This window comes from Bradyrhizobium sp. WSM1253, from assembly GCF_000244935.1.
In the GTDB taxonomy this organism is placed as follows: Bacteria; Pseudomonadota; Alphaproteobacteria; order Rhizobiales; family Xanthobacteraceae; genus Bradyrhizobium; species Bradyrhizobium canariense.
Genome location: NZ_JH600073.1, coordinates 328,703 through 375,267, shown reverse-complemented (window position 1 = coordinate 375,267; position 46,565 = coordinate 328,703). Strand labels below are relative to the sequence as shown.

The 46,565-nt window shown below is 62.5% G+C and carries 41 protein-coding genes and 2 tRNA genes; 34 read left to right on the top strand and 9 right to left on the bottom strand.

Annotation, left to right across the window (positions count from 1 at the left end; translation table 11 throughout):
- Positions 1 to 209: 209 nt before the first annotated feature.
- From BRA1253DRAFT_RS03650 to BRA1253DRAFT_RS03640, 3 genes are all read left to right on the top strand, one after another.
- Entirely contained in the window at positions 210 to 2,453 is a 2,244-nt protein-coding gene (locus tag BRA1253DRAFT_RS03650) for a tetratricopeptide repeat protein (RefSeq protein WP_007591204.1), read from the top strand.
- Positions 2,454 to 2,565: 112 nt separating this feature from the next.
- The gene (locus tag BRA1253DRAFT_RS03645; protein WP_007591202.1) at positions 2,566 to 4,806 is read left to right on the top strand and encodes a tetratricopeptide repeat protein; all 2,241 of its coding nucleotides are present in this window, start codon (positions 2,566 to 2,568) and stop codon (positions 4,804 to 4,806) included.
- A 135-nt stretch (positions 4,807 to 4,941) separates the two neighbouring features.
- Complete coding sequence (locus BRA1253DRAFT_RS03640) at positions 4,942 to 5,475, top strand: DUF805 domain-containing protein (RefSeq protein ID WP_007591200.1); 534 nt, start codon at positions 4,942 to 4,944, stop codon at positions 5,473 to 5,475.
- Between the two features lie 21 nt (positions 5,476 to 5,496).
- Here BRA1253DRAFT_RS03640 and BRA1253DRAFT_RS03635 read toward each other — a convergent pair whose 3' ends face one another.
- Positions 5,497 to 6,531, bottom strand: coding sequence for a cysteine synthase A (locus BRA1253DRAFT_RS03635; protein ID WP_007591198.1), 1,035 nt, complete (start codon positions 6,529 to 6,531; stop codon positions 5,497 to 5,499).
- A 761-nt stretch (positions 6,532 to 7,292) separates the two neighbouring features.
- Between BRA1253DRAFT_RS03635 and BRA1253DRAFT_RS03630 the strand changes: the two genes are divergently transcribed.
- The 9 genes from BRA1253DRAFT_RS03630 to BRA1253DRAFT_RS44280 all read left to right on the top strand — a co-directional run bounded on the left by BRA1253DRAFT_RS03630 (position 7,293) and on the right by BRA1253DRAFT_RS44280 (position 19,342).
- Positions 7,293 to 8,744 carry an efflux transporter outer membrane subunit gene (locus tag BRA1253DRAFT_RS03630; RefSeq protein WP_371261364.1) on the top strand — a complete coding sequence of 484 codons (1,452 nt, stop codon included), beginning with the start codon at positions 7,293 to 7,295 and terminating at the stop codon, positions 8,742 to 8,744.
- Entirely contained in the window at positions 8,734 to 10,131 is a 1,398-nt protein-coding gene (locus BRA1253DRAFT_RS03625) for an efflux RND transporter periplasmic adaptor subunit (protein ID WP_007591194.1), read from the top strand. Before BRA1253DRAFT_RS03630 ends, BRA1253DRAFT_RS03625 begins: the two co-directional genes overlap by 11 nt.
- 36 nt (positions 10,132 to 10,167) lie before the next feature.
- Positions 10,168 to 13,317 (top strand): efflux RND transporter permease subunit, encoded by a 3,150-nt coding sequence (locus BRA1253DRAFT_RS03620; protein WP_007591193.1) that lies wholly within the window; start codon positions 10,168 to 10,170, stop codon positions 13,315 to 13,317.
- A complete protein-coding gene (locus tag BRA1253DRAFT_RS03615) occupies positions 13,317 to 16,421 on the top strand; it encodes an efflux RND transporter permease subunit (protein WP_007591192.1) in 3,105 nt (1,034 codons plus the stop codon). Before BRA1253DRAFT_RS03620 ends, BRA1253DRAFT_RS03615 begins: the two co-directional genes overlap by 1 nt.
- A 41-nt stretch (positions 16,422 to 16,462) precedes the next feature.
- Positions 16,463 to 17,197: a tRNA-uridine aminocarboxypropyltransferase gene (locus BRA1253DRAFT_RS03610; RefSeq protein ID WP_007591191.1), complete on the top strand. Its 735-nt coding sequence runs from the start codon at positions 16,463 to 16,465 to the stop codon at positions 17,195 to 17,197.
- A 198-nt stretch (positions 17,198 to 17,395) separates the two neighbouring features.
- On the top strand, positions 17,396 to 18,112 hold the full coding sequence (locus tag BRA1253DRAFT_RS03605) for an ABC transporter permease (RefSeq protein WP_007591190.1): 717 nt from the start codon (positions 17,396 to 17,398) through the stop codon (positions 18,110 to 18,112).
- A gap of 10 nt (positions 18,113 to 18,122) precedes the next feature.
- Positions 18,123 to 18,875 carry an ABC transporter ATP-binding protein gene (locus BRA1253DRAFT_RS03600; RefSeq protein WP_007591189.1) on the top strand — a complete coding sequence of 251 codons (753 nt, stop codon included), beginning with the start codon at positions 18,123 to 18,125 and terminating at the stop codon, positions 18,873 to 18,875.
- Positions 18,876 to 18,932: 57 nt separating this feature from the next.
- Positions 18,933 to 19,006: transfer RNA gene (locus tag BRA1253DRAFT_RS03595), tRNA-Cys, on the top strand.
- Positions 19,007 to 19,195: 189 nt separating this feature from the next.
- The gene (locus BRA1253DRAFT_RS44280; RefSeq protein ID WP_007591188.1) at positions 19,196 to 19,342 is read left to right on the top strand and encodes a hypothetical protein; all 147 of its coding nucleotides are present in this window, start codon (positions 19,196 to 19,198) and stop codon (positions 19,340 to 19,342) included.
- An 85-nt stretch (positions 19,343 to 19,427) separates the two neighbouring features.
- Here the strand turns inward: BRA1253DRAFT_RS44280 and BRA1253DRAFT_RS03590 are convergent, their stop codons facing one another.
- Entirely contained in the window at positions 19,428 to 19,622 is a 195-nt protein-coding gene (locus BRA1253DRAFT_RS03590) for a hypothetical protein (RefSeq protein WP_007591187.1), read from the bottom strand.
- Positions 19,623 to 19,875: 253 nt separating this feature from the next.
- Between BRA1253DRAFT_RS03590 and BRA1253DRAFT_RS03585 the strand changes: the two genes are divergently transcribed.
- The 11 genes from BRA1253DRAFT_RS03585 to BRA1253DRAFT_RS03525 all read left to right on the top strand — a co-directional run bounded on the left by BRA1253DRAFT_RS03585 (position 19,876) and on the right by BRA1253DRAFT_RS03525 (position 28,710).
- Positions 19,876 to 20,139, top strand: coding sequence for a hypothetical protein (locus BRA1253DRAFT_RS03585; RefSeq protein WP_007591186.1), 264 nt, complete (start codon positions 19,876 to 19,878; stop codon positions 20,137 to 20,139).
- A 1,271-nt stretch (positions 20,140 to 21,410) separates the two neighbouring features.
- Positions 21,411 to 21,779 carry a hypothetical protein gene (locus tag BRA1253DRAFT_RS03580; protein ID WP_007591185.1) on the top strand — a complete coding sequence of 123 codons (369 nt, stop codon included), beginning with the start codon at positions 21,411 to 21,413 and terminating at the stop codon, positions 21,777 to 21,779.
- A gap of 134 nt (positions 21,780 to 21,913) precedes the next feature.
- Positions 21,914 to 21,988, top strand: a tRNA-Asn gene (locus BRA1253DRAFT_RS03575).
- A 362-nt stretch (positions 21,989 to 22,350) separates the two neighbouring features.
- Positions 22,351 to 22,593 carry an AlpA family phage regulatory protein gene (locus BRA1253DRAFT_RS03570; protein ID WP_035992702.1) on the top strand — a complete coding sequence of 81 codons (243 nt, stop codon included), beginning with the start codon at positions 22,351 to 22,353 and terminating at the stop codon, positions 22,591 to 22,593.
- 274 nt (positions 22,594 to 22,867) lie between these two features.
- Positions 22,868 to 24,712 carry an AAA family ATPase gene (locus tag BRA1253DRAFT_RS40395; protein ID WP_157158538.1) on the top strand — a complete coding sequence of 615 codons (1,845 nt, stop codon included), beginning with the start codon at positions 22,868 to 22,870 and terminating at the stop codon, positions 24,710 to 24,712.
- Between the two features lie 114 nt (positions 24,713 to 24,826).
- Complete coding sequence (locus BRA1253DRAFT_RS03560) at positions 24,827 to 25,402, top strand: hypothetical protein (RefSeq protein WP_007591179.1); 576 nt, start codon at positions 24,827 to 24,829, stop codon at positions 25,400 to 25,402.
- Positions 25,403 to 25,599: 197 nt separating this feature from the next.
- Positions 25,600 to 26,133 (top strand): hypothetical protein, encoded by a 534-nt coding sequence (locus BRA1253DRAFT_RS03555; RefSeq protein ID WP_007591178.1) that lies wholly within the window; start codon positions 25,600 to 25,602, stop codon positions 26,131 to 26,133.
- Entirely contained in the window at positions 26,133 to 26,714 is a 582-nt protein-coding gene (locus BRA1253DRAFT_RS03550; protein ID WP_007591176.1) for a hypothetical protein, read from the top strand. The genes BRA1253DRAFT_RS03555 and BRA1253DRAFT_RS03550 overlap by 1 nt, the downstream gene beginning before the upstream one ends.
- A gap of 164 nt (positions 26,715 to 26,878) precedes the next feature.
- A complete protein-coding gene (locus tag BRA1253DRAFT_RS03545; protein ID WP_007591174.1) occupies positions 26,879 to 27,394 on the top strand; it encodes an HK97 family phage prohead protease in 516 nt (171 codons plus the stop codon).
- Between the two features lie 117 nt (positions 27,395 to 27,511).
- Positions 27,512 to 27,850: a P27 family phage terminase small subunit gene (locus BRA1253DRAFT_RS03540; protein ID WP_007591172.1), complete on the top strand. Its 339-nt coding sequence runs from the start codon at positions 27,512 to 27,514 to the stop codon at positions 27,848 to 27,850.
- Between the two features lie 653 nt (positions 27,851 to 28,503).
- Entirely contained in the window at positions 28,504 to 28,710 is a 207-nt protein-coding gene (locus BRA1253DRAFT_RS03525; protein ID WP_007591169.1) for a cold-shock protein, read from the top strand.
- Between the two features lie 692 nt (positions 28,711 to 29,402).
- On the opposite strand, the gene BRA1253DRAFT_RS03520 is transcribed toward BRA1253DRAFT_RS03525, so the two are convergent.
- A complete protein-coding gene (locus BRA1253DRAFT_RS03520) occupies positions 29,403 to 29,894 on the bottom strand; it encodes a hypothetical protein (protein ID WP_157158537.1) in 492 nt (163 codons plus the stop codon).
- On the opposite strand from BRA1253DRAFT_RS03520, the gene BRA1253DRAFT_RS43375 reads away from it, so the two are divergent.
- Both BRA1253DRAFT_RS43375 and BRA1253DRAFT_RS03515 read left to right on the top strand, forming a co-directional pair.
- On the top strand, positions 29,893 to 30,192 hold the full coding sequence (locus tag BRA1253DRAFT_RS43375; RefSeq protein WP_157158536.1) for a hypothetical protein: 300 nt from the start codon (positions 29,893 to 29,895) through the stop codon (positions 30,190 to 30,192). The two genes, BRA1253DRAFT_RS03520 and BRA1253DRAFT_RS43375, sit on opposite strands and share 2 nt — an antisense overlap.
- A gap of 737 nt (positions 30,193 to 30,929) precedes the next feature.
- Entirely contained in the window at positions 30,930 to 31,232 is a 303-nt protein-coding gene (locus tag BRA1253DRAFT_RS03515; RefSeq protein ID WP_007591167.1) for a hypothetical protein, read from the top strand.
- Positions 31,233 to 31,318: 86 nt separating this feature from the next.
- On the opposite strand, the gene BRA1253DRAFT_RS43370 is transcribed toward BRA1253DRAFT_RS03515, so the two are convergent.
- From BRA1253DRAFT_RS43370 to BRA1253DRAFT_RS03510, 3 genes are read right to left on the bottom strand one after another with little or no spacing between them, the layout of a single operon-like run.
- Positions 31,319 to 31,498 (bottom strand): hypothetical protein, encoded by a 180-nt coding sequence (locus BRA1253DRAFT_RS43370; RefSeq protein ID WP_007591166.1) that lies wholly within the window; start codon positions 31,496 to 31,498, stop codon positions 31,319 to 31,321.
- A gap of 17 nt (positions 31,499 to 31,515) precedes the next feature.
- Complete coding sequence (locus BRA1253DRAFT_RS42635; RefSeq protein WP_007591165.1) at positions 31,516 to 31,692, bottom strand: hypothetical protein; 177 nt, start codon at positions 31,690 to 31,692, stop codon at positions 31,516 to 31,518.
- An 18-nt stretch (positions 31,693 to 31,710) separates the two neighbouring features.
- A complete protein-coding gene (locus BRA1253DRAFT_RS03510; protein ID WP_007591164.1) occupies positions 31,711 to 32,301 on the bottom strand; it encodes an RNA ligase family protein in 591 nt (196 codons plus the stop codon).
- Between the two features lie 2,111 nt (positions 32,302 to 34,412).
- On the opposite strand from BRA1253DRAFT_RS03510, the gene BRA1253DRAFT_RS03495 reads away from it, so the two are divergent.
- Positions 34,413 to 34,682, top strand: a complete 270-nt coding sequence (locus BRA1253DRAFT_RS03495; protein ID WP_007591162.1) for a hypothetical protein — start codon at positions 34,413 to 34,415, stop codon at positions 34,680 to 34,682.
- A 569-nt stretch (positions 34,683 to 35,251) separates the two neighbouring features.
- Here BRA1253DRAFT_RS03495 and BRA1253DRAFT_RS43365 read toward each other — a convergent pair.
- A complete protein-coding gene (locus BRA1253DRAFT_RS43365; protein WP_157158535.1) occupies positions 35,252 to 35,482 on the bottom strand; it encodes a hypothetical protein in 231 nt (76 codons plus the stop codon).
- Here BRA1253DRAFT_RS43365 and BRA1253DRAFT_RS43360 point away from each other — a divergent pair.
- Positions 35,471 to 35,629 carry a hypothetical protein gene (locus tag BRA1253DRAFT_RS43360; RefSeq protein WP_007591160.1) on the top strand — a complete coding sequence of 53 codons (159 nt, stop codon included), beginning with the start codon at positions 35,471 to 35,473 and terminating at the stop codon, positions 35,627 to 35,629. The two genes, BRA1253DRAFT_RS43365 and BRA1253DRAFT_RS43360, sit on opposite strands and share 12 nt — an antisense overlap.
- 51 nt (positions 35,630 to 35,680) lie before the next feature.
- Here the strand turns inward: BRA1253DRAFT_RS43360 and BRA1253DRAFT_RS03490 are convergent, their stop codons facing one another.
- Positions 35,681 to 36,871: an integrase arm-type DNA-binding domain-containing protein gene (locus BRA1253DRAFT_RS03490; protein ID WP_007591159.1), complete on the bottom strand. Its 1,191-nt coding sequence runs from the start codon at positions 36,869 to 36,871 to the stop codon at positions 35,681 to 35,683.
- A gap of 351 nt (positions 36,872 to 37,222) precedes the next feature.
- On the opposite strand from BRA1253DRAFT_RS03490, the gene BRA1253DRAFT_RS03485 reads away from it, so the two are divergent.
- From BRA1253DRAFT_RS03485 to BRA1253DRAFT_RS03465, 5 genes are all read left to right on the top strand, one after another.
- Positions 37,223 to 37,402, top strand: a complete 180-nt coding sequence (locus BRA1253DRAFT_RS03485; RefSeq protein WP_007591158.1) for a hypothetical protein — start codon at positions 37,223 to 37,225, stop codon at positions 37,400 to 37,402.
- A gap of 135 nt (positions 37,403 to 37,537) precedes the next feature.
- A complete protein-coding gene (locus BRA1253DRAFT_RS03480; RefSeq protein WP_007591157.1) occupies positions 37,538 to 38,200 on the top strand; it encodes a protein-L-isoaspartate O-methyltransferase in 663 nt (220 codons plus the stop codon).
- A 214-nt stretch (positions 38,201 to 38,414) separates the two neighbouring features.
- On the top strand, positions 38,415 to 39,815 hold the full coding sequence (locus BRA1253DRAFT_RS03475; protein ID WP_007591156.1) for a TolC family outer membrane protein: 1,401 nt from the start codon (positions 38,415 to 38,417) through the stop codon (positions 39,813 to 39,815).
- Between the two features lie 306 nt (positions 39,816 to 40,121).
- On the top strand, positions 40,122 to 40,895 hold the full coding sequence (locus BRA1253DRAFT_RS03470; RefSeq protein ID WP_007591154.1) for a PopZ family protein: 774 nt from the start codon (positions 40,122 to 40,124) through the stop codon (positions 40,893 to 40,895).
- A 153-nt stretch (positions 40,896 to 41,048) separates the two neighbouring features.
- A complete protein-coding gene (locus BRA1253DRAFT_RS03465) occupies positions 41,049 to 43,925 on the top strand; it encodes a valine--tRNA ligase (protein ID WP_007591152.1) in 2,877 nt (958 codons plus the stop codon).
- A gap of 2 nt (positions 43,926 to 43,927) precedes the next feature.
- On the opposite strand, the gene BRA1253DRAFT_RS03460 is transcribed toward BRA1253DRAFT_RS03465, so the two are convergent.
- Positions 43,928 to 44,530: a DNA-3-methyladenine glycosylase gene (locus BRA1253DRAFT_RS03460; RefSeq protein ID WP_007591150.1), complete on the bottom strand. Its 603-nt coding sequence runs from the start codon at positions 44,528 to 44,530 to the stop codon at positions 43,928 to 43,930.
- 130 nt (positions 44,531 to 44,660) lie between these two features.
- Between BRA1253DRAFT_RS03460 and lipA the strand changes: the two genes are divergently transcribed.
- A complete protein-coding gene (gene lipA / locus BRA1253DRAFT_RS03455) occupies positions 44,661 to 45,617 on the top strand; it encodes a lipoyl synthase (protein ID WP_007591147.1) in 957 nt (318 codons plus the stop codon).
- Between the two features lie 6 nt (positions 45,618 to 45,623).
- Positions 45,624 to 46,094: a type II toxin-antitoxin system RatA family toxin gene (locus tag BRA1253DRAFT_RS03450; RefSeq protein ID WP_007591145.1), complete on the top strand. Its 471-nt coding sequence runs from the start codon at positions 45,624 to 45,626 to the stop codon at positions 46,092 to 46,094.
- Positions 46,095 to 46,565: the final 471 nt, after the last annotated feature.

Genomic DNA, 46,565 nt, shown 5'->3' with positions numbered 1-46,565 from the left:
CCTACACGCGCAGCGTCGAGGCGGGTTATCGCCAGTTCTGGCGCGACTATTGTGCCGCGGCCTCGGAGGGCGGCGACGTTGCGTAGGGGATCAGCAGTCCCAGGCCGCTGAGCCCCGGGAAATCCCGGATATCATGGTGCCAGCCGACCAGATGGCCGGGCTTGCGAATCAGTTAGACTCTGCCGCGGGCCATCTTCCGGAGAGACACCTTGCAGAGCAGCGGCGGCGGCGCGCGCGCATTCCAGAACGCGCGATTGCAGAAGAAATTGATGAAGCAGGCGGACGCCGTCCTCTCCGCCGCGGCTGCGGCCTATGGCCAGGGCCGATATGCCGAGACCGAAGCACTCTGCCGGGATATCCTGAAAGCGCTGCCGGATCATGTCGACGCGATGCATCTGCTCGGCATGTGCGCGCATGACGGCCGCCGCCTGGAGGAGGCGCAACAGCTGCTCGAGCGCGTGATTGCGCTCGATCCGCGCCTGCACGATGCTCACAACAACCTTGCGACCGTGCATTTCGACCTCGGCCATCACGAGGAGGCGCGACGATGCCAGGAGAGGGCCATCGCGCTGAAGCCGAATTTCGCGGTCGCGCTGACCAACCTCGGCAACACGCTGATGCATCTGGGCCAGTACGAACAGGCGCTCGAGCTGCACGAGCGCGCCATCAAGATCAAGCCGGATTATGCCGATGCGTTCTGCAATCGCGGCATGGTCGAGATTGTGCTTGGACAGGTCATGCGCGCCAAGGAAAGCTTCGACCGCGCCCTGCTGTTTCAGCCCCGTCACGCCGAGGCCATCGTCGGGAGCGGCATGGTCGCCATGGAGCTGCGGCACCACGACGAGGCGGCGGCCAAGTTTGCCATGGCGCTGGCGATCAAGCCCGGCTCGCCGAGGATCCTGGCGCAACGCGGGCGGCTCAGTTACGAACTGCAGCGCCTGGAGCCCGCGCTTGCGGATTTCGAGGCGGCACTTGCGATCTCGCCCAAGCTCGAGCTGGCGCTCCGGGGCAAGGCCCAGACCTGCATCGTCATGGGAAAGACCGCGCAGGCGATGGCAGCCGCAACGGTCCTGATCGAGCAAAATCCGCGCTCCGAGAGGGGGCTCGCGCTGATGGGCTTCTCCTATTCGAACCAGGGAGACATGGACGCCGCGATCGAATATCTCGATCGCGCTCTCGCGATCCGGCCGGACTATGGGGATGCGATCCGAGGAAAGATTTTCCTGGAGGACTACCGCGCCGAGGCCGATTTCGTGGTCCAGCAGGCGGTGCGAAAATCCTGGTGGGACCAGATCGGCTCCAAGCAGCCACGAAGGGAGCTGCCGAAGCGGCCGCTGGACCCGGAAAAGCGGATCGTGGTCGGCTACGTCGCTGCCGAATTCCGACAACACTCCGCGGGACTCTCGCTGCTGCCGGTGCTGCGCCATCATGATCACACCAGGTTCGAAATCATTTGCTATTACACTTGGCCGGGAGCGGACGAGTACACCGCCCGGTTCAAGGAACTGGCGGACGTCTGGGTTGAGGCCTGGCAGCTTTCGGACGACGAACTCGCCGATCGTATCCAGGCCGACAATGTCGACATCCTGATCGACGTTTCGGGCCACACGACCGGTAATAGGCTGCAGTGTTTCGCGCGGAAGCCGGCGCCGATCCAGGCGACTGGCTTCGGACACGCGACGGGCACAGGCATGCCGATCATGGACTACGTGCTCGCGGATCCCGTTTTCATTCCGCCATCGGTACGGCATTTGTTTCCCGAAAAGATCCACGATCTGCCGTGCCTGATCACGATCGAGCCCATCTCGGATCAGCAGCCTTCGGAGCTGCCGATGCTCCGCAACGGCTACGTCACCTTCGGCGTGTTCAACCGCATCTACAAGATATCGGATGAGGCGATCCGTCTGTGGTCGCGCCTGATGCGGGAACTGCCGGGATCGAAGATTGTCCTCAAGCATGGTCTGCTCGACGATCCTCTGCTGCGCGATAGCCTGATCGCGCGTTTCCTGGCGCAGGGCGTTATCGAGGAGAACATCACCTGCCTCGGCACCACGTCGCGCGACGACCATCTGGCGGCTTTCGCCCAGGTCGATATATCCCTCGACACGTTCCCGCAGAATGGCGGCATCAGCACCTGGGAATCTCTCTACAAAGGCGTTCCCGTCGTGGCCAAGCTCGGCATCGGGGCCTCTTCGCGTGCCGGTGCTTCCATCGTAGCCGCCGTCGGCCTCGGCGACTGGGTGGCCGAAGATGACGAGGGCTACATCGAGATCGCCCGCAAATTTGCGTCGCAGCCCGATTATCTCGCGAAATTGCGCGCGGAATTGCCGGCCCGGATCGCCGCTTCGCCCGCCGGCAATGTCGAGACCTACACGCGTGAGCTCGAGGCGGGTTACCGAAAGTTCTGGCGCGACTATTGTGCCGCCGCCTCGAATGACGCCGACGTTGCGTAGGCGAGGCCTGCGTCGAGCACCGGCATCTTCCGGAGATTGCCGGGCCGCCTAAACCGGCGGCTTTGGCCGCGAATCAGCTAGAATCGTCCCGGGCATCCTCCGGAGAGAATCCTTGCAGAGCAGCGGCGCCGGCGCGCGCGCGTTCCAGAACGCGCGGTTGCAGAAGAAATTGAAGAAGCAGGCGGACGCGATCATTTCGACCGCGAATGCGGCCTATGGCCAGGGCCGGTATGCGGAGACCGAGGCGCTCTGCCGCCAGATACTGAATGAACTTCCGGAGCATTTCGGCGCCTTGCACCTGCTTGGCTTGGGCGCATTCGCGAGCCGACAGTTCGAGGCAGCGAAACAGGCGCTGAAATATGCCGTGACGCTCGACCCACGCTCCGCACAGGCTTTTTCCGATTTGGGAGCCACGCATTTCGCACTTGGGGAATATGAGGACGCGCGTACGTCCCTGGAGAGGGCCATCGCGTTGAAGCCGAGCTTCCCGATGGCCTTGGCCAATCTCGGCAATACCTTGTTGCACCTAAACCGCGTCGAGCAGGCTATCGAATTGTACGATCGCGCGATCGGGCTGAAGCCCGATCATGCCGATGCGCTGTGCAATCGCGGCCTGGCAGAGCTTGCGCTGCGCCAGCTTGATCGCGCCAAACAGAGCTTCGAGCGCGCGCTGTTGTTTCAGCCGCGAAACGTGGAGGCGCTCGTCGGCAAAGGTCTGGTCAATATCGAGCTCAAGCACTTCGACGAGGCCAAAGGCGCGCTGGAGGCGGCGCTCGCGATCAGGCCGGGTTCGGCGAAGATCCTGGCGAACCGTGGGCGGCTCAATCTTGAGACGTCGAGGTTGGAACAGGCCGCGTCAGATTTTGACGCGGCCCTTGCGCTTGCGCCCAAGCTCGAGGTGGCCCTGCAGGGGAAGGCGCAAGTCGCGCTCGCCATGGGAAACACGGCGCAAGCAATTCTGGCCTGCACGACGTTGCTGGAGGAATATCCACGCTCCGCGATCGGAATGGCGCTGCTGAGCGCTTGTTTTGCAAACCAGGGAGAGATCGCGTCAGCAATCGAGCTTCTCGATGCGGCGTTGGCCATTGTGCCGGATGCCTCCTTGATCGGGCGGAAGATCTTCTTCCTCGACTATCTCTCCGACGCCGATTTCGCGGTTCAGCAGGCCGCGCGAAAACAGTGGTGGGACGCGATCGGCTCGAGATTGCCGCGAAGGACTCTTGCCCCCCGGCAGCTCGATCCCGACAGGCGGATCGTGGTTGGCTATGTTGCTGCCGAGTTTTGGCATCACTCGGCAGCGTTCGCTCTGTTACCGGTGCTGCGCCATCATGATCACGCCAGGTTCGAGATCGTCTGCTATTCGTGTTCGCCGGTAAGAGATGAGATGACCGCCGCATTCAGGTCCTCGGCGGACGTCTGGGTCGACGCCTGGCAGCTTTCGGACGACGAACTCGCCGATCGCATCCAGGCGGACAAGGTCGATATCCTGATCGACGTGTCCGGGCACACCACCGGCAACAGGCTCCACGTCTTCGCCCGCAAGCCGGCCCCGATCCAGGTCTCGGGTTTCGGACACGCCACGGGCACGGGCCTGCAGACCATGGACCACGTGCTCGCGGATCCCATCTTCATTCCGCAATCGGCGCGCCATCTGCTGGCTGAAAAGGTCTACGACCTGCCGTGCCTGATCACGATCGATCCCATTTTGGATGTGCCTGCATCGGAGCCGCCCATGCTCCGCAACGGCCATGTCACCTTCGGCGTGTTCAACCGCATCTACAAGATCTCGGACGAGGCCATCCGGGTGTGGTCGAACGTGATGCGCGAGGTGACCGGTTCGAAGATCGTCATCAAGCATACGCTGCTCGACGATCCCATGCTGCGCGATAGTCTGATCGCGCGGTTCGTGGCGCAGGGCGTTGCCGAGGAGAATGTCATCTGCCTGGGCTCGACGCCGCGCCACGAGCATCTGCGGGCGTTTGCAAACGTCGACATATCGCTCGACACGTTCCCGCAAAACGGCGGCGTCAGCACCTGGGAATCGCTCTATGCGGGCGTTCCGGTCGTGGCCAAGCTCGGCAACGGCGCCTCATCGCGTGCCGGCGGTTCGATCGTGGCTGCGGTCGGTCTCGACGACTGGGTCGCCAAGGATGACGAGGGCTATGCCGCGATCGCCTGCAAATACGCGGCGCAGCCGGCGCACCTGGCGAAGTTGCGTAGCGAGTTGCCGGCTCGGATCGCAGCCTCCCCCGCCGGCAATGTCGAGACCTACACGCGCAGCGTCGAGGCGGGTTATCGCCAGTTCTGGCGCGACTATTGTGCCGCGGCTGCCGAAGGCAGCGAGGGCGCCTGACCCTCTCGAGTGGGGCGAAGCCTCGAATTGCGCTGGCCAGCTTAGTCGTCCGGAAACCATGCGCCGGCGCGCGATAGTGCCGGTTCATGGCTCCGAAAGCTATTTCTGGGCATATGGCGCCAAAAGGGTACGCCAATGCTCGGTTTCGTCTTCGGCTTGAACGCCCGGCTCGGGCGATTGCATTTCTTCCTCGCCACGGTCGCGCTTGCGATCGTGATGACGGCGATCTGCTTTGCAATCGCAATGGCCGTGCTGCGCAACACCTCGCCCAGCGCGATCCGGCCTGAAGATCTCACCAGCAGCTGGGCGATGATCGCTGCGATCGTCTTCTTCGGAGTTGTCACCTTCACGCTGCAATCGATGCGCATCCGCGACATCGGCTGGGATCCGGTCTGCGTGGTGCCTGCCTGGTTCGCGCTGGTGATCGTCGACCATGTCGTCGCGGGCCGGTTTCCGGCCTGGGCGATCGGGCAGGAGCATCAGGCAACGGCGGTCGGCGCGCTCGTCAACCTCGCGCTGATGCTCGCGCTCGTGTTCTGGCCGAGCGGCGACAGCGAAGGTTCCTACGGCGCTCCCCTCCCGCCGCGCACGCGCGCGATCAAGCCCTCGCTATCGAACGAGCGCCTCACGCGGGTGTCGCAGGGATCGTCGCGGCCGACCTGGAGTTAGACGGCCGGCTTCCGGAACGTTCTAGACGAACGGCAGCTTGATGTTGCTGCGCTTCTCCAGCCATTCCGGCACCGGCAGGTTCTTGGCGCGCATGAAGTCGGCGTTGAACAGCTTTGACTGGTAACGGCTGCCGGAATCGCAGAGCACGGTGACGATCGTCTTGCCCGGTCCGAGCTGCTTTGCGAGGCGGATGGCGCCGGCGATGTTGATGCCGGTCGAGCCGCCGAGGCACAGGCCTTCGTGCTGGAGGAGTTCGTAGATCACCGTCACCGCTTCGGCATCGGGAATGAGATAGGCGTCGTCGACCTTTGCGCTCTCGACGATTGCGGTCGCCCGGTTGAGGCCGATGCCCTCGGTGATCGAGCCGCCCGGCGTCGCCTTGGCGTCGCCCGTTCTGAAATATTCATACATGCCGGCGCCGTGCGGGTCGGCGCAGGCGATCCTGACGTCCTTGCTCTTCTCTTTCAGGAAGCGGCTGGTGCCGGCCAGCGTGCCGCCGCTGCCGACGGAGCAGACGAAACCGTCGACCTTGCCGCCGGTCTGCTCCCAGATCTCAGGACCTGTGGACTCGTAATGCGCCTTCGCATTGTCGAGGTTGTTCCACTGGTCGGCGAACAGCACGCCGTTCGGCTCCGTCTTGCGCAGCTCGTCGGCAAGACGGCGGCCGACATGCTGGTAGCTGTTCGGATTGGAATAGGGCAGTGCCGGTGATTCCAGCAGCTCGGCGCCACACAGCTTCAGAAAATCCTTCTTCTCCTGGCTCTGCGTTTCCGGGATCACGATCAGCGTGCGGTAGCCGCGCGCGCTGGCCACGACCGCAAGGCCGATGCCGGTATTGCCGGCGGTCGATTCCACGACGAGACCGCCGGGCTTGAGCTCGCCGCGCTTCTCGGCCTCCAGAATCATCCATTTGCCGGCGCGATCCTTCACCGACTGGCCGGGATTCATGAACTCGGCCTTGCCCAGAATGGTACAGCCGGTCAGTTCGGAAACGCGCTTGAGCTTGATCAGCGGGGTGTTGCCGATGGCTTCGACAACGTCATTTTTGATGGTCATGTCAGGGGAAATCACTGGCAAAGGGGTTGATCAGGTTGGCCAGAACCTAGTGCTTGGGCGGTCAAAGGGGAAGGCTTTTGCGCTGCGGCGAAACCGGCGGAAGTGCCCGGAAGCAGTGAATTTTTGGGAGGAGAGATCGCCGATGCTGCTGCTGTGCTACGCTGCGGGATATCGGTAGGAGGATCTGGCCGGTCCCTGCCAAAACATGGAAGATAAGGGTCGTCGCCAGCACACCTTCGCCATTGGATCTGAGGCATCGCCCTCGAAGAGTGCGGCTGGTACGCGGTCGGCGGTCCGCATATCGGCACGACGAATGCCCATTCGTTTCGACAATGGACGGCCTCGCGAGAGTGGCCCACCTCGGTTTCGAGACCGGACTGAAGCCGCATCGCGAGCGGTGCAGGCGGATTGAAGGGACTGGCGTCGGTGTGGCGGCATTATCACATGAAATCTTGGTAAGCTTGAGCAGGCTCCACGGCCGCATAGGAATGCGAAAAAGCGCTGCAACACAGCACTATTTCGTGCTTTCTTCGTGTTGATAGCGGTGCGCTTTGGCAGTCATTTCGCACCTGCGGGACTGTCCCGCTGTTCCGCACCCGGCTAGTATGGGTGTCCGGTTCCGCAGAAAGCATCATCGCTGTGAACGAGTTATCCAACGCCCGCCGACTGTCCAGCCGCGAATCGGTTAATCCGGCTTCGCGGCGGCGGCTCGATCTGCCCGGCGGGGGGTGGATTTGACACAAGATGATCCTGCGATCGCGGTGCGGCGGTCTCTAGGTTCCGCGTCCCGGACACGACGTGCGGCGCGCTGGCTTGCGGTCGCTTGCCTCGCCGCCGGCTCGGGCGCTTGCGTGCTCACGCAGGATCTTCCCGATCCCGCGCTCGACGTTCCCACGCAGTACAAATACGCCGACAAGGGCGATGCGCCGCCGTCTCTGGATTGGTGGCGCAGCTTCCGCTCGGCGGAGCTGACACAGCTGATGGAAGAGGCGCAGACCGTCAACCTCGACATTGCCGCCGCCGTTTCGCGCATCGTCGAGGCCGACGCGCAGGCGCGGCAAGCGGGTGCGGCGCTGCTGCCGAGCCTTTCCGGCACCGGGCAGGAGGCCTATTCGCGCACCTCCGGCTCCTCCGCCTCGGGGCTCACCAATGGCGGCCGTGAGGTCGTCAACTACCAGGCTTCGCTGAGCGCGAGCTACCAGCTCGATTTCTGGGGTCAGAATCGGGACGCACTCCAGACCGCGGAAGAAACGGCGCATGCCAACCGTTTCGATCGCGACGTCGTTGCGCTGACGACGCTTGCGGGTGTGGCTAACGCCTATTTCCAGGTGCTGGCCTCGCAGGATCGCATCCGGACCTCACAGCGCAACATCGCGAGCGCGCAACGCATCCTCGATGCCGTCAAAGAACGGCGTAAGGCTGGCACGGGCACCGATCTCGACGTCGCGCAGCAGGAGAGCGTGCTCGCAAACCAGAAGGCCCTGGTGCCGCCGCTGCGCCAGACGCTCGACCAGAACGTCAATGCGCTTGCAGTCCTGGTGTCGCGGCCGCCGGAGAGCGTGCGCGTGCTCGGCGGCTCGCTGAACCGGATCGCTATACCCCGCGTGACGCCCGGCCTGCCGTCCGAGCTCCTGACGCAGCGGCCCGACATTCGCCGGCAGGAGGCGCAACTTGCTTCTGCCACTGCGAACGTCGGCAATGCCCGCGCGCAGTTCTTTCCGACCATCCAGCTCACCGGCAATGGCGGCTATCAGAGCTCGGCCCTGGTCTCGCTGTTCCAGCCGCATGCGGCGTTCTTCCAGCTCGTCGGCAGCGCGACGCAGCCGATCTTCGACGGCGGCAAGATCCTCGGCAATTTCGAGTTTGCCAAGGCGCGGCAGGACGAACTGCTCCAGACCTACCGCAAGACCATCATCCAGTCCTTTGCCGATGTCGACAATGCGCTGTTCTCGATCAAGCAGACCACGATCAGGCTGCAATTGCAGCGTGACGTCCTCAACGCCTCCCGCCGCGCCTTCGATCTTTCCGAGCAGCAATTGCGCGCCGGCACCGCCGACATCGTCACCGTACTCAACACCCAACTGACCCTGTTCCAGGCGGAAGACGCGCTGTCGCAGGCGCAACTTGCCCGCCTTCTTGCTATCGTCAGCCTGTATCAGGCGCTCGGCGGCGGCTGGGAGCCGAGGATGGAGAAACCGGTCAATGCTCTTTAAGCCGGATACGAAGCAGGGCGCGAAGGAGGGAACGGCGAAGAAGTCGCGCCGGCGCGGATTCGTCATGACCCTGATCACGCTGGCGATCCTCGGCGGGCTCGGCTACTACGGCTGGACCACCTGGCACCAGCAGCCGCAGCAGGCGAACGGCCGCAATCAACGGCCGGATCTGCCGGTACCGGTGCTGGCGGCGACGCCCCGCGTCCAGGACGTTCCCGTCTATCTCGACGGCGTCGGCGCGATCCGCGCACTCAACACCGTGACCGTCCGCTCGCAAGTTGACGGCAAGCTGATCGCGGTCAATTTCACCGAGGGACAGGACGTCAAGAAAGGCGACGTGGTCGGCGAGATCGACCCGGCGCTCTACCAGGCGACGTACGATCAGGCTGTCGCCAAGAAGGCGCAGGACCAGGCCCAGCTCGCCAACCAGCGTATCGACCTCACACGCTACGAGCAGCTTGCGGCGTCCAATGCCGGCTCCAAGCAGCAGGCCGACACCCAGCGCGCGCTGGTCGCGCAGACGGAGGCGCTGGTCAAGGCCGACCAGGCCGCGATCGACAATGCGGCGGCGACGCTGAGCTACACCAAGATCGTGGCGCCGATCTCGGGCCGCGCCGGCCTGCGCCAGGTCGACCAGGGCAACATCATCCACGCCTCCGACACCACCGGCCTCGTGGTGATCACGCAATTGCAGCCGATCGCGGTGTGGTTCAGCCTGCCCCAGCAGCAGATCATGCGGGTCAACGCGGCGGCGTCGAAGGGCGCGCTCGCCGTCGACGTGTTCGGCAATGACGGCCTCACCGTGATCGACACCGGCAAGCTCACCGGCATCGACAACCAGGTCGACCAGACCACCGGCACGCTCAGGCTCAAGGCCGAATTCCCCAACGCCAATTACCAGCTCTGGCCCGGCCAGTTCGTCAATGTCCGCCTCAAGGTCGAGACCTTGACGCAGGCACTGGTGGTGCCGACCTCGGCCGTGCAGCGCGGACCGATCGGCACGTTCAGCTATGTCATCGGCGAGGACAATTTGGTTGCGGCCAAGCCGGTGACGGTGACGCAGCAGAACGAGCATGACGCCGTCATCGCCAGCGGCCTGTCGGCGACAGACAAGGTCGTCACCACAGGCTTTGCCAATCTGTCCGATGGCTCCAAGGTGGTCATCGGCCGCGACGACCAGACGCCGTCGGCCGATCTCGCGCCACGCAAGCGCTCGCGCGGACCGGATGGTCAGAAGAAGGACGGCGCCAAAGACGGCCAGAGGGACGGACAAGATAAGGACGGCGAGTTCCGCGCCAAGCGCAAGAGCAGCGAGGGCGACCAGAAGGGCCAGACCGGACCGGCACCAGGGCCGGGTGCATCGGGAAGTGGAGCCAAGCAGCCATGATCCCGACGACAGCCGCCTGAGCGGCAGGCGCATCCCATGGGCGTCTCCGAACCCTTCATCCGACGGCCGATCGCGACCTCGTTGCTCGGCATCGCGCTTCTGATCGGCGGGCTGCTCGGCTATTTCGCGCTGCCGGTGTCTGCGCTGCCGCAGGTCGATTTCCCGACCGTGCAGGTGACGACGCAATTGCCCGGCGCGAGTCCCGATGTGATCGCCTCGCTGATTACCGCGCCGCTGGAGCGGCAACTCGGCCAGATCCCGTCGCTGTCGGCGATGAATTCGACGAGTTCGTTCGGCGTCAGCCAGATCTCCCTCCAGTTCGATCTCAATCGCGACATCGACGGTGCGACCCAGGACGTCCAGGCCGCGATCAATGCCGCGGCCGGCGTGCTGCCCAAGACGCTGCCTTATCCGCCGACCTACGCCAAGGTGAACCCGGCCGATGCGCCGGTGATGACGTTGGCGCTGCGCTCCGACACCATCTCGCTACGGGCGATGAGCGACATTGCCGACACGCTTCTGGCGCAGCGGCTGAGCCAGATTTCCGGCGTTGGACGCGTCTCGGTCCTGGGCGGGTTGAAGCCGGCCGTCCGCATCCAGGCGGATTTGGCGCGGCTCGCCGCCTATGGCATCGCCATGGAGGACCTGCGCACCGCGATCGCCAATGCCAACGTTTCGGGGCCGAAAGGCTCGCTCGACGGCGCGCAGCAATCCTACATCATCGCCGCCAACGACCAGATCGCCGCCGCCGACGCCTACAAGCCTGTCATCATCGCCTACCGCAACGGCTCGCCGGTCACGATTGCCGACGTCGCCCAGATCGTCGATGGCCTCGAGAACGACCGCACCGGCGGCTGGTACCAAGGCTCGCCCGCCGTCATCATCGACATCCAGCGTCAGCCCGGCGCCAATGTGATCGACGTCGTCAGCCAGATCCGGGCGGAAATCCCCAAGGTCCAGCGCGCTATTCCGGCCGGCGTGAACCTCACCATCGTCTCCGACCGTACCGTCACCATCCGTGCCTCGGTCCGCGACGTGCAGTTCACCCTGATCCTGAGCGTCGTACTGGTGACGCTGGTGGTGCTGCTGTTCCTGCGTTCGCTGCGCGCCACTCTGATTGCCGGCGTGGCGCTGCCGCTGTCGCTGATCACCAGCTTCGGCATCATGTATTTCGCCGGCTTCAGCCTCGACAATCTGTCGCTGATGGCGCTCACCATCGGCACCGGCTTTGTCGTCGACGACGCCATCGTGATGATCGAGAACATCGTCCGCCACATGGAAAACGGCGATAGCGCGATGGAGGCTTCGCTGAAGGGCGCCAGCGAGATCGGCTTCACCGTGATCTCGCTGACGGTGTCGCTGATTGCGGTGTTCATCCCGCTGTTGTTCATGTCGGGCCTTGTCGGCCGCATGTTCCGCGAATTCGCGCTGACGCTGACGATCGCGGTCGTGACCTCGGCCGTGGTCTCGCTGACGCTGACGCCGATGATGTGCTCGCGTCTGCTGAAGCATGCCCATGAAGAGCTGGCAGTGCCGGGACTTGCCGCGGTCAGCCGCTTCATCGACCGCACCGTGGGGTTCTATCACCGCACGCTGCTCTGGGTGTTGGAGCGCCAGCGCGCGACGCTGGTCGTGACCTTCGCCACACTGATTGCGACCCTGGCGCTCTATGTCGTCGCGCCAAAGGGCTTCCTGCCGCTGCAGGACACCGCCTCGATCACGGCGGTGACGGAAGCGGGTCCCGACGTGTCGTTCGCAGAGATGCAGAAGCGGCAGGCCGACGCGGCCGACGCCATCAAGGCCGACCCCGATGTAACAGGCGTGGTCTCGGTGATCGGGGCAGGCTCGGTCAATCCGACCACCAATGTCGGCCGTCTGGTCATGACGCTGAAACCCCGCGGCGAGCGGCGCGACGATGTCAGCGTCGTCATCACGCGGCTGAAGGAGCGGGTGGCAGCCATCCCCGGCATGACCGTCTACTTCCAGCCGGTGCAGGATGTGCAGATATCGACCCAGTCGAGCCGCTCGCAATACCAGTACACGCTGACCGGCACCGACGCCGCGCTGGTGTCGGAATGGGCGCGCAAGCTGGTTGCCGAGATGCGGCGCGATCCGCTGTTCCGCGACGTCTCCTCGGAGGCGCAGGAAGGCGGTCTGCGGGCGCAGCTCACGGTCGACCGCACCCGCGCCGGCCAGCTCGGCGTCAGCCTCCAGGGCATCACCGACACGCTCAACGACGCGTTCGCGCAGCGCCAGATATCGACCATCTACGGCCAGGCCAACCAGTATCGCGTGGTGCTGGAAGCGCTGCCGATGTACCAGCGCGATCCCTCGATCCTGTCGAAGCTCTATCTGCCGGGCGGGGCGAGCGCGACCGCCGGCGCGCCCAACGCACAGGTGCCGCTCTCCGCCGTGGCGACGCTGACCCGCACCACCGCGCCGCTCGCGATTTCGCACCAGGCCCAGTTCCCGTCGATCTCGCTCAGCTTCAACCTCGCCCCGGGCGCTGCGCTCGGCGATGCCGTCGAGGCCGTGAAGACCATCGAGACCCGGATTGAGATGCCCAACAGCATCGTCGGCGTCTATGCCGGCGACGCCGCCGAATTCGCCAAGGCACTCGCCGGCCAGCCCTGGCTGCTGCTGGCCGCGGTGATCACGATCTATATCGTGCTCGGCGTGCTCTACGAGAGCTACATCCATCCGATCACGATCCTCTCGACGCTGCCGTCGGCCGGCGTCGGCGCGATCCTGGCGCTGATGCTGTGCGGGCAGGATCTCTCCGTGATCGGGCTGATCGGCATCATCCTGTTGATGGGCATCGTCAAGAAGAACGCGATCATGATGATCGACTTCGCGCTCGAGGCCGAGCGCAGGCAGGGGATGTCGCCCAACGAGGCGATCGTGCAGGCTTGTCTGCTGCGCTTCCGTCCGATCATGATGACGACGCTGGCCGCGCTGTTCGGCGCGCTGCCGCTGGCGATCGAGAGCGGCACCGGCGCCGAGCTGCGCTTTCCGCTCGGCATCTCCATCATCGGCGGCCTGCTGCTCAGCCAATTGCTCACGCTCTACACCACGCCGGTGATCTACCTCGCCCTCGACCGCATCAACCGCCGCCTCGAGCAGGCGCTGCCGCCGGTCGAACCCGGCGGTCCGCCGGTCGCGGGCGCGACCGAGGGCATGCAGTAATGGCATCGATCTCGGAGCCCTTCATCCGCCGCCCGGTCGCGACCACGCTGCTGTCGATCGGGTTGTTCCTGCTGGGTATCGTGGCTTACGAGTTCCTCCCCGTCGCCTCGGTTCCGAACATCGATTTCCCCGCCGTCTTCGTGTCCGCCAGCCGGCCCGGCGCCGATCCGTCGGTGATGGCGGCGACGGTGGCCTCGCCGCTGGAACGGCGGCTTGGTGAGATCTCGGGCATCAACCAGATCACCTCGACGTCGTCGCTCGGCGTCTCCAACATCCAGCTCCAGTTCGACATCGGCCGCAACATCGACAAGGCCGCGCGCGACGTGCAGGCCGCGATCAACGCGTCCCTGGTCGACCTGCCCAGCGATCTGCCGACTCTGCCGCGCTTCCGCAAGGCCAACACTGCAGGCGCGCCCGTCTTCGTGCTGGCGCTGACCTCGAAGACGCTGTCGGCCAGCGCGATCTACGACGTCGCCGATACCGTGCTGGCGCAGCGAATCTCGCAGGTCCCCGGCGTCGGCAACGTGGCGATCAGCGGCGCCGACCAGCCTGCAGTGCGCATTCAGCTCAATCCGGTGGCGCTGTCGAATGCCGGCATTGCCACCGATGACGTCCGGACTGCGATCATCAACGCCAACCCGCTCGGCCCCGTCGGCATCTTCAACGGCGAGCGCCAGAGCGAGACGCTGGCGCTCAATCGGCAGATGCGCACGGCAAAAGAGTTCCGCGACATCGTCATCAAGAGCTCCAACGGCAATTTCGTCCGGTTGTCCGACGTCGCCGAGATCGAGGAAGGCGTCCGCAACGCGCGCTCGATCGCCTGGTTCAACAAGCAGCCGGCGGTGCTTATCCAGATCACCAAGCAAGGCGACGCCAACGTCATCGACGTCGTCGATCAGGTCAAGGCGCTGATCCCCGAGTTGAAGCAATGGATTCCGGCCGGCGTGGATGTTTCCACCCTGGTCGACCGCACGAGCACGATCCGGGCCAGCGTGCTGGACATGCAATGGACGCTGCTGGCGACCGCCATCCTGGTGATGGTCGTCGTGTTCGTGTTCCTGCGCCGCCTCACGCCGACAATCGCTGCCGGCATCTCGGTGCCGCTTGCGCTGGCCGGCACCTGCGCGGGCATGTGGGTCGCGGGCTTCTCGATCGACAATCTGTCGCTGATGGCTCTGGCGATCTCCGTCGGCTTCGTGGTCGACGACGCCATCGTCATGATCGAGAACATGTACCGCAATCTCGAGCAGGGCATGCGGCCGCTTCAGGCAGCATTGGACGGCGCCCGGCAGATCGGCTTCACCGTGGTGTCGATCAGCCTGTCGCTGATCGCGGCGTTCACGCCGCTGATCTTCATGGACGGCATCGTCGGCCGGCTGCTGCGCGAGTTCTCGCTGACGTTGACCTTCGCCATCCTGGTCTCGACCCTGGTGTCGCTCACGGTGACGCCGATGATCTGCGCCCATTACATCCGGCAGACCACGTCCGGCACCGCGACATTGTTCGACCGCATCATCGAAGGCTCGCTGTCGCGGGTCGTTGCTTTCTACGCCCGCACCCTGCGCACCGTGCTGGAATTCCCGCTGCTGACGCTGCTGGTGTTCTTCGCCACCATTGCGCTAACGGTGACACTCTACATTAAGGTGCCCAAGGGCTATTTCCCGACCGACGATTCCGGTTTCGTCATCGGCGCGACGCGGGCCTCGGCCGACATCTCGTTCCAGTCCATGCTGAGCCTTCAGCAGCGACTCGCCGACATCGTGATGCAGGATCCGGCCGTGGCCAGCATTGGCTCGATAGTCGGCGGCGGCGGGGGCCCGGGCGCTCCGACCTCGAACCGCGGCACCATGTTCATCAGCTTGAAGCCGCCGGAGGAGCGCCACCACGTCTCGACCGAAATCGTGATCGACCGACTCAGGCGCGCCCTGTACCCGGTGCCCGGCATCCGGCTGTTCATGTTCGCCGCCCAGGACGTGCGCGCCGGCGGACGGCAGAGCGATTCCGACTACCAGTACACGCTGACCAGCACCGATCTCGGTTTGCTCCAAAAGTGGGCGCCGATCGTGGCCAAGCGCATGGAGAGCGTCGGGGGCATCACCGACATCTCCAGCGACCGCGATCCCGGCGGGCTTCAACTGACCTTGTCGATCGACCGCCAGAAGGCCTCGGCGCTCGGCGTTCGGGTCCAGGACATCGACAACGCGCTGAACAACGCGTTCTCGCAGCGGCAGATCTCGATCATCTACACCCAGCGTAACCAGTACATGACCGTGTTGGAGATCGATCCCAAATTCCAGGTCGATCCCTCCAACCTCGATCGCATCTACGTCGCCGGAGCGGGCGACGCGCAGGTGCCGCTGTCGGCCGTGGTGCATGCGACGCGCGGGCTGGCCGCGCTCGCGGTCTATCATTCGCAATCGTTCCCATCGACCACGGTGTCGTTCAATCTGTTGCCGGACGTGCAGATCCAGGCCGCAACGCAGAACATCCAGCGCGCGGTCGAGGAGCTGCACATGCCGGAGGGCATCCGCGGCAGTTTTGACGGCAACGCCGGCGATTTCGCCAAGACCAGCGGCCGCCAGCCGCTCCTGATCCTCGGCGCGCTGGTGGCGATGTATATCGTGCTCGGCGTGCTCTACGAGAGCCTCGCCCATCCGCTGACGATCATCTCGACGCTGCCCTCGGCCGGCCTCGGCGCATTGCTGGCCTTGCAGATCACCAACACGCCGCTGACAGTGATCGCCTTCGTCGGCATCATTCTCTTGATCGGAATCGTCAAGAAGAACGGCATCATGATGGTGGATTTCGCGCTCGATGCCGAGCGCCAGCGCGGGCTGTCGTCTGCGGAGGCGATCTTCGAGGCCTGCCAGGCACGCTTCCGGCCGATCCTGATGACGACGATGGCGGCGCTGTTCGCCGGCATTCCGCTGGTGATTGCGACCGGGCCCGGCACGGAACTCCGCCGCCCGCTCGGCATCACCATCATCGGCGGGCTGTTCGTCTCGCAGATCCTGACGCTCTACACCACGCCCGTAATCTACCTGCTGATCAACCGCCTGCGCCGACGGCGCGAGCCGCGCCCGGTGGCCGCGCCGGCGGAATAGGCGGGTTGTTGAACCGCCCCGCAAAGCGTATAGCGGCGACCATGTCGAACCCCACCGCCGCTGCGCCGGCCGATCCAATCCCCGAATGCCCGCACTGCCAGAAGCCGATGCCGCTGTGCATCTGCGACAGCGTCACGCCCATCAAGAACCGGCTCTCGCTCCTGATCCTTCAGCATCCGCAGGAGCAGGACAGGGCGCTCGGCACCGCGCGGCTGCTTGCGAAGCATTTCGCCGGTGCCACGCTGCGGGTCGGCTTGTCCTGGCCGAGCCTGTCCAAGGCGCTGGGGCAACCGATCGAGAACGCCTCGCACTGGGCCGTGCTCTATCTCGGCTCGGCGCACGCCGCCGATCTCGAGGCCGAGGGCGAAATCCTGGCGCTCAACCGCAAAGGCGAGGTCGCGGACAACCAGCGCGCGCGCCTCGGCAAGCTCGAAGGTGTGGTGCTGCTCGACGGCACCTGGAGCCAGGCCAAGGCCCTGTGGTGGCGCAACCCCTGGATGCTGAAATGCCAGCGCGTCATCCTCAACCCGGCCGCGCCATCGCGTTACGGCCGCCTGCGCAAGGAGCCTCGGAAGGACGGCCTGTCGACCATCGAAGCGGCAGCGACGATCCTCTCCGTTCTGGAGAAGCGCCCGGACATCGCCGAGACGCTGAATGCCAGCTTTGAACGGATGTTAACCCGCTACCGCGAGGTCCAGACCGAGATGCCCGAATTGGCGCCGAAGCCGCCGGTGAAGGACCGCCGGCGCGGTGTCCGGCGGGTCAAGCGAGCCTGACTCCGGTCCGGATCATCCGTCCGGCCGATTGTCCCGCGAGAGGCGGGCGGATAGAGACCATCGGCCAACAGGCCGCGATCTGCTATCCTGTCGCACCATCGGAACGCCGGAAACGGAAGGGACCGTCGCATTCAGCTTGCAGCCAAGGAGATCCTTGCCCAGGCGGCGCGGTTCGATCGTTGGGGCACGCTCGCCCTGATGGACATTTCGCTGCGCTACCGGCGCACCGTGATCGGCCCGCTCTGGATCACGCTGACGCTCGCCGCGACGATTGCCAGCGTCGGCACGGTCTGTGCGGCACTGTTCAAGCAGGACATTGCGAGCTTTCTGCCGCCCTTTGCCATTGGCCTGATCGTCTGGACGCTGATCGCGACGACGCTCCAGGAAGGTTCCAACATCTTCGTGGCATCAAACCATTTGATCAAGGCGGTGCCGGCGCCGCTGATCGTGCATGTTCTCCAGATGATGGCGCGCAACGTCCTCATCTTCGCGCATCATCTGGTGATCGTCGTACTGCTCTATCTGGTAATGCCGTGGCCGCTGCATGGGAGCATGCTGCTCGCGGTGCCGGGCTTTGCGATCCTGCTCGTCGTGCTGCTGGGCGGCTCGGTCGCGCTCGGCATGCTCTGCGCGCGGTTTCGTGACATCGGCTCGGCGATCGTCAGCGGCCTGCAATTCGTGTTCTTCCTGACGCCGATCATCTGGACCGAGGACACCGTGCGCGGCACCGCGTTTTATTGGCTGATTCGCGCCAATCCGTTCGCGACGCTGCTCGATCTGGTGCGCAGGCCACTGCTCTCACAGCCGACCGATGCGGAGCAATGGCTGCTCGGGGTCATCTATGCGACCGTCGTGGCCGTCATCGGCCTCGGCTGCTACGGGAAATACCGCCATCGCGTGGCGTATTGGCTGTGAGGCGCGAGATATGACCCCCGCAGCTCATATCGCGCTTCGCAACGTCTCGGTGAGATTTCCGGTGTTGTCGTTCCGCGACCGCTCGCTGCGCAGCCGGTTCGTCAACGCGGTGACACTGCGGCGGACCATGGCGACCCCGCACATCGTCTCCGCGTTGAACGATGTCAGTCTCGACATCCGTGCCGGCGACCGCGTCGCCATCATCGGCGCCAATGGCGCCGGCAAGACCACGCTGCTGCGGGTGCTCGCCGGCATCTACCATCCGACGTCCGGCAGCGTGGACGTGCTGGGCCGCTGCCAGCCGCTGTTCGATCTCTCGGCCGGATTCGACGAGGAAGCGACCGGCTACGAGAACATCATGCGGCGCGGGCTCGTGATCGGCGCGCGGCGCTCCGAGATCGACGACCGGCGCGCGGAGATCGCCGCATTCACCGAGCTCGGCGAACGGCTCGACTTGCCGCTGCGCACCTATTCCAGCGGCATGATGCTGCGCCTGATCTTTGCGGTCGCAACCGCCGTCGAGGGCGAGATCGTGCTGCTCGACGAATGGATCGGCGTCGGCGACCAGCAGTTCCGCAAGAAGGCGCGGCAGCGGCTCGACGAGATCGTCGTGCGCGCCGGCATTCTGGTGCTCGCCTCGCACGACGTCGAGCTGATCAAGAGCACCTGCAACCGCGCGATCCTGCTGGAGGAGGGGCGGATCGTGGCGGCCGGTGCGACCGATGAGATTCTCGGCCAATATCTCGGCGGCGCGAAGGCGTAGCTGCCCGGTCGGGGTTGCCTAAACCCGTGATCCCCTATATTGCTCCGCCCTCGTTGGGGCCACGTGGCGGAGTGGTTACGCGCCGGTCTGCAAAACCGTTTACTCGGGTTCGAGTCCCGACGTGGCCTCCATCACAACCTCCTGATATCTCAGCGAATATCCGATCGTGTCGCGGCTGCCATCAGCCTGCGGGGGCGATACGTGCCGGCTGCGCACACCGGGTTTGCCTGGGGGCCCGCGGAAACCCGCCATTCAGCCCGCTGGCATAGTCTTCGCATCTGCGAAGTGATGCATCCCAACGATCGAGCGCTGGAGAGCACGTGAGCGAAATCGTCCGATTTGTCCCCAAATCCGAGCTGGAGCGGGCTCGCCTCATTCGCGAGGCCCGCGCGATCTACGACAGCATCTTTCCGCCGGCCGTACCCGACCAGGCGCCGCAGGACGACGGGGAGCGCGTCAAGACCTGATCGCGGTCACGCGGGATTCGCAGCGTAGTCGCCACAGCAAAATGCCCGCAGAGCGCGGGCGCATCGGCTCACGATGAAATTGGCTTCAGCAGGCCGCGTACCAGCCGTCCGGGAAAGGTAGCAGGGGCCACGCGCCCTCGTTGTCATTGGCAGCTTTGGGCTTCGCGTAATAGGTCCACGAGCGCGGCACGAAATCCTCCCCCGGCACGAACGCCAGATCTTCATGGACCATGGCGTCCTGGACGGCGTCCAGCAGCAAGTTGAATTCGGCTTCGCTCATCACACCCTCCGGCCCGCGGATGGCGCAATGTCGCAAAGCCGGTTTGCTTCCCGGTTGAGCCGATCGTTCGTATTTTAACGATCGGCCAATCGGGTCCCGATTGGTTAGCGATTGATGAAATCCCGTTGGGAAACTTAGGTTCCTGCCGGTGCCCGCAGTGTGAAGGAGGTCACATCTTCCGCTGTTTATTTCTCCTACCCCTTCGCATACCGGCCAACACAGGCCGGCGGGCAAGGCAGACGGGAGACTGGTCATGAAGGCGAGGTTCTTGCGGTTTGCGGGTGTGAAAAGCCGGGCGCGTCGCGCCTCGACGGTCGGGCTGTTCCTGACGCTGTTTGCCTCCGCCGCCCATGCGCAGCAGGGAACGCCCGAGCAGCGCCGGGCCTGCACCCCCGACGTCTACCGGCTCTGCGCCGGCGAGATCCCCAACGTCCGGGCCATCACGGCGTGCCTGCGCCGTAACAGGTCAAGCTTGAGTGAGGCTTGCCGCACCGTGTTCGATCAGGGCGGCGGCTGACATACCGGGCCTGTGGGTTTGTGCGCAGCAAGTGGCTCGCGCGGGCTCGCGAATCCGGCATAGTCGGCCTGTGGATATGCCTGTGGGTATGCTGCGGAAAGACTGTGGGCGGCGGTGATGTGCTTCGGATGCCGGCCGCAGATGCGTCATTCGATTGTCATATCTGTGTCAAATGACCTCACCGCATGATTCCCTGATCGGGCAGATCGCTGCGTCGCACAAGATCATGTGGTTTCTCCGAATTCGGAAATTGATGCCGCGAGGGTTCCTCACGAGCAGTTTTTGGCAGCCGGCTGCTAGGACGCACTGATCGAGATCGACCCGGTGTGTCGGCGGCCGTGAGGCGACAGCCGATAGCCCGGATTCGCGAAGCAATCCGGGCTTCAATCCCTTGCGTTGCCCGTCGGGCAAAACACCCAAACGACGGGTCAATCCGCTCGCGCGAAAAGATTCTACTTTACCGAAATTCGGCTTTGGCGTATTCATCCCGCCACCTCATCCCTGTCAGAGGGGCGTATCGCGATCGTCACGAACGCGGGGTGAGCTGCGGTGGACGCTAGTCACATCGGCGCGAAGGGCCTCGCAGGGCGGCAAAACCGTGAGCGAAGGCGTCGCGCACACGACCGGTGCTGACAGCGTACGGCAAAACCGTGTCGTCCTGACGCCCGGGGTCTGTGCGTCAAGTCTTGTGGTGATGTGGGCGGCCCGACCGGGCATCCGTATCAGCCATCCGCAAGGCGACGGGGGCAATAGTGCATCGCTCCCCGGGGAGAACTCGGCATAAGCCGTCAAACCACTGCGCAGGGAAGGCCGTGTGTTGGGCTTCACCTGTATGCCGCTGTGCAGCCTCTCGTAGCGCAACCTTCGCACAGTGGACCGTGGGTGCCAGCCGGCACCCGGTCTTCCCTGCGCCCTCTGACGGAGGAGGGTGGACGAGACAAAGCAAAGCTCGGGCGAGATGCGTCGCGAGGAAGCGAAGCCGTGCCTGCGACAAGAATCATATTGAGCGCGCAGCGCCGGCGCCCGCGCCGGAAACAACAAGCCGCGCCGATCTATGAATGCCGGTTCATTGCTGCGGAGAATTCGAATCGGTAAGAATTGGCTCGCTGCGCGTCTCGCGTCGTGCAGAGAGCCGGAGGCGGATCGATCGCGTCTTGAACCTTTCGATTGCGCCTCCGACGAATCCTCCAAGGCAACACCATTGGTTGCCGCGGCGCCTGCGCCGATCGACGTCAGGCACCGAAAGCCCGTTTCGATCGGGGGAATTTCATATGAAGTATTTTCTGTCTGCACTGATCGCGATCGGTCTATCGATTGCCGCCGCGCCGTCGTTCGCGGCTGACGCGCGCAACGTCACTGTCGTCAACGAGACCGGCTATGCCATCAAATTCCTGGGCTTCAACGCCCCGGACGATGGCATGGACGAATGGGACAACGAGCTGGACAAGGTTTTGCAGAACCAGGCGAGCACCTATGTCGAGTTCGACGATGACGACGAAGGATGCGTCTGGAACGTCCGCGTCGACTGGCAGAACTATGACGAGACCGTGCTCTGGAAGAACGTCAACCTCTGCAAGTTCACCGCGCTTCGGCTGCGCTACGATTCCGGCACCAAGACCACTTCGTTCGTCGCCGAGTAACTTGACCTGAGGCCAGGCGGAGGAGGGGCCACGCGCCCTTCCTCGCCGCAATGTGCGAGATGGCGAATTCGTCCTTTGCAAGCGCAAGCGGCTTTGTTATACGCAGCCGCGCGCGAACGACGGGTTCGCCCTTTTCCTCGGTAGCTCAGCGGTAGAGCATCCGACTGTTAATCGGATGGTCGCTGGTTCGAATCCAGCCCGGGGAGCCAACAAATCCGCACTAGGCGATTGATTTTATTGCTGTTTTCGAAATTGGGAAAAACGCTTCCCCGCTTTCTCTCCCCACTTTGATCAGAGCCTTTCCGCCCTTCTCCTGGGCGACTCACCTCCCAGACGGGCTGCCGGTTCCAACGCGCGATTCTATCGGCCGAGTACGCTCTGCAAAAAATAGAATGCAGTTTCGTACGGTTTTCGAGTTGTCAATAGCGAACTTGTTGTCTATGTAGTCCGCAGCCCACGCGACTCAGTCGCAACCCGGACTGGCCCTTTTGCCGGCGGGTATCGGTTTCCTCGATGCAGCCGAAGACCCTCAGTGGCCGGTATCTGCGTCCGACTGAAATCAATCTCTCCCATGTCCACGAATCCGTTTACGAACGAGCCTTGTCTCGTTTCGATGAAGACCGCGTGCGCGCTCACATCTCTGAGCCGCACGATGTTGAACAGATACCGCGGCGAGGGCCGCTTCCCAGCGGCGGTTTCGCTCGGGGACAAGCGAATTGCATTCGTTAAATCCGAGGTCTCGGAATGGATCTCCGCTCGCATCGCTGCGCGTGCGGCCAATGACAATTCAAAGAGCGGCACCCAAGCCGCCTAAAGCGCATAAGAACGCGCGTTAGCGCGTGGTACCACCCGCACTCTATATCTGGATACTCCCTTGAAAATTTTGGATTACCGCCCCGCTAGTAGCGGGCGACGGCGCATGGCCGTATTCGACGCTGAGGTGACTCCTGGGGTCCGCCTCCTGAAGCTTTCTCTTATTCGTAAGCCTGACGGCAGTTACCGCGTTTTCAGTGCGACCGTTCGATTTGACGTCGCAGTCGCAAATGAACTCGCACAGGCCGCAGTGTCGGCCAGCGGAGGCGGTAGCCGTGACCGAGATTAAGGACGAATTCACCGGCCTGCCCAATCCCGTCGACGTGGAGGCCGCATTCCAAGCAGCCACCGGCGCCGAAGCTGCGCAGGCATGCCTTGCCGAACATGGCGTCAACTACACCGACGCTAAAATGATTGCGATCGATGACGAGGCACCGGGCGATACCTTCGTTTTCATCGACGCCGAACCGGACTGGATAGCCCTGCCGGTGTATCAGGCCGGTGCATTCGCCGATCTGTGCTTAATCCACCGCAACAATCCTAACGCCTTCCATACAGTTTGCGGCAGGGCGCATTGGCTTGGTGCGGACAATGCCAGCCGCGCAAAAATCGTCATCCACGAGAACCCGGTGGAATGGCTCAAGGCTGGCTGTGGCGGTGTCGTTTCGCTGGCCGGGTTTGGCCACATGCAGCACTTCAAAGACCTGGCGAAGGCTTGCACAATCGAGGTCGGCACCCTCGATGCCGCAAACGACGTTTGGGAATGGACCTTCGGCGGTGATGAGAAGGCGCTAAAGAAAATCCAGCTTAACGGCGACGCGGACGCAATCCGCGACGATTTAGCGTGGCAAGCTGCGGACACTGCGAAGCGGCGAGTCCGTGACGCGCTGGACGTGCCGGCCGGGACGGACCTGCATAAACTGTATCGGCAGATGGAATCGGTGTTCACGCCGAAACCGGCTCCGCAGACGGAATCTACTAGGCAAACCGGCTTTAACGCTCGCGACCTCATGTTGATGGAGTTCGCGCCGGTCAGCTATGTCGTGCCGGGTTACATCGCCGAGGGTTGCACTATTCTGGCGGGTGCATCGAAGCTTGGTAAGTCGTGGCTTGTGCTACAGGCCGCGACCGCCGTTGCCATGGGCGGGACGTGCCTCGGCGGGCAATGCGAGCAAGGAGACGTGCTTTACCTTGCGCTGGAAGACAACGGCCGACGCCTGAAATCACGCATTAAGATGCAGAATCCATCGGCTGGCCTTCTCAAACAGGAAATGCCGGAATGTCTGCAATTTGAGACGGAGTGGCCGCGCGCTGACCAAGGCGGCCTGCAGAAAATCACGGATTGGCTGACGGACCATCCCAACGCCAAGTTGGTGATTATCGACGTTTTGAAAATGTTCCGGGCCAATCGCAAGGGCAATAAAAACCCCTACGATTTGGATTACGAGGACATTGGCCCGCTGTCTAAAATCGCCGCAGCGTTCAATGTTGCAATCGTCGTGGTGCACCACACCAACAAGGGCGCGTTGTCATCCGACCCGTTTGACCGGGTTAGCGGCACGGGCGGCATATCCGGTGCGGCGGACACCACCCTTATCATGGCCCGCAATGACGATGGATTGGTTGAGCTATATGGCCGTGGTCGCGACATCGAGGAAATCGAAACCGCCATTGCCTTCGACAAGATGACTTGCCGGTGGGGCGTGCGCGGAGATGCCCGGGAGGTGCACATGTCCGACGCGGCTGCGGCAGTTATTCGGGTGCTAACGGCGGCCGGCGAGCCGATGGGACCAACCGCAATTGCTAAGGCTGCGGGTCTTAAGGCGGTGGTGGTGCGCCAGCATCTACCCCGCTTGGCTAAGGCAGGTGACATCCAGCGTGAGGCCCGCGGCAAATGGGCCATCGCTTCGCAAGTAGCGCCTTCTAAAACAGACAATACTTTCGTTACAAACGTTACTTCCGCTTCTACCCATGACAACGACAACACCCCTGAAAGTAACGAAAGTAACGAAAGTAATGAGGGGGGAGTTGGATGTTACATTGAGGAAATAGGCTCAATGCTGTGGGGTCCACACAGCCGCCTGGCTAGCCCAGTGGGGCGGGGCGGTTCTGAAGTCTAGAGCCGATCGCCATTATTTCCCATTCGCGAATCGCAATCTCGATCGGCGCGCAGACGTCGACGAAACGAAGAGCCGCCAAAGCGGCCGAATGCAGCAAGTCACGAGAGACACCACATGAACCGATCCCAGCTCATTCCGGCCCTCCACAAGGCGGGCGATACCATCACGCTGCACAGCATCAACGCGTGGTCAGAACTCACCGGCAAAGCGCTCATTGCCGATAACGACAACCACGCCGAACCAGCGCGGCCTGTCCATAAATCCGCTGTGCCTGATGGCACCACAGTGGAAACGTTAATGGAGACCGCAACCGCCGAAGAATTGATTGCGATGTACGAAGAGGATCAGGAGGCCAAAAGGGATCCAACCTTCGAAAAGAAGTTACCACCGTACAGCTTGGGCCAGCACGTAGAGCGGTTCCGACGTCCTCGCAAAGCCAAGGCATCGCCGGCCCAAGTTAATACCCAAACGGTCGAGGGCGTCATGGTCCGGAGTATCGACGAGGGCCGACTCCGGATCAAAATGGGCAGGCATGCAGACGTGCTGGATGCGGTTCTTGATGACAGTACAGCCGCCGAGATCGGCGAGCTGATTGCCGGTCCAGGCAGCAGCAAGCGCACATACGAAGGAATTGGCAAACAGGCAGTAGTCCGTGCCGCACGGAAACTGACCGAGCTTATGGCGGCATAGCCGTTTGCGCTAATCATCGGCCTCAAAGACAGAGATATGAGGCCACGTTTGTGGCTGACGTGACGTGCACCACTCGGCGCGTCGGCCCACTACCGGCGTCGCCACCTCTTTTCCGGCCTTCGTGCCGTGAAGCCGCCAAGCGGCTTTTTATTTACCCAACCAATCGCAATCTTCAATCATGAAAGGAGAGCGGCCTAATGGCCACGCTCAACAATGCGCTCGACGCCATCGAGCAGCATATCGGATTCCCGCGCTCGCGAAGCACCGGAATCAGCCGCCGGCTTCAGGAGGCTGGCATCCTGCCCTCCGGCGCACCTGGCGTGCCTCCCGTCCTAGACGAGGATGGCGTTCTCGACCTCGTTGTGGCGCTCGCCTCCGACACAGAACTGCACACCGCTGTTGATGCGGTCCGCGCGTTTCACGGAATGACGCCCGGTGGGGCGGATCTCAACGGCGCACCCGGCACGATTCCGAACGCGCCGATAGCCATAGCGGTCCTCGTCGAGAGCGCCAGGGCAGGTGTTGCGGAGGCACGTGCGTCCAAGATTGCCGTCTCCTGTAACTGGCGAGCCGTTGCGATTCATAGGCCTAACGGCGATGTGAATCGCTTTTCTGAAGTCGGCAAAGCCGCCACGCACTGGCAGTCGAGTGGGCATCACAAATCAATCAGCCTTAGCGTCGCCGCGATTGCTGACGCATTGGACGGTATTTTTGGAAAGGTTAGTGCCTAATGGCTCCGTTGAAGACGAAACCCGTCGACGACTTCCGCATTCCATCGCTGGCGGAGGCAAGCCCGGAATATGCCGGCCTAGTCGAAAAACGACAGGAATTGAGCGACCGGTACCGTGAGCTGAGCGGGGAGCGGTCTAAACTCAGTGGTGACATCGAAGCTGAGAAGGCTGCCGGCGGTCAACGTCTTTCGCCTGGCGTGGCTGCGTTGCTAGGTGATGCTCCAGACAAGCTGACGTTGATGTCGCAACGCATGCGTGAAGTCGCGACCTCGATGGACAATATCGAGGCCGCCCAAGAGGTAATCCGCAGACGCATGGATGAGGCCCGCAATGGTGCAAGCAAAGTCGTTTGCGACACCATGCGGCAGGAATACCAGCGACGCCTCGGTGCGGTGTGTGCTGCTGCTAAAGCCTTGGCGGGCGCTCGCGAAGAGCACGACGCCTTGCTTGACGACATCGAAAGAGAGGACGTGAACCTGGCCTATTTGCGCCCGGTGCGCGCGCACTTCCTAGGCGACAGACGCGACGGGAAGATTGGATATTTTCTGAAGGAATGTGCGGAGAACGGTCACAATGTCTAACGGCGCCGAACGTACCTGTGATACCGCGGATAGAAAGCCAGTCCGACGGAGCGTCAAGATGCCTGGCGAAAGCCGACACTCCGAATGCTCGGACTCACCAGCTGTGATTGCGCGCAAGCTGATGCATGCGAAGCGTGAGAAGAAATTGCGAGCAACGCAACGCAATGGCTGAAGTTATTTCAGGATTCGCCATTTCTTGGAATAGGCCGGCTGTCATCGCGGGTCTCTTCGAGGAGCGCTTTGCGCGCGGTGCATTTGACAAGCACCTCGCGCAGAATCCAGATGTCGCAGCGCTGTGGGCGCATGACCCAAGCAGGCCACTGGGGCGTGTGTCCAACGGCTCGCTCTCCCTCAGATCCGACAATATCGGACTTTACTACTCGCTGACGCCCAATCCTGATGCGCCGTTAGGGCAGGAGGCCTTGGCGACTGTGGGTAACGGCACAGTCACCGAAGTCAGCGTGAGCTTCACTCCGGTGGTCGAGGAGTGGGATGACAGCGGTGACATTCCGAAACGCCTCATCACCGAGGCCAAACTATTCGAGATCAGCTTGGTGCTGTGGGGCGCATACGGGTCCGACACAAGCGCTCAGATTAGTCGAGCATCTAGTAACAACGAGGCGGCCCAGCGCCGCATAGCAGCGCGGCGCGAAGCCATGCGTATCCGGGGCATGCTGTAGGCGGGCAGGGGGCGAGGGGTGTAGCAGATAGCTCTCACCGACTCCGCCGCTTACCGGCCCCATCCTGCAGCGCGCGTGGGGGGTGCCCCGGTTCAAAATAAAAATCTGGAGGCTTAATTGACCACCCCAAAACCACCCTCGCACCTCAAGCCCGCGACCCGGAAATGGTGGGCAAGTGTTGTCGCGGACTTCGAGCTGGAGCCGCATCACTTGCGTTTGCTGCAATTGGCGGCGGAAGCCTGGGACCAGGCGCAGACCGCGCGTGAAGTTCTTGACCGCGACGGGCAGACCTTTCTCGATCGCTTCGGCCAGCCGAAGGAGCGGCCGGAGGTCGGTATCCTGCAAAACGCCCGGATTTCGTTCGCCCGATTGCTGCGGGAGCTGGCGCTTGATGGGGTCGACGGGCCAGAGGCGCCGCGCGCGCCGAGAACCGCAGATTATGGGGCTCGTCGCTAATGCCGGTCAGAGCGCGCAAGAATAGACGTAAGCAGGCGGCTGGCCTCGAAGAGTGGAGAAGCGTGTTCGAATGTCAATTTGATTTTGATCGCGACCTCGAAGGCGCTGGCATCATCCTTGACGCCTATGACAGACCGGATCTGGAGGTTGCGCGCGCAGCCTGGCAACGCCTGGGTGCCGAGTTCATGCGGACGCTGCCTCCGCGCCATCCGACACTAGGACCGCCTTGGGCTTTGACCACATTCGGGCCGCCTTGATGCCCGCGCGGTCCAGACGAGATCGGCGGCGCAGAACGTCGCACATAACCAGCGAGGCCGCTGCCCTGTTTCGGCAGGGCATTCGCGCACCAAATGACCAGGCCATCAGGATGGCCCTAGCTGCGGCGCTGGGCAGGTCGAAATTCCGAGCCAGTCCGCTGGACCGAATGCCGCGGTCTCTAATCGGCTGCGACCGCGAGCCGGTCCAGGTCGTGCTCGATCTGCGGGCGCAGCTGCTGAAAGAGATCGACTGCTACGGATTCCAAGAAAGATGACATCGATGGTACTTCAGGCCTGGGGGAGCGGCACGCCCCGCAGCACCAGGCGTAGATCGGTCTTGCCCGGCTTGGCTAACCTGAACTACTCTATCGGTATTGCTTAAATGGGGAGACGGACGTGGCGACGGGTGTTGTAAAATGGTTCAATGCGACCAAGGGATTCGGCTTCATTCAGCCGGATGACGGCGGCCAAGATGTTTTTGTGCACATCAGCGCAGTCGAGCGCGCTGGCCTCTCCGACTTGCGTGAAGGGCAGACAGTCTCTTACGAGGTTAAAGTCGACCCGAAGCGCGGTAAGAGCAGCGCGGAAAATCTGCGTGTCTGATTTGATGTTGTAGGCGCCTGACCCTCAGCCCCCAGCCCAAGTCTGGCGCTTACCTCGGGACGACCCCAGCCGCATTACGCACTGGGGTCGTTTCATTTCTCGCCGCATTGCGACGTATCGTCCGGCCCGAGAGTGGCTTTGTCGGCGTCGGGCGATTGGCGGTTCCTTTGAACCGCTCCTCCGACCATTCCTCGCAGCACAAACATGGCTCGGATCGGACGGAAGCATCGTTATTCCCGCTCATGCCCAACGCTCACCTTTGCGCCGCAGCGGCTGGGTAGGCAACCATTTTTAAGGGGGATACTTTCGGCAACCGCTTGTTTTGTGGTCTGAAGGTGTGTTGCCGCAAACCATAGGACCCCGGCGATACAGAGGGCCGTCAAAGCGGTCACTCCTACGCTCACACTACCTCGCAACAGTAACTGCCTCAAGCCACGCAACATGCCACCCGCATAGCCGGAAAAACTTAATGAAAATGCTGCAATCGACGAGGGCGGGATAGGCGGTCGCCGGCCCTGCTTATTGAGAACGCGCAATAGTCGCGCCAGACAGTGTAGTTGAGAGCTTTCCAACGTAGTGGCTGCTGTCAATAGGCATGTAGAGGCGTCCGCGATGAAGATGATGGCGGCGTGAGCGCTACGCAGGCGGAGCATCGGCCTACGGGCCGATTCGCTCCCAGAGATGCCTAAGTCTTACCCCAGTAGTTTACGCTCAATCTCCGCGGTTGTCTTTCTCACATCGACCGTGTTGACATTCCATCGCCACCATAGCGTGCCAAGGGACAGAACTGCAGGAGCAAAGCTCGCGCCAATGAGAAAGATAGCGAGATAGATACTCGCCGGATCCTCTGCTTGCACCGCAGCCCACACTAGCAGGCAAAACAGCCCTACCGCTGCAATGGTGTTAACCACAGCGGCGATGCGGTACTCGTTGAAAAACTGGACCTTCCTTAGTTCTAAAGTCGAATGGAGGTCGAGTACTTCATTTTCCAGTTCGAGCGACATTTCCGCGAGATCGCTCCGCTTTTCAAGCCGCGTTCGCCGCAACGCCGCGAGCTTAGCTAGACGCTCAATTCGCTTCGAAAGAGGGGAGCTTGCGAACTCGGCTATGGATTGAAGAAGTGCTGTTCCCAAATGGAGCCCAACTCCCAGTTGCAATACGCTAGAGAAATCGCTTAGTTTCATGATCAACCGTCCGGCCTCGGAAGAAATCGTCTTGGTGTCAATAAAGCACAACGTAGCTAGACTACTACAAGTTCGTGGTCTTACCGAACGCGACTTAGGCGCGCGTGTCGGTATGGAGCGGGAGGAATTCCATCGGTGGCTAGACGACCCGCCAAAACGAAAAGAGACGGTGGTCAAAAAAATCGCCACTGAACTTCTGGTACCCGATTTTTACCTTTTTGCTGAGGGTGAAGGTCTACTCCCAGCGGCAAGCATCGCAGATTTTCGTTTGTCGACTCCCGCCCGCAAGGGCAACTAGCCTTTGTGCTTGGTGCACCGAACGATGCGCTCCTGCCGGCGCGGGGGAGACTAAGGTCAAAGCGAGTGGGTGGTAATCACTGGAAGCTTGCCGGATTGGGCCTGTCGCTTCGCATTCTCCAGCGCTTTCAGCCGGTCGCTGGGTGACCGCCCCTCCAGCCATCTGGAAGTGATGACGGTCCCAGAGACCACATAATCCCCGCATGCAGCGCAGTGAAAACCATCGCCGTCATGAGTTTTCGGCAGCGGCTCAGCAGATTTTCCGCACACTGCGCAACGCATCGCTTCACTTCCGTTTTAGGTTGGCGAGACCAGGGCGCGTTAGAATCGGCGGGACCATTCGTCCAGCAGCCGTTCGATCCTGACTAGCAGGGCCATTTCGGACGCTCCAGCGTCGAGTTTGTTCTTCGATCGCCGAAGAAACACAGTAAGCTCGTCAGCAAAATCAAAAGGCCTGCGTGGTGACCTTGATGGAGCCAACTTCCAATAGGGCGTTTGAATGGCTGCCCCGAGCCGGTGTGCCCGCGATCTGTCAAATATCAGTTTTCCATTCTCTTCTGATATTCTGAGACCGGAAAACTCGGCGAACCAAGACGCGAGACTCATCCTAGTAGTGCGATCTACGGCTTCCAACAATTTTTGCGGAATACGCACGTCGTTATGAATACCAAAATGATCGAGAACGCGTACCGCACAGTCGTGGATGGGAGTCCTTGATGCGGCATCCAGCGTTGCAATATGACGTTTGACTATTTGCTTTCCCGCCGCCCTCGCCGGTGGCTTCGCCGCAGCACGACGCTGCTTCTTAAGCTCGTCGATCAGTTGAAGGATTGGTTGTTCGTGATTGATGCGCGACATGATTCTTTGTTGGGAGATGGGCTTGTCGTTCAGGTGTTCTTAAATCAAACGGCCGAACAATCCAGCGATGTCTGGCTGACCGCGGTACAAGAGGGCGTCTATTGGGACCTCAGGCAGCTGAACGGCGAGACGACTGGCGCCGCGGCGTCGGCGGCGGTTCTGCAGGCGGGGAGTAACGCTTAATCGGCGGCCAGTGATGGCCCGACATCAAGCCCACACCGCCCCTTAGCCTACTCCAACCAAATGCGCCGCCGGGCATACGGGGCGGCTTAGGTCTGATCGATGTCATCCGGAGGAAGCTTCGCCACCAGGTGGGGCCAGTTGCGCTCAATAATGCCGCGCAGCTCGGCGTCGACTTGCTCGATTGTATCGAAACTCTCAATCTGGATCCGAAGCGCTTCCAACTGGTCCGGATCGAGCACATGACCCTGGTAAACTTCAATGGGCATAGGTCGCTTACTCCACCCTACTGAGCCTGATCCTGGTCAGGATGGGGCAGCGGCCCCTCATGGTCAAAAACCGATCCGAGGTCACGCATATCGATCCAGCCACCACAAGCCGGGCACTTGATGAAGTGCTCTGCCTCATCGGTCGTCGGGCTGTCGATACGCTCGCCTAAAAACTTGCCTCTCGGTACTTTCATCGTGTCCACCGACTGACATCAGAACTCTCGTGTCATTGCGGGATGGGTCCGGTTTTTCACCTTGATCCAGTCCTTCGATCGGCCGGCGCTGTAGCGCCGGTCTTTCCGTTTCGAGACCAGGCCTTCGAGGCCCATGCGGCAGGCGGCGCCAAACAGGTCGGCCCCTATCGCGCCGGGCTCAAACGGCGCGACGAACATGCCGTCCGGCCGGCCACGCAGCAATCTTGCCAGATTGGACTTGCGCATTGAGAGCGGCAGCGATCGCAGATCCTCGCGGCCGAGCGCGAGGATATCGAAGGCATAGAGCTGCACCTCGTCATCGTGCTTGCGCGAGTGCAGGGCATTGAAGTCGGAGGTGCCATCGACGCCGAGCACAACGGCCTCACCGTCGATGACGAATTGCTGCTCCCGATTTTTTAGCGCCGCCGCAACGATCCATGGAAAACGCTTGGTCCAGTCGTGGCCGTTCTTCGTCAGCAGGCGCACGGCTCTTCCGTTGCGCTCTACCCGAAGGCGATAGCCGTCATATTTGATCTCATGGATCCAGTCGGGACCGTCCGGCACCACCTTTGCGGCGGTGGGCAGGCAGAATTCGAACGTTGTAGGCATGGCGGTCAGATAGGTCTTACAAAGGGAAATTCCATCTGTGTGAGGCCCCGAGAGGGGCCCCCCAACACAAGAGCCGCGGCGGGTTCATCGCTGCGGCTCTCGCATTCTCCAAAAGTGGCCGGGTGAAAAATATGGGTAAGAAAATCAGCCAGCCCCGGTAGGGAAATTCTAGCAACTAAGCGCCCGCGAATCGAGTCATTTCCTTAGTGGGAACAACGATTTAGGAGGAACTGTGTGCACGTTAACCAGCAGAAAATGCCTAATTATTTAGGCCTGGGTTGGTTTTAACAGGCGGCTAATTTGATTTTGGGGGTTGAACCATCAGGGCCCAAGACCATTTCACTTGAATGGAAAGCGATCGGGACATCTTGGCAATTCAACGAAAGCTGGCGCACTGTCGGCAGCTCGCGAAAGACTTTCCGGACGGCCCCACGGCGAAGCATATCCGGGAGCTTGAGGACGAACTAAGGGCCGAGTTGGCGGCTGAGCTACGCACGATCCCACGCAGTAATCCGAATAGAGTTTGTTAACTACGATCGATCACACTGAAGCATGGAGCTCGCCACCGATTCCCCGCGACCGAAGAGCGACTGGACCCAAGAAGAATTGGTCCGCCTCGCTCGACTGGCCCAAGAACGCAGCACAGCGACAGAAGCTGCCAAGGCTCTGCGGCGGCGCGTTAGCTCGGTACGGCGGCAAGCCCGAGAGCTGGGGGTCCTACTCTACAAGGCATAGGCTGACGCGCTGGAACTTCAGAACCGCCGCCGGATTGGTTTTGATGCCCAAAGAGATCGCAATAGCGCTCTGGTAATTGGCTGCCGCCTGCGTAGTCGCGTTTAGCGTGGCGGCGCTCGTTTCTCCTCACTAACTGCGCAAAAGAGACGGCTGGATTGCCTGGGGGTCAAGGCCGGGGCCGCTCCGCCAGCTCGAAGGAGGGAGCCAGCGAGACAGCAAGCCGGGCAGTGATGCTCGGTTCCAACGGCTGCCAGCAGATCCTGCCCGAGTGTTAGCAGCCGCACGTAGGTACCGCTCTCGTGCAGATCGAGCCAGCCGCGCTCGACTGCGTACAATCAGCGGCAGACTGAACAGGAGTCTTCTTTCATTCATTTCTAGCAGCGCGTAAAGAGTCCGCCGATTGAGACGGGGTTTTTTGGCCACATTTCGTGATTGAACTGCGTAAGTTTTTAACCGACTAACTTAATTATTTCCAAAATCATAGGAGGCCCGAATGTCCTCTCAAGAAGAAGACGATCGGCGCGAATTTTTAAGATCCTGCGGCAGGTTCGCCGCCGTAACACCTCCGACCATTACAGCGTTGCTTTCAACCTCACTTACTAGCAGCGCAATTGCCAGCTCCGACGGCCGGCGCCGTGTATCCCTAATTACTACCGCTGAGCGTGGCAGGTCGCCCGACCGGCGGCCTTAGACTGTCGTCCATGCTTGGCCTGACTTGCCCGCGACTGTCATGCCAGTTGGGGACGATATGCACAGATCCCGCGGCGCCGCATGCTGAGCAGATCAGGCGCAAGCCGACGCGCGAGCAAAGAAGGCCTCACATCAACAGCCAAGACAGCCCGGCGATCAGGACCAAAAACCCCGTAACCGTCGTCACTGCGAAACCATATTCAATTCTGTCCAAGACGCTCTCCTCATCCACTGAGGAGAAGTTGCGCCGTGTTGGGAGATCCGTCCCCAACAATGGTGAATCGACCCTATCCTAATTTCCGGAAAATGAGTGTCTCAGAATGTGTCCTCAGTAAAATTACGGGCCGTCTCATTTGATCGTACCCCCATCTTAGACCGGCTCTAGTCTCGCCTCGATGAAAGCATTCAACTGCGCGACCATGGGCGAATATCGAGCTTACGTAATCGGGGCTGACGGTCACATAAGGCTTCGGGTGGACTTGGTAGTTCCCGATGAAACGACAGCCCGGAACAGAGCGAAGCAGCTTGTCAATGGACATGCCGTAGAGCTTTGGGAAGGCGCGACCAAGATCGATAGGTTCGAGCCGGAGCAGTAACGGCGGCGTGTTTTGCTGTTTTACGTTCATCCGGAACCAGCACACTTAACCTGCATTAAGAAACGAAAAGGTCCAATTGAGGGATTGGCCATGGGCGCAGAGCGAATGCACTCCCCCAAGTACTGGCTCAGGCGTGCGGAGGAATTTCACACCAAAGCCGATAATTGCCAGTTTCCGGAAACCAAAGCCGCGCTCCGGCAAGTTGCGAAGAACTATGAGGATCTGGCGCGGCAAGCACAGCAGATCCTTGATAATGAACAATCGAGCAAGCGCCGCCGCTTAGAAGCTCGTGAAGTGGCGCAAGAATACCTGGACGACGAGCGTGCCATCACGAGCGAGCTACGCAACCGGATGAATTAAAAACGGCCCCGCTTCTCCCTGCGAGGGAACAAGTGTGCACTTCGGTACTTAGCTGAGTGCTCACTGGCGGGACAGTACCGTGGACCGTGATTTTAAGAACGAAATCTTTTCGAGCTTCGACCCAAATCCGGGGCGTTCGTTCCTACGGGCGCTCACGCATTCGGGGAGTCAGCAAACTCGCAGAGACGGAACCGCCTGACCTGCAAACCGTTTGAACATGGCCTTGGGCTAAGTTTTGTGTACCGCGTAAAGCAATAAGGGAAAGGCAAACCTCGACCTCAGGTCCACCCCGTCCTGGGGTCGCCTTTTTTGGCCCAGCGACGGGCTTGGGTGCTTAGCTTGCAAAAACAATCCGCGCGTTCAAATGCGCGGACTGCCGGAAGCTCACTTGGGACGAATAGGGCGTTCTAACACTTCACTTCTGAACGATGTGGGCATGAGATGGTTGACTCTGATCACCGACCGAGGCTTTGCCGTAGGCGTTGGTGACTGAGAGACGCATAGCGCTCCCGCCTGCTAGCAGGGAGCGTCTTATGATAGAGCCATTCAGCGTCATAACGCAGGAACTCTTAGACCGTGCTCAACGCGCGATCGACCGGTCCATAGCACTTCGCCAGTTGTGTGGCGATCAGCTGGCGTACGCAAAGCAGCGAATGGTCGAGCTTGAAAAAATGATGCGCGACCAGCTCAACAACCATAAGTAACGCCGCGTCAGCCGGCAGCCACTTGGCCCGTCCTAGTGAGCCGCCCTTGACGGACACCGTACCGGAGGAGTCTGATCGCCGCGCATGGAGCAGCATCAGCGCATCATCGACGAGCTTAAGACCTTAGAGCGTCTCTGCTTGGAGATGGCCCAGGAGAGCACCATGCCTCTGGAGCAGGGCGCGCTGCTCGAAATGGCAGCAAATTGTCGCGCCGAGGCCGCGCGCTGGACGGGGCATTGTTAGTAGCTCCAGACTCGCGAGAGCTACTGCGTGTTGGGGCGTCGGGCGAGCCATTTACTTCCCGGCACAATAGGCCCCCCAATCAACCATCAGCCCCCTGCGTTTCTTCAGGGCGTCCCCACGCCGGTAAGCGCGCTCAACGGCATCACCTGCGGAATGGCCGAGCGCTGCCTCGGAGACGTAGTTCTCGTGTTCTGTCTCTTCGGTGGCCCAATCCTTGAAGGAGGACCGAAATCCGTGCGTGGTCGCGCCACCGCCTCCATGGGCGCCGATTACCTTGCCGAAGGTCATATCGGAGAGGGGACGGTTGGCGCGCACGCCCGGGAATACGAAGTGATTCAGGGACTGCGCCTTCATCTGCCTCACGATCTCAACCGCGCGCTCGCACAGTGGGACACGAAGCTCTCTGCGTTCCTTCGTGCGCTCCTGTGGAAGCGTCCACGTCGCTCCCTCAAGGTCGAATTCATCCCACACGGCCAGGCGGGTCTCGGCACTCCTGGTGGCCGTCAGGATCAGGAACTCTAATGCTCGGGCCGTGATCGTGTCGGTACCGCGTAGCCGATTCATAAAGGCTGGCACATCTTTGTAGGGCAGGGCCTCGTGATGGCCGCGCGTGGACTCGTCCGGCTTATGGAGGACATGTTCCAGATTGCCTTTCCACGCGGCCGGGTTGTCGCCGCTGCGCAGGCCCTCGACCTTGGCCGAGTCCAAGACGCGCTCAATCCGCCACCGGAGCTTTTCCGCGGTCTCCTGCTTGGTGCCCCAGAGCGGACGCACAGCCGCCAGCACGTCTTGGATGTCGATATCCGCTAACGCTTTGTCCCGCATTGCCTTGACGTGGTTGGTGAGGGTATTCCGCCAGCCCGCCTCGGTCTTGGCGCCGCGCCACCGGCCAGCCTTCACGGCTTCGTCTATATAAGAGTCCGCATATTGACCGAAGGTCTTCACGCCGGCCGCGGCCTTGGCTGCCTCGACCGCCTCAACAGCCCGGTGGTCGATTGGATCGATACCGCGTCGGAGTAGGGCGCGGGCTGCCTCAGCCTTCTGGCGCGCATCGGCCAGTCCGACTGTGTGGAGCGGGCCAATGCCCATTTCCCGGCGCTTGCCGCCGAACCTGTAGTCGAGGGTCCAGTACCGGCCGCTGCCCTTGGTCACCAGCCAGAGGCCGCCGCCGTCGCGGAGCTTCGCGGACTTGCGAGCGTCGATCGCCTTGACCGTGAGGACGTTTCTAGTATGGCTCCCCATTTCGGATTCCTACTACTATCTTCCCCGCTTTTTCCCCGCTATTGGGGTGTGCGCTAGCAGTAACCGCTATGGTCAACATGGGCAAACTACCCCTTGATATCAAAGCGGTTATCAGCTTGTAGGTTGCCATTATGGGACGGCTTGGACAAGAACAAATATCCAGCCCGGGGAGCCAAATTCCGCTTCATCGTCAATGATTTGCGTCCAGACTCTGATCTGGGATGCGATCTCGTTGCGGCAAATTCTCAATTAGATGTGTACCGTGGCGAGCCCGCATCCTCCGCCGCGACGCCAAAACGACTCAATTGAAATCGAGCTTCCAGGCGCCGGTCCTTTACGGAGCTGATTCCCATGCGAGACATCCAGGTCGACCGTTCCCCGCTGGCTCCCTCCATTCTGCCGGCGGACATCCCCGAACTCAGCGATGACGAATGCCTCGCCTGTCTCGCGCGGGCGGTCGAGACCCACGATTCGGCACGGCTGGATGAAGTCGCCGCATTGATCGGCCGCCTCGCAGTCACGATCGAATAGGCGGCTCACCCTCGACGTTGCGAGTTGCGGAAGGGCCCGTTTCGCGGGCAAAGCCATGTTGCGTTTTCGCAGGGCCTGTTCCAAAGATGCCGCCAACTTTCGTCCGCGGCATCGTCCGCCTTGCAGGGTCCGCAAATGTCCGTTTTCTCGACGGCGCGCCTAAAAATGGTCGATGGCCAGGTGCGCACCAGTGACGTCACCGACCGTCGTGTTCTCGACGCCATGCTCACGGTTCCGCGCGAGGCCTTCGTGCCGGCCAGCCGGCAGGCATTGGCGTATCTCGACCTCGATCTCGACGTCAGCGAGGGCGGCGCCAAGCGGTTCCTGATCAAGCCGCAGCTGACCGGCAAGTTGCTCCAGGCCGCCGAGATCGGCGAGGATGACAACGTGCTGGTCGTCGGCTGCGCCACGGGCTATCTCGCTGCGCTGACCGCCAAGCTTGCGCGTCAGGTCACCGCGACGGAATGCGATTCGGCCTTGGCCGCGAAGGCCAAGGACGCCTTCGCCGCCCTCGGGCTCGCCAACGTGGCCTGCAAGGCCGCGGCCTGCACCGAGGGTGATGCCGCTGCCGGCCCCTATGATGTGATCGTCCTCAACGGCGCCACCGAGGTGACGCCGGCAGGGCTGCTCGGGCAGCTCAAGGAGGGTGGGCGCCTGTTGGGGGTCTCGGCCGAATCCAGGCCGCCGCGAGCCATGATCGTCACCCATACTCACGGCGAATTCGGCCATCGGGCGCTGTTCGATGCCGCGGCCCCGGTCCTTCCCGGGCTGGAACGAGCCGCCGCCTTCGTGTTCTGACGGCCCGATAGCGGCTTTGGCCCGTTAAAATCCCGTTCTGAATCAGAAGTGTGGCCGGGATGCTGCACGTGAAGAGTTTCCACCGAGAACCACCCTCAGGTAGTTCCGTCGCGCTTGACCGCGTCCTATGTTGCGGCGGGGCAACGACTCCACTCGTAGACGGTAACCCAGCTCGCGGGCACGAGCCGGGCGTTAGAATGAACGGAATTTTTGGATGCATGGGGTGAAGTTCTTCACCGGAGCAGCGGTTTCGGTCCTGCTGCTGGCGCTTGCCGGGCCGACGCCTGCCTTGGCGGATACGATCGAGGCTGCGCTGGTGCGCGCCTATCAGAACAATCCGCAGCTGAACGCGCAGCGCGCCCAGGTGCGCTCGACCGACGAGAACGTGCCGCAGGCGCTGTCGGGCTATCGGCCCAAGGTCAATGTGACCCTCGGCAGCGGGTATCAATATCAGGACGTCCAGGCGACGCAGAATGTCGTCCCCCCCACCCCCAAGTCGATCTCCGGCTTGCTTCAGCCCAACAGCGCCAGCGTGAGCGTCAGTCAGACACTCTACAACGGCAATCAGACCGCCAACAGGACGCGCGTTGCGGAGAGCCAGGTGTCGGGTTCCCGCGAGGCATTGCGTGTGCTCGAGCAGACGGTCCTGCTGCAGGCTGCCACGGCCTATATGGATTTTCTGCGCGACTCGGCCACGCTCGAAGTTCAGCGCAGCAACGTGCGCGTGCTCGAACAGACGCTCAAGCAAACGCGCGATCGCTTCAATGTCGGCGAGGTGACGCGCACGGACGTCGCGCAATCCGAAGCGCAGCTGGCTGCCGGCAGGACCCAGGCCCTGACCGCCGAATCGAATCTCACGACGACGCGCGCGAACTTCCGCCGGATCATCGGCAACGAGCCGGCGGCCCTCGCCCCCGGCTCGCCGGTCGATCGCTTCCTTCCTGCGACGATCGCCTCCGCCGTTGGTCTCAGCCTTGTCGAGAATCCCAACGTTACGGCTGCCATGTATGGCATCGACGTCAACTACCTCCAGGTCAAGATCAACGAAGGCGCTTTGCTGCCGACGGTCACGGTCGCGGCTACTGCCAGCACAGCCTACCAGCAGCAGCTGACGATCTTCCGAACGAGTTCCGCGTCCGCCCTCGCGACAGTCGCTGTGCCGATCTATCAGGGTGGCACAGAATATGCGCTGATCCGCCAATCGAAAGAGAACCTGGCGCAGCAGCGCCTGAATCTCGAAACCACCCGCGATCAGACCCGCGCCAACGTCGTGCAGGCCTGGGGCCAGTTGGAAGCCGGCAAGGCGCAGGTGCAGTCCGCGCAGGCGCAGGTCACGGCGTCCGAGATCGCGCTGAACGGCGTGCGCGAAGAGGCCAAGGCCGGGCAGCGCACCACCCTCGACGTGCTCAATGCGCAGCAAGCGCTGGTGAACGCGCGCGTTGCGCTCGTCACTGCCCAGCATGACCGCGTGGTGGCGTCCTATTCGGTGCTCAACGCGGTCGGTCGTCTGGCGCCGCAGGTGCTTGGTCTCAACACCACGGTCTACGATCCCAGCGTGCACTACCAGCAGGTCCGCGACAGCTGGGCCGGCGTACGCACGCCAGACGGACGCTAGAGTCCCGTAGTCATCCGGTCGGCCTCGCGAATAGCCGAAGCCGACCGGTGCTTTGCTTGCAATCATCAAAATCCCTGACATAGCCTTGCCAAGAAGATGCGGGTCGATTCGCTCTGCATCCGATGCCGTGTGCGTAAAGCATGAGGTGCCGAGGGCAGGTGCGCACCGCTGCACGTTGAGCCGTCATCTGGGGACAAGTCGGGCTGCCGTGACGAAAATGTCGGGCCAGCCATCCGGAACCGGCCAATCCTGTCGTGCTTGGTGTAAAACAACGCATGCGAGGGCGTTGATGATGTGGAGTCGGAGATGACGCAGCCTGCAAAGGTCACAGAACCCTCGATGGAGGAGATTCTGGCCTCGATCCGGCGCATCATTGCCGATGATGAGGCCAAGCCGCCGCCGGCGGATGCTGCCAAGTCCGAGAAAGCTGCCGCCCCCGCCGCCCCACCGAAGCCGCAGGCGATCAACGATATTCCGCCATCCAAGGTCGTGCCGCCCAAACCGGCCGCCGAGAAGCCCGTACCGCCTTCAGCCGCAAAGCCGGCGCCGCCGCCGGCCCCCGCGCCCGAGGCGGATGCATCCAACAATCAGGACGATATCGACGCGCTGCTGGCGGGCCTCGACACGGCAACGGCTGCGCCGGAAATCCGTGCTCCCGAGCCGGAGCCCGAACCTGAGCCCGACGTGCTGGAATTGACTGACGATATGGCGCTGGCGATGGAGCCGACGCCGCCTCCGCCGCCGCCGAGCTTCCGCAAGGTCGAGCCGCGCGACGATCTCGAATTCGCCGAATCGCCGCCGCCGCGTCCGACGCCGGCATCCTATGCGCCGGTGGACTTCGATGCGCCGCCATTGCCGCTCCAACAGCCGATCCTGGCGCAATCGACGGTCTCCGCGGTCGAATCCGCCTTCAATTCCCTGGCCCACACGGTGCTCAGCAGCAATGCGCGAACGCTGGAGGATCTGGTTAAGGAGATGCTGCGTCCGATGCTGAAATCCTGGCTGGACGACAATTTGCCCGGCCTGGTCGAACGCATCGTGAAGGCCGAAATCGAGCGGGTATCGCGCGGCGGCAGGTAGATCGGGCCGCAGAGCCCTCATAAAGCCCCGCTTGTGGGTCATATTCTGCCTCCCGACCGGATCGGAACGCCCTGCTGCCGCCTGGCTTTCCTTTGACCTTTCCGTTGACTTGTCCGTTGACTTGGACCCCGTGCGCGGCTTTCTAACAGCGCCATGATCGAGAAAAATTACCAGCCCGCCGATATCGAAGCCCGCATGTCCGTCGTGTGGGAGGACAGCCTTGCGTTCAAGGCCGGCCGCCCGGACCGCCGCGACGCAGTGCCCTTTACCATCGTGATTCCGCCGCCGAACGTGACGGGCTCGCTGCACATGGGCCACGCCCTCAACAACACCCTCCAGGACATCCTGTGCCGCTTCGAGCGCATGCGCGGCCGCGACGTGCTGTGGCAGCCCGGCACCGACCATGCCGGCATCGCCACCCAGATGGTTGTCGAGCGGCAACTGATGGAGCGCCAGCAGCCCAGCCGTCGCGAGATGGGCCGCGAGAAGTTTCTGGAGCGGGTCTGGCAGTGGAAGGCCGAGAGCGGCGACACCATCATCAACCAACTCAAGCGGCTCGGCGCCTCCTGCGACTGGTCGCGCGAACGCTTCACCATGGACGAGGGCCTCTCCAAGGCCGTGGTCAAGGTCTTCGTCGAGCTGCACCGCGACGGCCTGATCTACAAGGACAAGCGGCTGGTCAACTGGGACACCAAGCTGCTCACTGCTATCTCCGATCTCGAAGTGCAGCAGACCGAGGTCAAGGGTAGCCTCTGGTACCTGCGCTATCCGATCGAGGGCAAGACTTTCAGCCCCGAGGATCCCTCGAGCTTCATCGTCGTTGCCACCACGCGCCCGGAGACCATGCTCGGCGATAGCGGCGTCGCCGTGCATCCCGACGACGAGCGCTATCAGAAGCTGGTCGGCAAGAACGTGATCCTGCCGCTGGTCGGCCGCAAGATCCAGATTGTCGCCGACGATTATTCCGATCCGGAGAAGGGCTCGGGCGCGGTCAAGGTGACACCGGCGCACGACTTCAACGATTTCGAAGTCGGCAATCGCCATGGCCTCGCCCGGATCAGTGTCATCGACAAGGAAGGTTGCCTCGATCTCCTCGAGAACGAGGATTATCTGCGCGACCTGCCGGAAGGTGCCTCGCAGTTCGCCGAGGAGTTCAACAAGCTCGATCGCTTTGCTGCGCGCAAGCGCATTGTCGAGCGGTTGGAATCGTTCGGCTTCGTCGAGCGGATCGAGCCCCACACCCACATGGTGCCGCATGGCGACCGCTCCGGCACGGTGATCGAGCCCTATCTGACCGACCAATGGTATGTCGACGCCAAGACGCTGGCGAAGCCCGCGATGGCGGCAGTGCGTTCCGGCGAAACCACGTTCGTGCCGAAGAACTGGGAAAAAACCTATTTCGAGTGGATGGAGAACATCCAGCCGTGGTGCATCTCGCGCCAGCTCTGGTGGGGTCACCAGATCCCGGCCTGGTACGGTCCCGACGGCAAGGTGTTTGTCGCCGAGACCGAGGAGGAGGCCGTCAGCCACGCGCTTGGCTATTACGTCGAGCAGGAAGTCATCACGGTCGAGCAGGGCCGCGAGATGGCGCTCGACCGCAACAAGCGTGATGGTTTCATCACGCGCGACGAGGACGTGCTCGACACCTGGTTCTCCTCGGCGCTGTGGCCGTTCTCGACCCTCGGCTGGCCCGCGGACGCGCCGGAAGTGCAGCGCTACTACCCCACCAACGCGCTGGTGACCGGCTTCGACATCATCTTCTTCTGGGTCGCCCGCATGATGATGATGGGCCTTCACTTCATGAAGGAAGTGCCGTTCTCGACGATCTACATCCACGCCCTCGTCCGCGACGAGAAGGGCGCCAAGATGTCGAAGTCGAAGGGCAACGTCATCGATCCGCTCAGCTTGATCGACCAATATGGTGCGGATGCGCTGCGCTTCACGCTTGCGGCGATGGCCGCGCAGGGGCGCGACATCAAGCTCGCCACCAGCCGCGTCGAGGGCTATCGCAATTTCGCGACCAAGCTCTGGAATGCGTCGCGCTTCGCCGAAATGAACCATTGCGCCGTGCCCGAGGGTTTCGAGCCGGCCAAGGTCAAGGAGACGCTGAACCGCTGGATCGCGCATGAGAGCGCGCACACCACGCGCGAGGTGACCGAGGCGATCGAGGCCTATCGCTTCAATGACGCCGCCGGCAGCATCTACCGCTTCGTCTGGAACGTCTATTGCGACTGGTATCTCGAGCTCGCAAAACCCGTGCTGCTCGGCCCCGACAGCCCTGCCAAGGCCGAGACCCGCGCCATGGTGGCATGGGCGCGCGACGAGATCTTGAAACTGCTGCACCCCTTCATGCCCTTCATCACCGAGGAGCTGTGGGAGGTGACGGCCAAGCGCGACGGTCTGCTCGCGCTGGCGCCGTGGCCGCTGAAGCCGGCCGGGCCGACGCCGGAGCAGCTTGCGATGCTCGCGGCGACGACGGGACCGACCGATGCGCTCGTCTCGCCGGTTTGGGTGCTGCCGATCTTCGACCATGCCGACTTCACCGATCCCGCCGCCGAGGCCGAGATCGGCTGGGTCATCGACCTTGTCACCCAAATCCGTTCGGTGCGCGCCGAGATGAACATCCCGCCGGCGACCCTCACGGCGCTGGTGCTCGCAGGCGCCTCGGCCGAGACGAAGGAGCGCGCGCCGCGCTGGAGCGACGTCATTAAGCGCATGGCGCGGCTGTCGGATATCTCCTTCGCCGACCGTGCGCCCGACGGCGCGGTCCAGCTCCTGGTGCGCGGCGAGGTGGCCGCGCTGCCGCTGAAGGGCGTGATCGACGTCGCCGCCGAGCGCACGCGTCTCGACAAGGAGATCGGGAAGGCCGATTCCGACATCAAGCGCGCCGAGTCCAAGCTGGCCAATGAGAAATTCGTCGCCAACGCAGCCGAGGAGGTCGTCGAGGAGGAGCGCGAGAAGCGCGAGGCCGCGCTGGCCCGCAAAGCCAAGCTGCTTGAGGCGCTGGAGCGGCTCAAGCAGGCGTCGTAGGCTTATTTCGGAAACGGCTTGCTCAAAAACTTCGAACCCCTGACGCCATAGCGCCAGGGCAGCTCGGCCGCCTTTGTGATGCCGATCCGGATGCCGGCCACCACCTCGACGTCCTCCGTCCGCGCATGCAGCGCGATCGGCGGACGGTCCAGCGGCAAGGCATTGTGCGCGATGGTGATGCCGAGCGCTTCGGTCAGCTTGCCCGGGCCCGAGCACAACGCGTGCAAATCCTGGAGATGGCGCCGCCGACGCATCGCGGCGATACCATGGGTCGGCTCCAACGCGCGGATCAGCACGGCGCTGGCCGAGCCTTCTTCCTCGCAGACGAAGTTCACGCACCAGTGGATGCCGTACGAGCGGTAGACATAGGCAAAGCCGGGCGGGCCGAACATCACCTGGTTCCGCGGCGTGAGGCCATTGTAGGAGTGCGCCGCCGGCTCGGTATGATGATAGGCCTCGACCTCGACGATGATCCCGCCGACGCCGTCGACCAGCATGGTTGCACCGATCAGGTCGGGCGCGACCTCGTGGACGCTGCGTGCGAAAAAGGCACGCCTCAGCGCTTTGCCGAGCCGGGGTGTGGACGGTTTCGAGACTGGAGCCATTCGAAGTGAGAATCGCCAGAGAACAGAGCAGGATATTGCCCATATCTGCCATGTTCTCTGAAGCGGGGCGAGCCGGGTTGCGATGCCCGGCGAGACCGACTAGGTAGGACTTGGTCAGACCGGACACCCCATGGTCGTTATTGTCGATACCATCTCGAACCCGCTGCGCCCACGTCACCCCGAAAAGGTGAATCGGCCCGATTCCGCTTCGCCGCCGAAGCCGGACTGGATCCGCGTACGCGCGCCCAACACCCGCGGCTATGCCGACACCCGCAACATCGTGCGCGCCAATGGCCTGCATACTGTGTGCGAGGAGGCAGGCTGCCCGAATATCGGCGAGTGCTGGGACAAGAAGCACGCGACCTTCATGATCATGGGCGACACCTGCACCCGCGCCTGTGCCTTCTGCAACGTCAAGACCGGCATGCCGAACGCGCTCGACGCGGCCGAGCCGCAGAACGTCGGCGAGGCCGTGGCCAAGCTCGGGCTTGCCCATGTCGTCATCACCTCCGTCGACCGCGACGATCTCACCGACGGCGGCGCCGAGCATTTCGCCCAGACCATCCGCGCGATCCGCGCCGCGTGCCCCTCGACCACGATCGAGATCCTGACGCCCGATTTCCTGCGCAAGGAGGGGGCGCTGGAGGTTGTCGTCGCGGCGAAGCCCGACGTGTTCAACCACAATCTCGAGACCGTGCCGTCGTGCTATCTCACGGTGCGGCCCGGCGCGCGCTATTTCCATTCGATCCGGCTGCTGCAGCGGGTCAAGGAGCTCGATCCCACCATCTTCACCAAGTCCGGCATCATGGTCGGCCTCGGCGAGGAGCGCCACGAGGTGCAGCAGGTGATGGACGATCTGCGTTCGGCCGACGTCGATTTCCTGACCATCGGGCAATATCTCCAGCCGACCCGCAAGCATCACGCCGTGATGCGCTACGTGCCGCCGGACGAGTTTTCGTCCTACGAGAAGGTCGCCTACACCAAGGGCTTCCTGATGGTGTCGGCGAGCCCGCTCACCCGTTCGTCGCATCACGCCGGCGAGGATTTTGCGAAACTGAAGGCCGCGCGGGCAGCAAGCGCCCGCTGAATCGCCATGCCCAATTTTTCGAGCAAGCGCCGTGTCGATCACAGCGCGTCCGAGATGTTTGATCTGGTCGCCGACGTCGAGCGCTACCCGGAATTTGTGCCGCTGTGCAGCGCGCTGAAGGTCCGTCAGCGCATGGCGAAACCCGACGGCACCGAGGTGCTGGTCGCGGACATGACAGTGTCGTTCAAGCTGGTCAGGGAATCCTTCACCAGCCGCGTGACGCTCGACCGTGCCAATCTGAAGATCCTGGTCGAATATCTGCAAGGTCCCTTCAGCAATCTGGAAAACCGCTGGACGTTCGAGCCCAAAGGCGAGAGCGTTTGCGATGTCGGCTTCTTCCTTGCCTACGAGTTCAAGAGCCGCATGCTGGCGCTCCTGATGGGCTCGATGTTCGACGCCGCGTTCGCGCGATTTTCCATCGCGTTCGAGAAGCGAGCGGATGCGATCTACGGACGGCGGAAGCTGGCGTCGTCGTAGTGGACGGGCACGCTCTCTCCTCCGTCATTGCGAGGAGCCCTTGCGACGAAGCTATCCAGAGCCTTTCCACTGAGGGATGCTGGATTGCTTCGCTCCGCTCGCAATGACTGAGGAGGCGGCGTCGACACTCTCCAACAACTCTCGTCCTCCGTCGCAGACACGGGTGTGCAGCCCCGCGGCGTGTCTCGCCCGAGCTTGGCTTTTGGCGTCGCCCCCAATTGCCAGAGGGCGCAGGGAAGACCGGGTGCCGGCTGGCACCCACGGTCCACTGTGCGAAGGTTGCGCTACGAGAGGCTGCACAGCGGCATACAGGTGAAGCCCAACACACGGCCTTCCCTGCGCAGTGGTTTGACGGCTTATGCCGAGTTCTCCCCGGGGAGCGATGCACTATTGCCCCCGTCGCCTTGCGGATGGCTGATACGGATGCCCGGTCGGGCCGCCCACATCACCACAAGACTTGACGCACAGACC

Bases quoted from the DNA above. Each gene is read 5' to 3' on its own strand.
- BRA1253DRAFT_RS03640 (WP_007591200.1), top strand. From the start codon at position 4,942: ATGCTCGGTTTCGTCTTCGGCTTGAACGCCCGGCTCGGGCGATTGCAT.
- BRA1253DRAFT_RS03635 (WP_007591198.1), bottom strand. From the start codon at position 6,531: ATGACCATCAAAAATGACGTTGTCGAAGCCATCGGCAACACCCCGCTG.
- BRA1253DRAFT_RS03625 (WP_007591194.1), top strand. From the start codon at position 8,734: ATGCTCTTTAAGCCGGATACGAAGCAGGGCGCGAAGGAGGGAACGGCG.
- BRA1253DRAFT_RS03620 (WP_007591193.1), top strand. From the start codon at position 10,168: ATGGGCGTCTCCGAACCCTTCATCCGACGGCCGATCGCGACCTCGTTG.
- BRA1253DRAFT_RS03615 (WP_007591192.1), top strand. From the start codon at position 13,317: ATGGCATCGATCTCGGAGCCCTTCATCCGCCGCCCGGTCGCGACCACG.
- BRA1253DRAFT_RS03610 (WP_007591191.1), top strand. From the start codon at position 16,463: ATGTCGAACCCCACCGCCGCTGCGCCGGCCGATCCAATCCCCGAATGC.
- BRA1253DRAFT_RS03605 (WP_007591190.1), top strand. From the start codon at position 17,396: ATGGACATTTCGCTGCGCTACCGGCGCACCGTGATCGGCCCGCTCTGG.
- BRA1253DRAFT_RS03600 (WP_007591189.1), top strand. From the start codon at position 18,123: ATGACCCCCGCAGCTCATATCGCGCTTCGCAACGTCTCGGTGAGATTT.
- BRA1253DRAFT_RS03590 (WP_007591187.1), bottom strand. From the start codon at position 19,622: ATGAGCGAAGCCGAATTCAACTTGCTGCTGGACGCCGTCCAGGACGCC.
- BRA1253DRAFT_RS03585 (WP_007591186.1), top strand. From the start codon at position 19,876: ATGAAGGCGAGGTTCTTGCGGTTTGCGGGTGTGAAAAGCCGGGCGCGT.
- BRA1253DRAFT_RS03580 (WP_007591185.1), top strand. From the start codon at position 21,411: ATGAAGTATTTTCTGTCTGCACTGATCGCGATCGGTCTATCGATTGCC.
- BRA1253DRAFT_RS03570 (WP_035992702.1), top strand. From the start codon at position 22,351: ATGTCCACGAATCCGTTTACGAACGAGCCTTGTCTCGTTTCGATGAAG.
- BRA1253DRAFT_RS03560 (WP_007591179.1), top strand. From the start codon at position 24,827: ATGAACCGATCCCAGCTCATTCCGGCCCTCCACAAGGCGGGCGATACC.
- BRA1253DRAFT_RS03555 (WP_007591178.1), top strand. From the start codon at position 25,600: ATGGCCACGCTCAACAATGCGCTCGACGCCATCGAGCAGCATATCGGA.
- BRA1253DRAFT_RS03550 (WP_007591176.1), top strand. From the start codon at position 26,133: ATGGCTCCGTTGAAGACGAAACCCGTCGACGACTTCCGCATTCCATCG.
- BRA1253DRAFT_RS03545 (WP_007591174.1), top strand. From the start codon at position 26,879: ATGGCTGAAGTTATTTCAGGATTCGCCATTTCTTGGAATAGGCCGGCT.
- BRA1253DRAFT_RS43375 (WP_157158536.1), top strand. From the start codon at position 29,893: ATGATCAACCGTCCGGCCTCGGAAGAAATCGTCTTGGTGTCAATAAAG.
- BRA1253DRAFT_RS03520 (WP_157158537.1), bottom strand. From the start codon at position 29,894: ATGAAACTAAGCGATTTCTCTAGCGTATTGCAACTGGGAGTTGGGCTC.
- BRA1253DRAFT_RS03515 (WP_007591167.1), top strand. From the start codon at position 30,930: ATGACGTTTGACTATTTGCTTTCCCGCCGCCCTCGCCGGTGGCTTCGC.
- BRA1253DRAFT_RS43370 (WP_007591166.1), bottom strand. From the start codon at position 31,498: ATGCCCATTGAAGTTTACCAGGGTCATGTGCTCGATCCGGACCAGTTG.
- BRA1253DRAFT_RS42635 (WP_007591165.1), bottom strand. From the start codon at position 31,692: ATGAAAGTACCGAGAGGCAAGTTTTTAGGCGAGCGTATCGACAGCCCG.
- BRA1253DRAFT_RS03510 (WP_007591164.1), bottom strand. From the start codon at position 32,301: ATGCCTACAACGTTCGAATTCTGCCTGCCCACCGCCGCAAAGGTGGTG.
- BRA1253DRAFT_RS03495 (WP_007591162.1), top strand. From the start codon at position 34,413: ATGGGCGCAGAGCGAATGCACTCCCCCAAGTACTGGCTCAGGCGTGCG.
- BRA1253DRAFT_RS43360 (WP_007591160.1), top strand. From the start codon at position 35,471: ATGGAGCAGCATCAGCGCATCATCGACGAGCTTAAGACCTTAGAGCGT.
- BRA1253DRAFT_RS43365 (WP_157158535.1), bottom strand. From the start codon at position 35,482: ATGCTGCTCCATGCGCGGCGATCAGACTCCTCCGGTACGGTGTCCGTC.
- BRA1253DRAFT_RS03490 (WP_007591159.1), bottom strand. From the start codon at position 36,871: ATGGGGAGCCATACTAGAAACGTCCTCACGGTCAAGGCGATCGACGCT.
- BRA1253DRAFT_RS03485 (WP_007591158.1), top strand. From the start codon at position 37,223: ATGCGAGACATCCAGGTCGACCGTTCCCCGCTGGCTCCCTCCATTCTG.
- BRA1253DRAFT_RS03480 (WP_007591157.1), top strand. From the start codon at position 37,538: ATGTCCGTTTTCTCGACGGCGCGCCTAAAAATGGTCGATGGCCAGGTG.
- BRA1253DRAFT_RS03475 (WP_007591156.1), top strand. From the start codon at position 38,415: ATGCATGGGGTGAAGTTCTTCACCGGAGCAGCGGTTTCGGTCCTGCTG.
- BRA1253DRAFT_RS03470 (WP_007591154.1), top strand. From the start codon at position 40,122: ATGACGCAGCCTGCAAAGGTCACAGAACCCTCGATGGAGGAGATTCTG.
- BRA1253DRAFT_RS03465 (WP_007591152.1), top strand. From the start codon at position 41,049: ATGATCGAGAAAAATTACCAGCCCGCCGATATCGAAGCCCGCATGTCC.
- BRA1253DRAFT_RS03460 (WP_007591150.1), bottom strand. From the start codon at position 44,530: ATGGCTCCAGTCTCGAAACCGTCCACACCCCGGCTCGGCAAAGCGCTG.
- lipA (WP_007591147.1), top strand. From the start codon at position 44,661: ATGGTCGTTATTGTCGATACCATCTCGAACCCGCTGCGCCCACGTCAC.
- BRA1253DRAFT_RS03450 (WP_007591145.1), top strand. From the start codon at position 45,624: ATGCCCAATTTTTCGAGCAAGCGCCGTGTCGATCACAGCGCGTCCGAG.